Origin of the sequence: Streptomyces sp. NBC_00659 (assembly GCF_036226925.1) — a bacterium.
Taxonomy (GTDB): domain Bacteria; phylum Actinomycetota; class Actinomycetes; order Streptomycetales; family Streptomycetaceae; genus Streptomyces.
Window position 1 is genome coordinate 9,237,723 of the sequence record NZ_CP109031.1, and the last position, 55,467, is coordinate 9,293,189.

Here is a 55,467-nt window from a genome sequence, read left to right on the forward strand (position 1 = left end):
ATCATTCCGGGGCTCGGCGTCAACACGGTCAGTATCGGTGACCGGCGTTCGCAGGTCGAAGAGCGCCTCGGGCCGCCGTATCACGGCCCCGGCGGACAGCGGGCCGTCTACACCACCACTCCTATGCTGGTGATCACCTACGCCGCTGACGAGACGGTCGAACTCGTAGAGATCCACTACAGCGGTGAAGGCGGCCCTGCCGAAGTGCACTACGACGGGGTTCAATTGACCCATCGTTTTCTCGATGACGTCGTCGCGGACCTCCACGCCCTGGGGTACACGAGTACGCCTTCAGACATCGGCCACGACTTCCATGCCGGATTCTCCGTGTGGTCCATGCACTCACTGTGGGCCCGTGACCTCGATCCCGAAGCCGACGAGGACGACGAACGCGCCGTCTCGGAGGCAGTCTCGGTGGCGCCGTACGCCTACTTCGTCGAGGGGTGAGAAGACCGGAGACCTACGCCGGGTCGATCGCGTACCTTGGCCGTCATCGAGGAAGGAGACTGACCTCATGGAGTTTGTCTTCTCCGGTCGAGTGACCGAATGGCGCGGACCGTCGCCGTACTACTTCGTGCGTGTGCCGGACGAGGAGTCCGCCGACATCCGCGAGGTGGCCGCACTGGCCACCTACGGCTGGGGTGTGATCCCGGTCGAGGCTCGGATCGGCGAGGTCGCCTTCCAGACGTCGCTCTTCCCCAAGGACAGCAGCTACCTCCTGCCGCTCAAGATCGCTGTGCGTAAGCCGAGCGGCCTTTCGGCAGGAGACGACGTGACGGTGAGGATGACCATCCGTCTCCACGAACCCCAACCCCGCTAAGGTCCACGGTCACGACGCCAGCGGCCGGTGGGGTCTGTGAACGCGGCTTGGTGATCCATGTCAAGCCGTGCTCACAGACCTTTCGTGAGTCGGCACCACGCATCCCTGGCCGCGCACGAAGCCCGATGCCAGATCTTGAGCGTCCGTCGTAGCCTTTGCCTCGTGACCAGCGAGAATCAGCAGACTGACAATCTGACGCCCGATGAACTGCCTGATCATCAGTCGTTGTTGGACGGCACGGCTTGGGCCTCACTCGGCACCGCGAGAGGGAACGGCGGATTTTTGTCGGCCACGCTGCCTCGCCTCCTCGACGCCGACCCGACGATTCAGATCAGGGCCATCAGCGAACTGGAGCCGGTATGCCATCAGAACAGCTTCTACGAAGCCACGCTCCCCGTAGCGCTGTATGTGGCCGCGATCCTCGCCCACCCCGCAACGGCGACCGTCGGGCCTGGCCGTCGGGCTGACTCGGAAAGAGACTGTCCGGTGAGGGCGGCTCTGCTGGACTGGCTTGGATCACTCGCCTACGACGCCGACGACGAGCGCCTTGCCGTCGTCGAGCGTCACTTCAACAGTGACGACCTCGACGATTATCCAGAAATGCGCGTCTTCCTGGACCACCGCCCCACGTTCTACCGTGCCGTTTCAGCTTTCCTGGGCCACGAAAACACTGCTGTTCGTGAGGCCGCGGTCGTTGCCGCCATCCCCTTGATCGAGCATCCCGCCCTCATTTGTCACAGAGACGAACTCGGACGCCGCGTCCATCGCCTCCTCGCCACCAGTACCAATCGCTACAACCGCAACCGCTGTCTGGACGCACTCAAGAACTGGGGCTACGACATCGCTGCCCTGGAGAGCCCAGCCGACGTTGCAGCACGCGCTCGATATATCCGTGATGTCCGGACCGGCGGCTGCACGGAGGAACCTCCGTCCTGACTCCGGACGCTACTTGGCCCGCACGGGCGACTGCCTGCCGCCCGCGGCCGGCGTGCTCCGTCGCGTTGCGCAACGGTCGAAAATCGGTGGTCAACAGAGTCGGCCGAGCCCACGCTGTACGCCATGGAAGAACCGCACCGCAGGATCCGCGCGCTCCACACGGCGTCCACGATCACCGTCTACCAGGCGTACCGCCCGGAGATCGGCGGACCCGCCGCCCGCAAGGGTCGTTTCCCCGCCGCGTGGAAGCCTGGCCGCATGACGTGGATCAAACCCAGTTTCATGTGGATGATGTACCGCTCCGGCTGGGGCACGAAGGAGGGTCAGGAGACCGTCCTTGCCGTCGAGATCACTCGCGACGGCTTCGACTGGGCGCTGCGCCATGCCTGCCTGTCGAGTTACGTTCGCGGACTGCATCCCGATCGCGGCACCTGGCAGCGTGTCCTCAAGCGCGCACCGGCCCGTGTCCAGTGGGATCCCGAACGCGACCTGAACCTGCGTCCCTTGCCGTACCGCTCGCTGCAACTGGGGCTCTCGGGTGAGGCATCGTCGCGTTACGCGGACGAGTGGATAGTGTCCATCAGCGACGTGACCCCGCTCGCCAACGAGATCCACGCACTCGTCAGGGACGGCGAACTGGACTCAGCCACCCGACTGCTCCCCCAGGAACAGGAGTACCCCGCCAGTGCAGAACTCCTGGCACACCTACATCCCTGACCGGTGATCAGGGCACAACCGGGGGCATCGCTCACGGGTCCCATGGCGGCAAAGGTCTGTGAACGCTGCTTGATGATCCTGTCAAGGCTCGTTCACAGACCTTTGCGTCGACGCCGATACTCGCCGATCCGAAGGCTCTGCCGCTGTCAGTACAAGTACTCGTTCCGCGTTGTGCGGTACGACCACGGCTCGCGGGGGAGAGCCTCCAGGGCCGTGCGCCGACCCTGGTCTCTCGATCACAACTGGGGCGCCGGTGGCAGCGGTTGCCATGGTGCCTCTTCGCTGCCGCCGACCGTGGGAGAGCAGACCGTACGGGATGCAGATCCACGGCGTTGGCCATGCGGGCCATCATGCCGCGTCGGCGCGACGCTCAGGTCGTGTCGCGCTTCGCGGCCGACGGCGAGGGTGGTTGCTCGTCGCGGCTCTCCGAGGTGAAGGCGTCGCGGCGAGCGAGGGTCACCGCCAGAGGCAGACCCAGCCGCTCGGCCGCGCGTCGCCGGACGCTCACCTGCGCTCGGGTCCGGGGCCGGAAGGAGGGGAGCCGCGAGCAGCCGCAGCCAGGGCGGTGATCGTAGGTCAGCCCCTCCGCGAGAACGGTCGCAACGACGGACCATGCCTTCGTGTCGCGTCGCCGGGGCGCGGCGAAGTCGTAGCCGGCGAAGACGAGCTGTCCACGACAGCCAGGACAGATGTGCTTCCGGATCGGCCACGCGCTGCCCTGGAAGGCGAGCCGGCACGCGACGCACACGTAGTGCCGGAAGGCGCCGTTGAACGCGTGGTAGCACATGGTTCGACAGGGTACGCATCGTCCGCGGGTGGGCCCAAGCGAATTCCTGGTGCCCGATCTGGCCAGTCGGCCGCCGGTCAGTCGCTGTAGCGGGCGAGGGGTGTGGACGAGCGAACAGCGGGACAGCCCTTGGTTGCCGCGTCGTGGCCGGTGGCCTCCTGGGCGAAGCAGCCGCAGGACTTCGGAGAGGTCCCAGCGCTGGGCGTAGTCCACGGCCGGGCTTGTCCACCCGTGACTCGCCCCAAGCCAAACAGAGCGGCGAATCTGTATGATGGGCACTACAAGCAGAGCAGCGATTCCTTTTGCTGGAGGGTGCAGTGCCGCGGCTTACCGACGCACGCAAGGAACTTCGACGCACCCAGATCACCGAGGCCGCCGTACGCTGCTTCAGCCGCAACGGCCTGGAGCGGACCTCGATCGCCGACATCACGGCCGAGTCCGGCCTCTCGAACGGCTCGATCTACGCCCACTACCGCAGCAAGGCCGACCTGGTCCAGGCCTCCGCCCACGCGGTGCTCACCAAGCGCGCCGAAGCCCTCGGCGACTACGCCGCGAGCGACACCCCGCCCGGCCCCGACGAACTGCTCGCCCGCCTGATCGCCGCGATCGACCCCGCCGAAGCCCGCGTCGGCGTGCAGACCTGGGCCGAGGCGACCACCAACCCGGCCATCCGCGGCATCGTCGTCGACACGATCGACCGGATGCGCGCCATGGTGCACGACTGCGTCATGGCCCACCTGGTCAAGGTCGAGCACCTCGACCCGGCCGAGGCCCAGGAGCAGGTCATCCCGATCACCGACCGGGTGATGGCGCTCTACCTGGCCGAACTGCTGCACACCGCCTTGCAGTCACCGGCCGAGGAGACAGCGTCATGACCACCTCGACCGCTTCGTTAGCAGCCCGCACCGTTTTCCGGATCGGTCACGGCGCCTTGCAGCTCGAGCGCCTGCACGACCGCCGCAGCGACGCCGTCGCGCTGCTGCGCCGCGCCCCGAACGTGCTGCTCATCCCCGGTACCGCCAACGCCGCCCACCTGGAGGCCAACATCGCGGCCGACGAGATCGCCCTCGACGCCGCGACCCTCGCCACCCTCGACGTCATCGAGTCCCGCTCCAACGAAGTCCCCATCGGCTGACGGGAACCAACCGGGCCCGGCTCGCGATCACAGCCCGGGCACCCGACCACGGCGCACAGCCCATGTCCGCCAAGGATCTAAGGACAGATCATGAAAGCCATCATCTACCGCGACAACGGCGGCCCCGAGGTTCTCCAGTTAGTCGACCGGGACCTGCCCGTACCCGGCCCCGGCGAGGTCCGTGTCCGGGTCGCCGTGTCCGGAGTCAACCCGACCGACTGGCAAGCCCGCTCAGGCGTCGCCCATGCCAAGCTGTTCGCCGAGGTCACCCCGCACCTGGACGGTGCCGGTGTGATCGAGGCCGTGGGCGAGGGGGTCGAGCAGAGCCGGACCGGCCAGCGGGTCTGGCTGTACATGGCCGCCGCCGGGCGGCCCACCGGCACCGCCGCCGAGTACACCGTCGTACCCGCCGAGCGGGCCGTGCCGCTGCCCGACGATGCCGGCTTCGGCCTCGGTGCCTCACTCGGCGTCCCCGCGCTGACCGCTCATCGCGCGCTCACCGTCACCGAGGACGGACCCGGCCGTCTCCGTCCCGGGGCGCTCGACGACCAGGTCGTGCTCGCCGCGGGCGGGGCCGGGGCGGTCGGGCACGCCGTGATCCAGCTCGCCCGCTGGGCCGGCGCCACCGTGATCAGCACGGTCAGCGGCCCGGAGAAGGCCCGGCTGGCCACCGCCGCCGGCGCTCACCACGTGATCAACTATCGCGAAGGCGACCCGGCCACCGAGATCCGCAAGATCGCCCCGGACGGCGTCGACATCATCGCCGAGGTGGCGCTCGGCGCGAACCTCGCACTGGACCTGGCCGTGCTACGGACGCGCGGCACGATCGCGACCTACGCCAACGACGGCGGCAAGCCGGTCGAACTGAACGTGCTGCAGAACATGGTGCTCAACACACGCCTTCAGTTCCTGGTGCTCTACACGGCAGGCCCGGAGGCACGCGCTGCGGCCGTCGAGGACGTCGCCGCCGCGGTCCGCGACGGCGCCCTGCCGGTCGGCGAAGAACACGGCCTGCCACTGCTCCGTCTCCCGCTCCACCGCACTGCCGACGCACACCGGGCAGTGGAAAGCGGCGCGGTCGGCAAAGTCCTGGTGGACATCACGTCCTGACCCATGGTCAGCCGCCGTGCCGACATCTGCGCGTAGCCGCAATCGGCACGCCGCAGCTCCTCCGACCGCGGTCGACGAACTGGTCCGCTGCGGCAGCGAGTTCGACGGCATGGACCATCATGGCGCGGATGCGGGACGCCCCGGCGGGGCCGACCTCCGGGGCGTGGAAGGCCAGTTCTGGCTCCTGGAGAACCGCCTGTTGAGGTCTGTGAACGCGGCTTGACGATCCACGTCATACGATGCCGCAGCCACGCGGAAGGAAAGCGGCCGTCGCGGACGGCGGGCAGTCCGATTTCAGGGGAGTAAGCCTGGTAGACGGTGATCGTGGACGCCGTGTGGAGCGCGCGGATCCTGCGGTGCGGTTCTTCCATGGCGTACAGCGTGGGCTCGGCCGGCACCGGTGGCCACCGATTTTCGACCGTTGCTCGCCGCGACGGAGCACGCAGGCCGCGGGCGGCAGGCATTCGCCCGAGCGGGCCAAGTAGCGTCTGTCTCGGAAGCCGTTGCCATACCGATCATGGAGTCTGCCGATCGAACGGGAGTTCGGTCGGGTGATCGCGTGCCCCGCCCGGCATGAGAGCGGGGCCTGGCGGTGTACGGGGAAAATTCAGGGGAGCGGACGGCCGCGCGCTGCTACGGTCGGGCGCCATGAGCTGGCTTCCCGATCACTTCGTCCACCCCGTCCTGGTACCGCTGCCGGGCGGTGGTCATCACCTGCGGCCGATCCGGGAGGCGGACACCCCGCTCGACTATCCGGCTGTGATGGGTTCGCGCGAGCGGCTGTGGACCATCTTCGGCCCGGCCTGGGGCTGGCCCGCGGCCACCATGACCTACGAGGCCGACCAGGCCGACCTGTTGCGGCACGAGAAGGAGATCGCCGCACACCTGTCGTTCAACTACGCGCTGTTCGACGCGGCGGAGACAGCTCTGCTCGGCTGCGTCTACATCGACCCACCGGAGAGGGCCGGCGCGGACGGCGAGATCTCCTGGTGGGTGGTGGACGAGCTGGTGGGCAGCAAGGTCGAGCAGGCCCTCGACGCGCTGGTGCCGCAGTGGATCGCCGCCGACTGGCCGTTCGGGCAGCCGCGCTTCCTCGGCCGCGAGATCTCCTGGTCGGACTGGCTCGCCCTGCCGGAGCATCCCGACACGTAAGTGGTTGCTACCCGTACCCATCTTGAAGACTGTCGATCGAACCAGTCGGTCAAGGCGGACGCCGTCGTCGGATCCGACAGGCGCGGGTTCGACGGCGGCAAGCTGATCAATGACGGGCTGGGCCTGCTGCCCGGCTCGGTCTGCCCGCACTATGACAGTGAACCGGGCCGCCGCTTCTCCTGCCAAGCAGCCGTGGCCGCAGGCGCGCTCCCCGCCGGGTGGGCGCTGGAGGACGGTGTCGGCGCCCTCTTCACGGACGGCCTCCTGGCGGAGACGGTGATCCGCACGCCGCAGGCCCACCTGTTTCAGGTCGAGCCGGACGGGGAGAACGGAGTCACGGAGCGAGCCCTGCCGTGCCGCTTGCTCCCTGAAGCACGGTGATCCTCCTCGGCGCCTTCCAACAGGCGGGGGCGTTCCGGTTGCGGCCGTTCGCCGTGGGAGGGAAGGCGGGATGGGCGGCGCGGACGCCCCGGGGACCGGGGTGCGGTGTCCGCCGTGACAAGCTGTGCTTCCCACTGCCCGCTACCAGGAGGTCACCATGGCTGCAGAGTCTCCATTGCCCGAAGAGCCGGTAGACGGCGAGAGCCGTTCCCTCTCGCCCGACGATGATGCCCAGGACGACTTGAAGCGCAAGTTCCGGGAGGCTCTGGCGCGCAAGCGTGGTACGCAGGCGGACGCCGCCCTCACTGCGAGCACCAACACGTCGAAGGTCCACGGCACGCACGGCCCGGCCGCGAGTCAGCGGTCGTTCCGTCGAAAGAGCGGTGGCTGAGTCGTAACGGCCTCAAGACGGGACTCGGCAGCGTCAGGCGATTTCTGGCGCTGGCCGATTGAGCCGTGACCAACCACGGCATCGAGCGGTCCGCCCTGGGCAACGACGCTGAACCGGCCGACTCGGCCGAGACACCCGACTGAACGACGAGCCACGCGAGTCGGTCTGCGGCAACATTCGCGGCGTAGCGACACCATCCGCCCCCCGAAACGTACCTGCCGGGGGCGGACGGCAGTCCCTTTGGGGGCCTGCGGGCCTCCGGCGGTGGATGCGCCGCATGGCCGACGTCCGCGTCGTCCGCTTCGCTGTCACCGTTGCCCATCGGTCGGCGGCGAGCAGTTGTTGGAAGGCGGGCGATGTGTCGTCGGCGGCCGCGACGTCGACGACGACGACGACCAGGCTTGGCAGGCTTACGTGCGTCTCGTCGATCGGGTTCATGTACGGCATTACGCCCAGGCGTTCCGCGAGAGTCCGAGGAGAACGGCATCGAGCTCGCGGGACCTTGAAGCCGGCCCTTCGGCCTCGCATTCATCGGACTCCCCTGCCGCATCGGACCGAAGCATGCATGACACGAAGTGGCAGGGGAAGGCAGAACACCTCCCCGTAGGACTGCCCGGCATGCCTACGCCATGCCGGAGAAGGCGGCCTGCGATGCGGAATACGGGGCCCGGCCGCAGGCCTGCGCGGTAACCGACCCCGGGGCGCTCTGGCGGCACTCCGGGCGGCCGGTGAGGCGAATGACCTTGCGCCTGCGTGATCCAGGGCGAGCGCCAGGTCCCTCGGGCGACGGCGGATCGTGCGATGCAGCGGCGAAGAAGGCCGTCCAGCCGCGCGGAATGCGTTCCCGCTGTCGGTTGGCTTGCCGTCGAGGTCGAGCAGGGCGAGGGGCCGGTGGGCGGCCGACGAGCGGCCCGTGCAGGGCGTGCAGGGTGTGCAGGGTGTGCAGCACGAGTTCGACGCCGATGAAGCCGAGGATGATCGCCAGCCCGTACGTGAGGTGGGCGAGCCTCTTGAGCAGGCCGCCGATGAGGAAGTACAGCCGGCGCAGGCCCATCAGGGCGAACGCGTTGGCGGTGAGGACGATGTACGGCTCCTCGGTCAGTGCGTAGACGGCGGGGACGGAATCCAGTGTGAACCGCAGGTCCGTGGAGCCGATCGCCGGCAGGACCACCAGCATCGGGGTCATCACGCGTCTGCCGTTCTGCCGGACCCACAGCTTGGTGCCGTGGTCTGATCCTCGAAGTCGTTTGTCGGCCTGCCCTGTGGGGTCTGGTGCCGACCTTGTGGCGGGCGGGCCGGCTGAATGCCTCGCTGGTGGCCAGGGTTCTGCCCACGTCATGACGGGTGGTTCGGCGGCGGTTCTGCGAACCGGGCCGGCCTGGTCCGGGCCGGGACGGTTTCGGTGCACAGGCTGGTGACCCGGTCTTGGCGTGCACGACGGTCGGTGCGATGCCCGGCGCAGGCTGTGAGGGCTGGGCCGGGCATCGTAGATGTGGATGCTGGGGTCAGCTCGTGGCGGCGTCGAGGATGAGGTCGGTGACGGCGTGGGGGTGGCTGACCATGGCGGCGTGGGAGCTGTTGATCTCGGTGGTATGGGCGTTGGCACGGGTTGCCATGGCGCGCTCGGCGGCCGGGGGGATGGTGTGGTCGTTGCGGGCGATCAGGTACCAGGAAGGGATGGTCTTCCAGGCGGGTGTGCCCGCGGGCTGGGTGAGGGTGGCGAAGGCGGCGGGGCGTTGCGCGGCAGCCATCTGGGCGGCCTGGCCGGCCGGCAGGTCCTGGGCGAAGAGCTCCCGGAAGTGGGCGGTGTCGATGTAGGCGTCGGCGTCTGCGGTGGCGGCGCCGGGGAAGGGACGGGCGGTGATGTGCTGCAGCAGGTCGGTGGTCCCGCCGCCGAGGGTGGTGGCCTGGGCGACGGTTTCGCCCTGGTCGGGGGCGTAGGCGGCGATGTAGACCAGGGCCTTGACCGCGGGGTTGCCGGTGGCGGCGCCGGTGATGACGGCGCCGCCGTAGGAGTGGCCGACGAGGACGACGGGGCCCGGGATGGTGGCCAGAAACGACTTGAGGTATGCGGTGTCGCCGGTCAGGGAGCGCAGCGGGTTTGCCGGGGCGTAGACGGTGTAGCCGCGTTTTTGCAGGGTGTGGATGACGTCGTTCCAGCCGGAGGCGTCGGCGAACGCGCCATGCTCCAGCACGATGGTGGGCTTGGGTCCGGCGGTTTTGGAGTCGTTGGTGTTCGAGGCTGCGGCGGGGGTGAGGGTCAGGCCGAGGGCGAGCAGTGTGGTTAGTGCGGCGACGGGGCCGGCCTTGCGTGGGACGCGTCGGATGGCGGGGGACAGGTGCGGCATTGAGTTCTCCGGCTGAGGCGGGTTCTCGGGTGGGTTGGGGCTAGTTGGTGAAGCGCTGCACGAAGGCGAGGGCGGTCTCGGCGACGTCGCGCCAGCCGTGGTCGATGGTCAGCGAGTGCCCGCGGTCCGGGATTTCGGTGAACTCGGTGAGGCCGGGGTTGTGGAGCTGGCGCTTGTAGGCGGCGGCGGAGATGGCATGCGGGACGGTGTGGTCCTTCTCGCCGGAGACGACCAGCAGGGGGCCGCGGTCGGGGTTGTCGATGTCGACCTTGGCTTCGGTCCAGGGGTTGAAATTCGCGGTGGCGGCCTGGAAGAGCGGTGCTCCGGGCGCCGGGACCGCGTAGGTGTCGTGGAGCCGGCGGGCCTCCTCCTCGCTGACGGCGTTGGCGAAGGCGTAGCGGAACTGCTCGAAGGTGAGAGGCACGGCACGGTGCCGGTTGGCGGGGTTGCCGAGCACGGGCAGTGAGGAGCGCAGGGCGGAGACGGGCAGCGGCAGGACACCGCGGAAGGGCGCCGCGTCGATGGCGACGGTTGCCGCCGCCAGACCCCGGCCGGCGACGATCTGGGCGAGGAGGCCGCCGAAGGAGTGGCCGATGACGGCGGGCCTGCGGTCGAGGAGCCCGATCACGGCGCTGTAGTGGTCGGCGACCTGGCCGACCGACTTGTTGGCGAAGATCTCCGGGTGGGCGGCGGCCTCTTCGACGGTGTCCGGGTCGTCGGGCCATCCCGGGGAGAGCGGGGCGTATCCGGCGGCCTCGAACAGAGTCGCCCAGCGGTCCCAGCTGTTGGGCAGGAGCCAGAGGCCGTGGATGAAGACGACGGGTGTGCGGCCCGAGGCGTTGGCCTCGGCAACGCGCTCCAGGGTGGCGGCGGGGATCTGGGCGGGGTGATCGGACATGAGGGCTCCTCGAAGCAGGTGTTGAGCAGAAGACCGGGGCACCGGCATGCGGTGCTGCGGGACGCGCGGGCGCGTGCGGTGTCCCGGGCGCGGGCGGATGGAGGTGGTTCAGCTCGCGATGAAGGCGAGCAGGTCGGCGTTGAACGCCTTCTCGAAGTCGCCGACCAGGCCGTGCGGGGCGCCGGCGTAGACCTTGAGCTGTGCGTCCTTGACGAAGTCGACGGTCTGCAGGGCGGCGGCCTGGATGGGGACGATCTGGTCGTCGTCGCCGTGTGCGACCAGGACGGGAATGTCGATGCTCTTGAGGTCCTCGGTGAAGTCGGTCTCCGAGAACGCCTTGATGCAGTCGAGGGCGCCCTTGACGCCGACCTGCATGCTCATCAGCCAGAACGCGTCGCGCAGTCCCTGGGAGACGCTCGCGTCTGCGCGGTTGGCGCCGTAGAACGGGGCACTGAGGTCCTGGTAGAACTGCGAGCGGTCGGCGGCGACGCCGGCCCGGATGGCGTCGAAGTTCTCGATCGGGGAGCCTTCGGGGTTCGCCGCGGTCTTGAGCATCAGAGGGGGGACGGCACCGAGCAGGACGGCCTTGGACACCCGGGAGGTGCCGTGACGGCCGAGGTAGTGGGCGACCTCGCCGCCGCCGGTGGAGTGACCGACCAGGACTGCATCGGTCAGGTCGAGCTGCTCGATCAGTTCAGCGAGATCGTCGGCGTACTGATCCATGTGGTTGCCGTCCCAGGTCTGGGAGGAGCGGCCGTGCCCGCGCCGGTCGTGGGCGATGGCCCTGAAGCCGTGCGAGGCGACCAGGTTGGCCTGGTTGTCCCAGGCGTCGGCGTTCAGCGGCCAGCCGTGGCTGAAGACGACCGGGCGCCCGCCGCCCCAGTCCTTGAAGAAGATCTCGGCGCCGTCGCGGGTGGTGATGGTGGGCATGCGGGTCCTCCGGTGGGTGAACAGGTGTCGGTGGGCCGGGCTCGCACGGCGGTCCTGCCGGCGCTGTCACACCGGTGGTCCGTCGTGCTCGGTGTCCTCAATCTCCCGTGCCGGGCCCGGCACGGGATTGAGTCATCCGACTCCGCCTGCTGCTTGAGTCGCCGTCCCGGCCAGTACTGGGCGTTGCGTCGTACCGGAGCGGTACGACTGCGGCGGCCAGGTGGAGGCAACGTCCCTTCGTGCCTGGTCATTACGATGGGACCGGGGAGGAGCCGCTGCTGTGAAGCGGCCGGGGGAGAGGCGACATGGTGCTGGTTCTCGACACCGCGGACATACCGGAGCGCGATCGGGCCGAGGCCGTCCGCGCCGCGATGCTGACCGCCACCCCCGCCTGCCACCTCCAGCATCAGGACTCCGGCAGCAGTCCCCGTGCCCGGATCGACCTGTGGCACTTCGGTGACGCCTTCCTGTGGCGGCACGACGGCACGGGCATGCGGATGACCCGCACTCCCACGCACATCCGCCGCGACGCACCCGAGACCATTGCGCTGGCTCTTCAGGAGTACGGCAGGGCCCGCCGCTCCCAGGCCGAGCACACCCTCGACCTCGGCCGCGGCGACCTTCTCCTCTCCGACCTCACCGCCCCCTACGACTACGTCTGGTCCGGTCTCGGCTGCGCCAGCGCCCTGTCCGTCCCCTACGACCGGCTCGGGCTGCCGGTCGACCTGGTGCGCCGCGCCGCCCCCAGACTGGGGGCCAGCACACTGTTTCCGCTGGTCCGCCAGCACCTGGCCACGCTGACCAGGCAAGCCGACGCCGTCAGTTGCGATGGTCAGGCGCCGGCCGTCGGTGAGGCGAGCATCGCCCTGGTCCGCGCCCTGCTCGCATCCACCGACAGCGAGCACAGGGACGCGGCCGCAGCCCTGGACGACACACTCCCCGCCCGGATCAATGCCTACATCGAAGCTCATCTGCGTGACCCGGAGCTACGGCCCGCGGTGATCGCCGCCGCACACAATATTTCGCTGCGTCAGCTCTACCGACTGATCCAGCCGCCACACACGACTCTCGAACAATGGATCGTCACCCGACGTCTGGCCGGCGCCCGGGCCGACCTCGCCCGCTCGCAGGAGCGTCGTTCGATCACCGATATCGCCCGTTCCTGGGGCTTTCGCGATCCCTCTCACTTCACGCGCCGATTCCGCGGCGCCTACGGCCTCACCCCCCGCGAATGGCGCCGGCTCACCACCGAGGAACGCGCAGCCTCCTAGGACCTGTCCGGCACCGCACGCTTCCTCGGCCGCGAGTGGGCTCTGGTCCGAACATGCCTGCCTCTCCGACAAACGGCCTCACCATGACGGCTATCGCGGCAAATCCGGCACTCCGCACCGGAGCCGTCCGCCCCGCCGTACGGTCTCCCTGCTGGTGCCGCTCGAGGCGCCCGGCAACCGTCGTACCCACGTCCCACACCCCGGCGGAGCAGCCCGTGAACGGCCCCCTGTCCCAGTCCGCGCCGCTCGCCGGCAGCGAGAGCGACCTCGTCGGAAGGCAGAGCGAGCGCGCGCTGCTGGAGCAATTGCTCGACCAGACAGCAAGCGGACAGGGAAACGCGCTGGTCCTCAGCGGTGGAGCCGGCATCGGGAAATCCGCCCTGCTCGCCCAGGCCTGCGGCAGTGCCACCCGCCGGAACATGACCGTGCTCACCGCCCTGGGCGTCGAACCCGAGAGCCAGATGCCCTTCGCCGGACTCCACCAGCTCCTGCTCCCGCTCCGACGGCACGCGCACCGACTTGAGCCCGGCCAGCGACGGGCTCTGCGCACCGCCTTCGACGCGGAGGGCACCGTCCCCGACCTGTTCAGCGTCGCCCTGGCCACCCTCGAGCTCCTGACCGAGTGCGCCGCCCTCACCCCGGTCGTGGCAGTCCTCGACGACACCCAGTGGCTCGACCGGCCCAGCGCCGACGTGCTGGCCTTTGTGGCCCGCAGGGTGACCACCGACCCGGTCCTCATTCTCACCGCCTCACGCACCGGCCACCCGGACCCCCTCAGAGGCAGCGGCCTGCGCGAAATATCGCTGCACCCCCTGGAATCCACCGCCGCACACGCGCTCCTCGCAGCCGGCGCACCACAACTGACCGACGCCCAGCGCTCCCTGATCCTGAACCAGTCGGCCGGCAACCCGCTGGCCCTGGTCGAACTCCCCAAAACCCTGACCCGGTACAACGCGTCGGCCGGGCAACCCCACGACCTCCTCCCACTCAACGAGCGTCTCGAGCGGGCCTTCGGAATCCGCTACGCCGACCTGCCCGCGGACAGCAGGGCGCTCCTGCTCGCGGCGTCCGCCGACACCAGCTGCGACCTGCCCCAACTGCTGCGTGCCGCGGCGATCGCCGGCGGAGCACCTGTCGGTGTCCCGGCGCTCCAGCCCGCCGTCGACAAGTCCCTCATCGGTCCGGACACCCTGCGCGTCCAGTTCCGCCACCCGCTGATCCGATCCGCGGTCTACGCGCGGGCCACGGTCGCTGAGCGGCTGGCGATCCACGCGGCGCTGTCCGTCGTCCTTGAGACCGACCCGGACCGGCAGGTCTGGCACCGGGTCGCCGCCACCCTGGGCACCGACGAAGACGTCGTCTCCGAACTGGAAGCTCTTGCCGCAAGGGCCCGCCCACGTGGCGCCGTCACCATCGCCGTCACCGCCCTCGAACGCGGATCCGATCTGACCGCCGCTCCCGCACGACGCACCTCGCTCCTGCTGCGGGCCGCAGAGCTCGCCAGCGAACTCGGAGAACGTGCGGCCGCCGCCGAGCTCGTCCGGCGCTCCGACCCGGCGCTGATGGGCCCGGAGGACCGCGGTCGCCTGGCTCTCGTCCAAGAGATCGTCGCACCGGGCGAGATGCTCGACGAGGCCCGCATCCGCACGCTCCTGGAAGCCGCGGACGCCGCCCGGACCAGCGGCCACCCCGACCTGGCCGCCGACCTGCTGTGGCGGGCGGCATCACGGTGCTGGTGGGGAAACCTGCCCCCCGATCTGCGAGCCGCCGTCGCCCAGGCGGCCGACCACCTCAGCCTGCCCTCTGCCGCCCCCCGCACCCTGGCGATCCTGGCCTACGCCCTTCCGCAGACACACGGAGACGCGGTCCTCACCCGCATGGCCGCCCTGACCCCTGACCGGTCCGACCCCGACATCATGCGCTTCCTCGGCGGCGCCGCCCTCATCCTCGGAGACTTCCACACCGCCGCCTCCTACATGAGCGTTGCCGCCGACACCTGCCGGTCCCAGGGCCGGCTCGCCCTCCTGGCCCGCACCCTCGGTGCCGGAAGCTGGGGCAGGATCTGGACCGGCGAATGGGACCGTGCCCGCTCCGAGAGCGAAGAAGCCGCAGCGCTCGCGAAGGAGACCGGCGAGACCTTCTGGGCCACCTCCGCCACCACCAACCTGGCCATGCTCGCGGCCCTGCGCGGCGAGCACGACCTGGCCCTGGCTCTCGCGCAGAACGCCCAGGACAGCCTCGACGTCACGGGCGTGCGCTTCCTCCTCAACAGCATCCAGCAAGTTCGCGCCGTCGCGGCGATCGGCACCGGCCGCTACGAGGAGGCATTCGACATCCTGCGACGCCTCTTCGACCCGGCCGAAGCGACCTTCCACGAGATGCGCTGGTGGGTCGCCCCCGACCTCGCCGACGCAGCCGCACACACAGGGCGCCAGGAGGAAGCCCGCACCATCCTGGCCGGCCTGGAGCCCCATGCCGGCCGGCTCTCCTCGCCCATGATCCGGATGTGCCTGCAGTACACCCGGGCTGTCCTCGCCGACGACGACAGCGCTGAACTCCATCTCGGACAAGCGCTGGCAGGCGACCCGAGCCGATGGCCGCCCTACCGCGCACGGCTCCTTCTCGCCCACAGCCGCTGGCTTCGCCGACAGCGCCGCACCGTCGAATCCAGAGCACCCCTGCGCGAAGCAAGAGACATCTTCGACACCCTCGGCGCACCACACTGGAGCGACCACACACGTCAGCTACTGCGGTCCGCCGGTGAAAGCAGCACCCAACGGCCACCAGCCGCCCGCGACCGCCTCAGCCCGCAGGAACTCCAGATCGCCACACTTGCTGCCACCGGCCTCACGAACCGCCAGATCAGCCAGCGCCTCTATCTCTCCCACCGCACCATCGGCTCCCACCTCTACCGGATCTTCCCCAAACTCGGCATCACCACCCGAACCCAACTCGCCGACGCCCTCAGCTCCTTGGAGCCCACTCTCTGACGGCCGGCGCCGCGCCATTGGCCCGGCGTTCCCGTGGGGAACCACCGGACGGCTGGGTCGAAGAGCAGCGCGGGCGCCTGGAGCGCGTCCTTCGGCTGACGTCGAAGTCCTGACTGCCTCCACGCCGAGTTCGACATCCGTGAGCACTGGTGCTCAGGACCGGTTTGCCGGCCTCAGTCCACCGTGAGCAGATCCGCGGCTCGTTCCCCGATCACGATGGACGGGGCGTTGGTGTGACCCCGGATGATCGTCGGCATGATCGAGGCATCCGCCACCCGCAGGCCCCGCACTCCCCGAACCCGCAGACGCGGGTCCACGACGGAGGCGTCGTCGCGGCCCATCCGGGCCGTTCCGACGGGGTGGTAGAGCGTGTGGGAGTGGTCGGCCAGGGCGAGCGCGTCGCGCCGGTCCCGTGGCATGTCCTCGGCCCCGGGCGGCATGAGGAAGCGGCCCGTGGACAGCCCGCGGTCGGCGAGCCGGCCGATGATCTCCTCGCAGACGTCGAGTCCGGCCAACAGGGCCGCGCGGTCGGCGCCGTCCGGGTCCGTCAGATAGCGCGGGTCGATGACCGGCTTGGCGAAGGGGTCCGCCGAGGCCAGGGTGACCGAACCGGTGCTCTCGGGGCGCAGCAGGATCGCCCCCACGGTCAGCCCGTGCTCCGGCGCCTTGACGAGACCCTCGCCGAGGAAGGGCACCGGAGCGAAGATGATCTCGATGTCGGGCAGCTCGAGGTCGGGCCGGCTGCGGACGAATCCGTACGCCTCACCGATGTTCGACGTGAGCATCCCCCGGCGGCGGGTGAGGTACTTCAGCAGCTCGGAAGGCCGCTCGGCGGCGAACAGGGTGCGGTCGGCGGCGTCGACGGCGAGGCCGCTGATGAGATGGTCGGTGAGGTTGGCGCCGACCTGCGGGGCGTCCACCAGCACCTCGATGCCCCGCTCGCGCAGGTGTCCGGCGTCGCCGATGCCGGACAGCATGAGCAGCTGGGGCGTGTTGACCGCGCCCGCGCTCAGGACCACCTCGCGGCGGGCCAGCACCGTCCGCGTGACGCCCCCGGTGACGTACTCGACGCCGATCGCGCGGCGGTCCTCGAAGAGCACACGGGTGGCCTGCGCGTCCGTGACGACCCGCAGGTTCGGGCGGCGGCGGGCCGGCTTGAGATAGCCGTCCGCGGTGCTGCACCGCGCGCCGCGCCGCTGGCTCACCATGGTCTGCGAGAACCCGTCCGGCGTCGCGGTGTTGGCGGGTTCGACGGTGTGGCCGAGTGCCCGGACGGCGTCGAGGAAGGCCGCCGTGTGCGGGCTCGGGTCGCGCTGCGGCTCGACACTCATGGGGCCGGTACGGCCGTGGTCGGGGTCGGTGGCGCCGAGGACCCGTTCCGTGCGGCGGAAGTACGGCAGCAGGCCCTTCCACGACCAGTCGGCGCCGCAGCGATCGCCCCACTCGTCGTAGTCGGCGGCGAATCCGCGTACCCACATCATGGCGTTCATCGAGGAGGAGCCGCCGAGCATCCGGCCCCTGGGCCAGTAGACGGGGCGCCCGGAGAGCTCGGGCTGCGGGGCGGTCGAGTAGTCCCAGTCGAGCTCGGTCCTGAACAGCTGGGAGAAGGCGGCGGGTATGTGCACGGCCGCCTTCCGGTCCCGGCCGCCGGCTTCGAGGAGGACGACCGAGACCGGGCCGCTCCCGGTCAGCCGGCCGGCGAGGGCAGCCCCGGCCGATCCGGCTCCGACGACGACGTAGTCGGCGCTTTCCGGGGCGCTCACCGGGTCACCCCGGTCGTGCTCCGGTCCGTGCGGCCGGGCGGCGTGCTGTTCCGGTCCGTACGGTCGAGCGTTCCCGCCGTCGGCCGGGCGGCGGGGCCGGGGGAGGCGACGCCGGGAGAGGCGACCCACCTCGCCCTCCTGCGGGGCCCGAACGGTGGCGCGGAGCGTGGTGCGGTGTACGTCATGACGTCCTCCTCGTCGAGGTTCGCTCCAGAGCTTCCGGCCGGGCCGGTGCCACGGGGTAGCCCCTGGAGGTGATGAGTTCACGGAATCGGCCGGCGATCGGGCCCCGACGGCCGCCGCGCGGGAAACCGGGGCCGGCCGCCGCGCGGCTGGGCGCCGCTGTCAGGGAAGCGAGGTGTCGCGGGCCCCTCAGGGGGCCGTGGGCGTGTCCCGCAGTTCGCGCTTGAGGATCTTGCCCGTGGCGTTGGTGGGCAGCCCCTTGCGGAACTCGACCAGGCGCGGGTACTTGTAGCCGGCCATCCTCTCCCTGCACCACGCGATCAGCTCCTCCCCGGTGAGTTCGGCGCCCGGGGCGAGGACCACGCAGGCCTTGACCTCCTCGCCATGCGTGGCGTGCGGCACGCCGACGACGGCCACGGTGCTCACGGCGGGGTGGGTGAGCAGGACCTCCTCGATCTCCCGCGGGTAGACGTTGAAGCCCCCGCGGATGATCAGGTCCTTGGTGCGGTCGACGACGTAGAGCCATCCGTCGGCGTCCCGGCGGGCCAGGTCCCCGGTGCGGAACCAGCCGTCGCGCAGCACCTCGGAGGTCGCCTCGGGCCGGTTGTAGTAGCCCTTCATGACGTTGTGCCCGCGCACGACGATCTCGCCGATGGCGTCCGGACCCTTCACCGGTGTGCCGTCCTCGGCGATCAGGTCCACTTCCACGCCCCAGACCGGACGGCCGACGGAGCCCGGACGCGCCGGCTCGCCGCGCGGCGTGAACGTCACCGCGGGGCTGGTCTCCGACAGGCCGTAGCCCTCCAGGACGGTGACCCCGAAGCGCTCCTCGAACCGGCGGTGCGTCTCGACCGGCAGCGCCGAACCCCCGGAGCCGGCGATCCGCAGATTGCCGGCGATCTCCGCCCGTTCCGCCTCGGGCACGTCCTCGGCGAGCAGAGCCCCGTACATCGTGGGGACGCCGGCGAAGAACGTGACGGCGTGATGCCGCATCAGGGCGAGGGCCGAGCCGGCGTGGAAGCGCGGCAGCAGGACCAGCGTCGCGCGGGCGGCGAGGCCGGCGTTCATCTGCACGACCTGGCCGAAGGAGTGGAACAGCGGCAGGGCGATCAGATGGACGTCGTGCCCGACCTCGCCGAACATCTTGTGGCAGGTCAGCGCGTTCAGCACCAGGTTGGCGTGGGTGAGTTCGGCGCCCTTGGGCCGACCGGTGGTGCCGGAGGTGTAGAGGATGACCGCCGTGTCGTCCGCCTCGGTGGCGACCGTCTTGAACTCGGTGCTCCGGCCGGCCAGCGCCGACGTCAGGGTCCGCGTGCCCGGGATCGGGGAGGTCTCGGCCGGGGCCGCGGTGAGCAGGAAGAAGTGGTCGCAGCTCTCGGTCTCGTTGAACCCGTCCCATCCCTCCTGGCCCGTCCGGAGTTCGGAGGTGCCCTCGAAGCAGAAGTACGCCTTGGCGTCGGAGTCGGCCAGGTGATAGGCGATCTCACGGCCTTTCAGGAGCACGTTGAGCGGTACGACCACCGCGCCGGCCTTCAGGATGCCGTAGTAGACCACCGGGAACCACGGGAGATTCGGACAGGACAGCGCCACCTTGTCGCCGGGCTCGATGCCGCGCGAGCGCAGCAGGCCGGCCACCTGGCGGGCGGCGGTGTCCAGCTCCGCGTAGGTCATCCGCCGGTCGCCCAGGACGACCGCCGTACGGTCGGGCACGGCGTGGGCGCTGTTCTCCAACATGACGGCGAGGTTGAGCATGGGCTGTTCTCCGTAGGGGTGTCGGCGAGGGTCGGTGCGGGCTGTCGGGCTCAGCCGCGCAGCGCGGAGGCGAAGAGGGCGGGCAGCCGCAGCGGGCTGGGCGCTGTGGTGAAGCGGGTGAGGCGCTCCACGGTGGTCAGCGCGGTGCGGTTGGTGACGAAGTACGGCGGGCGAGGGGACAGCGAAGGGTCGCCCGTGACGAGCCCGCGGGGTGCGGGCGTGAACGGGGAACGCAGCACGGTCTTCTCGATGTCCTCGCCCCGGAGCATGAACGTGTTGTGCACGAAGCCGACGCCGCTGCCGATGTCCTGGCGGGTGTGGCCGGGGAAGGCGCCCCAGGGGGTGAAGCCGAGCAGGAAGCCCACCGCGGACCAGCAGTTGACGCCCAGGGTGCCGTAGCGCAGGTCGGCGACGGAGGCGTCCACCGCCGCGCGGTCCTGTCGCGCGGTCCTCGGGTGCACGATGAGGGTCGCCCCGAGGGTGCCGGGGAGACGGTCGTTGGCGAAGTCGACGGCGTTGCGGAGAAACGTCGCCGTGGTCGCGCCCGGCAGCCGTACGACGCCCAGCGCGCTGGCGAAGACCTCGTCGGTGACCAGGACGTCGTCGGAGTCGGCGACGTCGGGGACGAGGAAGCGGCACCCGTCGCCGTACCGCTCCGCCCGCGGGTGTGCGGCGAGTACGGCGTCGAGGCGCTCGCGGGCCCCGGGGTAGTAGTCGGCGCGGGACGGCAGCGCGCGCAGCACCCGGCGGATCTCGTTCAGCAGCTTCTCGGTGCCGTCCCAGTCGCGCGGTACGACGAGGATCTGCCCCGCGATGCAGTTGTGGCCGGAGTTGTTCATCTTGCTGGTGACGATGTGTTCGGCCTGGAAGCGGAAGTCGGCGTCGCTCCACGGGCCGGGAGCGACGATGCACGGACTGATCCCGCCGAGTTCGCTGCTGAAGGGCTTGCCGATCAGTGGCCGGTCCTCGCGTCGGCGCCGCCCGGCGTCCTCGTCCGTCCCCCAGACGATCGCGTCGTGCGTACGGTCGCTGCCGGTGACGTGGATCGTGTCGACGCCCTCGTGGTGGGCGAGGTATCCGCCCTCGGCCGCGCCGCCGTCGACGAAGCGGACCCAGCCGCGGGTGACGAACTCCGCGAAGACATGCTCGAAGTGGGGGCGCAGATAGGCGTTGACGGGGTTCATCTTGGCGACGACGACCTGGCCCTCGGCGTAGAGCTTGTGCAGGATGTCGAGCGCGGTGATGGAGGCGACGTTCCCGGCGCCGAGCACCAGGGCCACGGCCGAGGGCTCCGGCCGGCCCCGGTACGGGCCTGCCGCGCGGTCGCGCGTCTCGTCGGCGGTGACGCCCGGCCGCATCCACACCTGGGCGCTGAAGCCGTTGAGCAGCAGCCGGTCCCAGCCGGTCGCGGGGAACACGTCGACGCGGGTGCGGCCGGCCGTCTCCCGCACGGCCTTCGCCTCGAGCGGCTCGCGGCCCGCGACGACGCGCCGCAGCACGTGCAGATACGCCGCGGCGTTCTGCGCGAGCGCCCACGGACCGCCGATCCAGTCCTCGGCGGCCCACGGGGAGTCAGGAGCGTAGCCCTTGGCGCGGGCGCCGGCCGCGGCCAGTTCGGCCGCGCCGGAGTCCACCCGGCGCAGCAGCCGTTCGAGGAGCGCGATGCGTTCGGTGAGCGGGACGGCGGACCAGGACGCGGCACTGCCGCGCAACTCGGCGACGGCCCGGTCCAGGCAGGAGGTGTCGAGGGCGCTGGGGTTCACGTCATTCCTCGCGGTAGGGAAGGAGCGGGGGAGGCGGGGGAGCAGGAAGCAGGGCGAAGCGGTGGCGGAGGTGCCGCGTCGCCGGCCGGGAGGTCGGCTCACGGGGAGACGGGGAGACGGGGAGACGGGGAGACGGGGAGACGGGGAGACAGGGGACGGGGAGAGGCCTGCGCCGCTGGGAGACAGGGAATCCGGGATGGGGATTCGGCTCGCGGCGCGGAGCCCCCTCCCGTGTGCTCCCCCGGGCCCGTGCAGGCACGCGGGAGTGGTTGTCAGGCGAGCTGCCGCGGGGCGTCGTGGTCCGGGGCGAGAGGGCCGGCGCGGCGTGGCGACAGCAGCCGGGCGTCGCGGGCCGGGTCGATCAGCGTGAGGGCGGCGATTCCGCCCAGCACGAGCAGTACCCCGGTGATCAGGAGCGCTTGCCGGTAGCCCGCGGTCCCGTGGGTGTCCACGAGATGCCCGACCAGGGTCGGGGCGATCAGACCCGCGGTGGTCACCACGGCGTTCATGATGCCCAGCGCCCCGCCGCGGCGGTCGGCCGGCGCCAGTTCGGCGACGGTGGTGGCGGCGACGCTGCCCATCGCCCCGGCGCAGCCGAATCCGGCGACCAGGAACACGACGGTCGCGGCACCGGCCGGTGCCGCCGGCAGGGCGAGGCACGCCCCCGCGCCGACGAGCAGCAGGACGCCGCCGACCCCGCCGCGCGCCCGTCGGCTCGAAAACCCGCGACGCAGCAGCCATCCGGTCAGGCCGGCCTGGCAGAGCACCACGACACCGCTCAGCCCCCAGACCAGCATGAGGATCCGGGCGGAGGCGACCGAGGAGTACCCGAGGCCGTCATGGAGATAGGAGGGGAGCCAGACCAGGCAGAAGGCGATCACCCAGTAGGTGCCGAAGTAGGCGGCCGTGGCCCCGATCCAGGTACGGGTCGCCAGGATCCGGCGGTACGGCGTCCCGCGCGCGGCGCCGCCCGCCCCGGCCACGTCCTCCGCCGCCGCGGCCACGCGGTCCGCTTCGCGGCTGTCGGCCGCCGGGTCGGTATCGGAGCCATGGGCCGCCCGATCGGCACCGGCACCAGGGCCGTCGGCCGGGACCGGCTCCGGGGTCCCGCTGCCCCGTGTCCCCGCGTAGGGCCCCTCTCCGCCGAAGGGGATCCACAGCAGCGCCCACACCGCGCCGGCGACCGCGACCACCGCCACCGCGGTGCGCCAGCCGTGTTCGTGGATGACCCAGGTCAGCACCGGGGCGGCGACCAGGACTCCGAGGGTGATCCCCAGCACGATCAGCGCGCCGGGCAGGTTGCGACGGTGGTTGGGGAACCAGGACAGCGTGGTCTGCTGGGCCACCGGGAACGCCGGCCCCTCGGCGGCGCCCAGGAGAACGCGCGAGGCGATGAGCACGGCGAGCCCTCCGCCCAGGACCAGCGGTGCCTGGGAGAGGGACCACAGGACGGCCATCGTGAGCAGCAGCCACTTGGGCCGTACGCGGTCCGCGAGCAGTCCCACCGCGGCGCCGCAGATCGAGAACAGCAGGAAGAACGCGCTGTTGGCGAGCCCGAAGGCGGACGCGGACAGGCCGAGGTCCTCGCGGACGGGGTCGGCCGCCAGGCCCAGCACGGACTTGTCGGCGAAATTGACCATCATGAAGACGACCAGGAGCGCGGTGACGGTCCACGCGCGGCGGCGCTGGTCGGGTGGTGCCTTCACAGAGGCGGCGGGCACAGCGGGTACGACGTCGGTGTCGGTCACAGGGGCTCCGCGGGGGACGGGTCGGGATGGGGAGACGGAGGGAGCGGCAAGGGAAGGAGTCGGGGGGCACCCCTGGGACGCCGGCCGGGGAATCCGGGCCGGAAGCCGACCGGAGGACAGCCCGGACGCGGTCGGCGACGGGACGCCATGCCCGGCCGCGGCGGACGTCCGTCCGCCGCGCGTGTGCCCGCCCGGCCGACGAGGTGTGGGCCGGACTGCCGGAAGCCTGCCGAGGCGGGCGGGTGCCCGTCCCGGCAGCGGGGCGTCCGGGCAGGAGCCCCGGGCGATGGGTCTCAGGACAGGGGCCGGCCGGCGATCGCGATGCGCTCCATGACGCGGCGCTGCGGGTAGTAGTCGTTGATCGCGTAGTGCTGCGTGGCGATGTTGTCCCAGATCGCGACGGAGCCGGGCTGCCAGCGGAAGCGGACCTGGTACTCGGGGATACGGGCCTGCAGGACCAGCTCGCCGAGCAGCTCATGGCTCTCGGACTCCGGCAGACCGGTGATCCGGGTGGTGAAGGGCTCGTTGACGTAGAGCAGCTTGCGACCGGTGCGCGGGTGCCGCACGACCACGGGGTGCTCGACGGGCGGCAGGGCCTCCCGGTGCGCCGCGATCTGGCTCTCCGTCATCGTGAGGCCCCAGCTGGGCACCCAGTCGTGCACCGCGGTGAGCCCCTCGATCCGGGCCTTCGTCCGTTCGGAGAGGTTGTCGTACGCGGCGCCCATGTCCGCCCAGAGGGTGTCGCCTCCCGCGGCGGGGACCTCGACGGCCCGCAGGACCGAGCCGAGGGCCGGTGCGGCCATGAAGGAGTGGTCACTGTGCCAGATGTTCTCCGTGCCCACGGCCATGGCGTCCTTGGCCAGGCGCGAGACACCGGCGGTGTCGCCGACGGGGAAGAACGGGTTGGGCTCCGGCGCGCCCCACAGGGCGGAGAGCGTGAGCTGGGAGCTCGGGTCGAAGGCGTGCTGGTCGCGGAAGAAGATCACCTTCCACTCCAGCAGGGCCTGCTTCAGTTCCGCGGCGAGGTCCTCGCCGATCGGGAGCGAGAGGTCGACGCCGGCGATCTCCGCACCGATGTGCGGGGTGAGCGGGCGGATGTCCATCAGCCGGTACTCGGTCGGGGCGGCACCGGGCGCGGTGCGCTCCAGCACCCGCTTTCCGTAGTGCATCAGGGGCTTGTCGAGGGTGGGCGCGGGAGGGGTGACGACGCTGTCCATGGGCTCTCCAGAACGACAACCGGGATTTCGTTACCTGGAGTATCGTTATTGAGGTGCGAGGTGGCAAGAGTCTGGAGCGATCGTTGTGAATGCGCCTTTCGCGCGGGGGTGGGGTCGCCGGTCGGGCCGGCTGTCGACCGACTGTCAGAGCGATGCGGGTGCGAGCCGTCCGCGAGGCCCGGTCGGCGGGTTCACGGTGATCTCCACCGGTCGGCCGTCGTCGTAGAGGTCGACATCGGCCGTCCCGGGACTGTCGTTCGGTAGGGGCGGTGTAGTCCGCCAGGCCATTTGGTGCATCGTTCTAAAATGGAACAGCGCTCCAAAGTGGTTCACTGGTCCAATTTGGTGCGGCGCTCCAAGTGTGTCATATTTGGGACATGCCAACACGAGCACGCCACACTCGGCGGCGTAACCAGGTGCTCTCTCGGGAGCAGATCATCGACACCGCGATCGGCCTGCTCGACGCAGGCGGTGAGGGCGCACTGACCGTCCGGGCGATGACCGAACGCCTGGCCACCGGGTCGGGAGCGATCTACTACCACGTCGGCAACCGGGACGAACTGCTGGACACGGCGACGGAAACCATCATCACCGCCGCTCTGGCCACCAAGCCCGCCCGGGCCGCGGCCTCGCCCGAGGACGAGATCCGCGCCGTCGCACTGGCCTTGTTCGACGCCATCGCCGAACACCAGTGGCTCGCCACGCGGCTGACCCTCCAGATCATCCGCAACCCCGCCGGCCCGGTGACTGTGGGGATCTTCGAAAGGCTCGGTCAGCAGGTGGGCGCCCTGGGCGTACCGCAAGCCCGCTGGTTCGACGCGGCCTCGACGCTCGTGCACTACATCCTCGGAGCGGTCAGCCAGAACGCCCGCATCGAGGGAGACACCTCAGGGATCGACCCTGAGGCGGACCGCGAGGAGTTCTTCGACGCCACGTCACAGGCGTGGCAGGAACTCGACCCCGAGTCCCACCCGTTCATGCACGCCATCGCCGGCCAGATGGGAGAGCACGACGACCGCGAGCAGTTCCTCACCGGCATCGCCGTCGTCCTCGACGGCCTGACCAACCTGCGCTGACCCACCCGGAATCCGGCCGGGCAGCCCCCTGTTTCGTTGCAGATGGGAAACTCTCATGCATGACGTGGTAATCGCGGGCGGCGGCCCGGTCGGCCTGTTCCTGGCCGGTGAACTGGCCCTGTCCGGCTGCTCCGTCCTGGTCCTTGAACGCGACCAGGAACCGTCCTCGCCTCTGAAGGCACTCCCGCTCGGCATGCGCGGTCTGAACGCCGGCTCTGCCGAAACGTTCTACCGCCGCGGCCTGCTCGAAGCGATGATGGACGCCTCGGGAGCCGACGAGAAGGAGGTCGGCGCCGACCCCCACGCGAGCGAGACACCCGCTCCCCGTGACGTGTCTCATTTCGCGGGCATGGGCCTGGACGCGGCCGGCATCGACGCGTCCGCACTTCCGTTCCGGCTGCCCAGCCCGGCGATGGAAGGCTTCATGACGAGCCTGGAAGCGGTCGCGACAGTGGTGGCCGGGCGGGCTGCTGCCCTCGGCGTGGAGATCATCCGCGGCGTTCCCGTCACCGCTGTGACACAGGACGACGAAGGCGTCGTCGCCACCGCCGGCGGCCAGGAATACCGGGGCCGCTGGCTGGTGGGATGCGACGGCGGGCGCAGTGCCGTGCGCGAGCTCGTGGGCTTCGACTTCGTCGGCACCGAGCCGCTGTTCACCGGGTACGTCGCCGAGGTCACCTTCGCCGATGCCCGGCAGTTGCCGCTCGGCTTCAACCTGACACCGGACGGCATGTATCTGCGCACGCCCTTCGAAGGCCACCTGGGCATGAATGACTTCGACGGCGGCACCTTCGACCGCTCGCAGCCGCTGACGCGCGAGCACCTCCAGGCGGTCCTGCGCCGCATCTCCGGCACCGACGTGACGCTCACCGACGTGCAGCTCGCCTCCAGCTTCACCGACCGGGCGATGCAGGCGACCAGCTACCGCAAGGGCCGCGTGCTGCTCGCCGGGGACGCCGCGCACATCCACTCCCCCCTCGGGGGCCAGGGCCTCAACCTCGGTATCGGCGACGCCGTCAACCTCGGCTGGAAGCTCGCAGCGACCGTGCACGGCACCGCGCCCGACGGACTGCTCGACACCTACACCGACGAGCGCCATCCCGTCGGCGCCGCGATCCTGGACTGGTCGCGAGCCCAGGTGGCGACCATGAAACCTGGTCCCAACGCCCCCGCGCTGCGCAAGCTTGTGTTCGACCTGATGAGCACCCGCGACGGGGTGACCCACGTCCACCGGCAGACGTCGGGACTGTTCCACCGTTACGACCTGGGCAGCGAGCAGCCGCTGGTCGGCCGCACCGCCCCCGACTTCCGCTTCACGGACGGCACCCGCCTCGGTGAACTGCTGGGCAAGGGGGAGGGCGTGGTCCTCGACTTCACCGCCGACCGCGCGCTGCAGAGCGTGGCCAAGGGCTGGGACGGGCGGATCCGGTACGCGGCCGGACCGGTGCGCAACGACCTCGGATTCACCGCCCTGTTCATCCGGCCGGACGGCATCGTGGCGTGGGCAGATACCGACGCCGACCCTGAGGCGTTCCAGCAGGCCGCGACCCGCTGGCTCGGCCATCCCCAGCACTGGTAGGGCCTGGGACTGCTGCTCGACGGCCTGCTGATGCGCATGGCCCCGCACGCCACGCTGTTCATGCTCGCGACCTCCGCATCAGGTGCCGTCCCCCGCGACCTTCTCCCCGAGCTCGCCGAGGAGCTGGCCGCGGTCAACGTCTGGGAAGTCCCGAGGGGGGTGGCCGGGGCCGGGCATCAGAAGGCGTTGTCGCAGCGCGCGCCCCGCGCCGCCAGCCGGTCGAGGTGCGGGGTGACGGCGTACTCCGCGCCCGGCCGGAGGCCGTTGTGGCAACCGAGATGCGGGGTGATGCCGTGCGTTGTGATCCACGGGATGTTGGGGCGAGTCGACACGGTGCCTTCCTTTTCCGACCGGTCCCGGACGGTCTACTTCTGTGCGGATCCGAGGAGCCGGTTGAGCCACCTCTTGCGGGCCGCGACCGCGGTGGCCGCGAGGGTGGAGGCCGGTGCCATCTGCTCGAAGCCGTGGTAGCCGCCGGGCCATACGTGCAGTTCGGCGTCTCCGCCGCACGCCCAGATCGTGGAGGCGAAGGCGATGTCCTCGTCGCGGAAGAGGTCGGCGCTGCCGACGTCGATGAACGTGGGCGGAAGGCCCGTCAGGTCGTCGGCCCTGCCCGGCGCCTCGTAGACCGAGACGTTGTCGGTGCCGGCCCGGTCGCCGAGCAGGCAGCAGATCCATGACACCCTCGCCGTTCCGCACCAGCGCGACGGCCAGTACACGGCCATCGCCACCGACCCCTACCTGCGCCGCGACGACCATCCCGCACTCCTGTGCGCGCTCGGCGTCCTGCCTGACACACCTGTCATCGACCCAGCGGTGATGGCTGCCACCCTGCAGGACGTCCAGGCCAACTGGGACTGGAACAGTGTCTGGGGCTGGGACTTTCCCGTTATGGCGATGACCGCCACCCGGCTGGGCCGCCCCGACCTCGCCGTGGACGCCCTGCTGATGGAGACCGGCAAGAACCACTACCAGCCCACAGGACACTGCCCTCAGATCGGCAGCCTGCTCCCGCTCTACCTCCCGGCCAACGGCGCCCTGCTGACCGCGGTCTCCCTCATGGCCGCCGGCTGGGACGGACACGGCGTCAGCACCCCGGGCTTCCCCGACGACGGCACCTGGAACGTCCGCCACGAAGGCTTCCTGCCCTGGCCCGGCACCCCCCATCCGCACCGACCCACCCCCCGCACCGCACCGAAGGCAACATCGTGAGCGCAGACAACCTCCCTCCGGTCGCCGTAGGCGTCGACTTCGGCACCCTGTCCGGGCGCGCCGTCGTCGTCTCGGTCGACGACGGCACCGAACTCGGCTCGGCCGTCCACGACTACCAGCACGCCGTCATCGACCACAGCCTGCCGCTCACCGGCGAACTGCTGCCGCCCGACTGGGCGCTCCAGCATCCCCAGGACTGGCGACAGGTCCTCCAGACGGCCGTGCCCGCAGCCCTCAGCGCCGCCGGGGTACGCCCCGAGCAGGTCATCGGTATCGCCACCGACTTCACCGCCTGCACGGTGCTGCCCGTCGAGGCCGACGGCACCCCCCTGGCCATGACATCCCGCTGGAGCGGCAGCCCTCACGCCTGGCCCAAACTGTGGAAGCACCACGCCGCCCAGGGACAGGCCGACCGCATCAACGACCTCGCCCACGCCCGGGAAGAGAAGTGGATCAGCCGCTACGGCGGAAAGATCTCCAGCGAATGGCAGTACGCCAAAGCGCTCCAGGTCCTTGAAGAAGCACCCGAGGTCTACGCCGCCACCGACCGCTGGATCGAGGCCGCCGACTGGATCGTGTGGCAGCTGTGCGGATCGGAGACCCGCAACGCCTGCACGGCCGGATACAAGGGCATCTACCAGGACGGCGCCTACCCCAGCCAGGACTTCCTCGCCGCGCTGCACCCCGGCTTCGCCGACTTCGCCGCAACCCGCCTCGAACACCCCCTGATCCCGCTCGGGGCCCGGGCCGGCTCCCTGACCGAGCAGGCCGCGGCCTGGACCGGCCTGCCCGCCGGCATCGCCGTCGCCGCCGGAAACGTCGACGCCCACGTGACAGCACCCGCCGCCCAGGCCCTGGACCAAGGGCAGATGCTCGCCATCATGGGCACCTCCACCTGCCACGTCCTCAACGCCGACACCCTCGCCCCGGACCTGCCCGGCATCTGCGGCGTCGTCGACGGAGGCATCGTGTCCGGCTCCTACGGATACGAGGCCGGCCAGAGCGCCGTGGGAGACATCTTCGCCTGGTGCACCCGCCTGGGCGTCCCGCCCGAGTACGAGGCCGAAGCCGCCGAGCACGGCGAGGACCTCCACCAGCTCCTGACCCGCAAAGCCGCCGCCCAGCCGGTCGGCGCCCACGGACTTGTGGCACTCGACTGGATGAACGGCAACCGCTCCGTTCTCGTCGACCACCACCTCACCGGCGTCATCGCCGGACTCACCCTGGCCACGCGCCCCGAGGACATCTACCGCTGCCTGCTGGAAGCCACCGCCTTCGGCACCCGCGTCATCGCCGAGACCTTCGAAGCGGGCGGCGTACCGGTCACCGAGTTCATCGTCAGCGGAGGCCTGAAGAAGAACAGCCTGCTGATGCAGATCTACGCGGACGTCCTCGCACGCCCGGTCTCCGTCGCCCTGTCCGACCAGGCCCCCGCGCTGGGAGCGGCGATCCACGCCGCCGTCGCGGCCGGCGCCTACCCCGATGTCCGGACAGCCGCGGCCGCCATGGGCGGCAAACAGACCGCGGCCTATCTGCCCGACCCAGACCGCGCGGCGATCTACGACGCCCTCTACGCCGAATACCGCCGCCTCCACGACACCTTCGGCACCGGCGACGACAAGCTGCTCCACCGCCTGCACTCCATCCGCAACAACGCCCGCACCTCGCCGACGACATGAGAGTGCCGTCTGCCATGACCCGTGTCCGTGCCGGGCGGCACCACGCCCGGATCGCTGTGGGCCGCCGTCTTCCACCAGGCAAGCAACAGGTCTCGTTCAAGGCCTTCACCGACGTCGGCGGCGGCGCAGGGCGGGTCTCCGACCGCCAGGAACTCTCCCTCGGGGCGGAAAGGCACGCCCGTGCTCAGACCGCCTGACGGAGACGCCCATCCGGCGGCGGTGGCGGCCCGGCGGCCGCCTACTGCTGCGGGGCAGTCAGCAGCGCTTCGGGCAGATAGGCGGACCGGATGCCCAATTGCCATCCGTGCGCAAGACAGGCGAGGGCGGCCAGCGTGACGGCCCCCACCGGAAGCAGGCTCCGGGCAGCCGGGTCGGTGCCGACGCTCTCGCGGTGCGCCACGAGTCGTTCCTCGAAAGCCCGCTCGAACGCGGCCTGATCGTCGTCGAGCAGGACACGCAACAGCCGCTGGTCCCCAGTCAGTGTCCCGGCCGCATCGAGCTGTTCGGCCGCGCGCGCCCGCTCGGCAGCATCCGGCTTGCCCAGCGGTACCGGCCCCGGAAGTGCGCCTGGACAGCGTCCCTGGACGACATTCAGGTAGCCGCACAGGGCGTCCATCTCGGCGAGATCGGCCGGGTCCGACACCGACTCCCGCTTCGAGTACGGAACGCCGTCACGGATGGCGGGCGCATAGTCCTCGCGCAGCAGGGGGCCGATCACCCGGTCCCGGTCCCATATCAGGCCGCTGATCACGGCCCACACGAACGCATCGGTCCACGTCCATGCCGTGGTCACCGGGTGGGCCGGCTCCCACTCCTCCTCGTAGTGAAGCTCCTCGCTGCTGAGGGTCTCCGTCACGAGCGGGAGGGGAACCGAGAAGTCGCCGTCGGGGAAGCACGCGAGGCTCAGCACGCCCAAGGCGCACTCCGCAGCTGTGATCAGCGCGGTGCGCGAGTCGGGCGTACTCAGGGCGGGGTCGGGCACGGTGCGCGCGGCGACGTGGTCGGCCAGCTCCTCGCCGAGTTCCCTGAGCCCTCGCCGCAGCGGCATGTCGCCGTAGCGCATCTCGTGCCACCGGCCGAAGGCCCGACCCCGCATCTCCTCGAGGGCCCGCTCGATCCGCTCTTCCGCGACGGTGTGACGCGCTACTTCTTTGATCGTCATGCAGCCATCCTGGCAGTGCCCACCGACAACGCAGTCCCCTCAAGGCGTCGGATCCTCCACCTCGCCCGGACCGTCCCGCCCGTCGACGCCGGCGGCCGGGCCGTCCCGGGTCCGATCGAAGACAGCGAAGCCCGCCTCGCCTACGTGGCAGTCACCCGCACTCGTCAGCGGCTGGACATGGGAACAAGCGCGCATGCAGCGGGCACTCAAGGGCGTACCCGTGGCAGCCTTCACCCTCGACTGCACCCTGCCCTGGCCGCTCCAGGAAAGGCGAGGGGCGGGAGGGGGACATGGGCCGAGCCCGCAGGGAGGTCGGCACCGTCCTGGCCGGCTCCAGCGTCACCCCCGCGTGCGCCCTGTCCCCCTGACGGCCGGTTCGACCGCGTCCGCCGCCACCGTCAGGATCGCCCGCACCTGATCGATGATGTCGAGACGGTTGCGCACGAACTCGGGGTCCGTCACCGTCCCGGTCGCGGGGTCCGTGTTGCCCGTGCCGAACTGCAGGACAGGCGTGTGGACATGACCGCCGAGCAGACTCGCACCGAGGCCGAGACGGTCGCGCAGCAGCGTCGCCCGGTAGGCGATCTCGTTCGACAGATAGTCCCCGCCGCTGCCCGCACGCGCCCGCGAACCCGGAGTCGGTCCGTCGGGGCGCACGACGGGCTCGGTCCCTCCCGCCGGGATCTCGGTCACCGAGGTGTGGTCGTAGACCGGGAAGCGGCCCGTGTGCGCGGCGACGATCTGCGGGTACGGGAGCGTCGTCGACGTCCACTCGGGCTGCGAGGCCGGATCGGCGACCGGGACGGTCCCCGTTCGGGAGACGTTCTCGTTGTCCGGAAAACCGCCCCGCCAGGCCCCGTTGGTCCGCTCCACGTCGAACCGGCCGACGCGGCCCTGGCTGACCGTCGCGAACAGGTCCACGTGCGGGAGGTACGGCCGCAGAGTCCGCTCCACCGTCCCCTCCCCGAAACCGTCGGCCCGGGAGGTGTCCCCGGCGAAGTCCCGCCAGCGGACCGGGAACACGACGGTCTCCACGCGCGCCGGGCCGTCCGCCGTCCGGATCGTCGTGCCGTCGAGCGCGAGCGCGGTCGCCCCCGACGGGTTGGAGATCCGGATGTCGCGGTCGAGCGTGAACGGGTCGAACCCGGTGACCAGAATGCGCTTCACCCCCGTGCGCGACGGGTAGCGCACGGCGTCCTGGCCGCGCGAGCTCCGCTCCAGGTCGTCCAGCAGACGGGCGCGGCGGGCGTCGGTCAGAGCGAACCCGGGCTCCCAGCCCCGCACTTCACGGGCCATGCCAAGCCGTGCCCAGTACAGCGGCCGGTCGTCGTCCCGGCTCAGGTCCCCGCCCGCCGGACCCCGGCCCTGTGTCCGGTCAACCGCCCGCCGCCACAGCCGCGCACCCTCCCGCCGCACGATCCGCTCGGCCTGGGCATACGACGCGGCCCGGTCGAGGGTCCGGACGAACTCCGGTGCCACCGTGTCGAATCCGGAACGCCGCAGGATCTCCTGGGGTGCCGCCCCGTCGAGCCGCCGCTCCTCGGCCGTGGGGATCTCGGCGGCCGTCGCCGACGGGGCGGGCGTCGCGGCGAGTCCCGCCAGCAGGGCCAGCCCGAGTATGCCGATTCGAACGCGTAACCGAGTCAAGGGAGTTCGAGCCCTCCATCGCGTGGGGTGCTGCCGGACTCCGGCAGTATCCCGTGACGGGCGGGGCGTTCACCACGGTGCGAGGCGGAAGTGGCCGAAGGGCGTGGGCCGTTGCACGGGACGGAACGGCGATGTCCCGGCCCGGGCCGACGGCTCCGTCCGGCGGCTTTCGTCCCCTGGCCGGACGGGTATCCTCGCCGCCGACTCCCGCAGCGCGGCCAGGAACGCCACCGCCACGGGCGTCAGGGACCGCCCGCGCACGGTCGCCGCGTACACGCCCGGGCCGGAGCCTCCTCGTCGAGCACCGGCAGCAGCGCGATGTCCGGGCGTACGGACTCGGCGGCGAGCGCGGGGATCAGGGCCACTCCGAGCCCGGCGGCCACGTACTCCTGTTTCGCGGTCCACTCGGCGACGACGTGCGCTACCCGTGGCCGGAACCCGTGCCGCAGGGCCGCGTCGAGCAGGGTGCCCTCGGGCCGGGGACTGCCGGATATCCGGTCGGCTTCGGCGAGTTGGGGCAGGCGCACGGAGGGCTCGGCCGCGAGGGGGAGGGCGGAGGGGACGGCGACGTAGAGGGACTCGTTGAGCAGGTGGTGCAGGGTGTAGGCGTCCGAACGGGGCACGGCCCGTCGCGCTCGGCCCGCCAGGCGGTCAGGGCGGGCTCCGTCAACTCCCAGCGGGCATGGGAGAGATCACTGGGATACGGGCGCTGTCGCGTCAAGTTTCGGTACTACCGTCGAGACCCTCGCATCGGCAGGGTGCAAAAGGGCTTCAGCAGCGGCGCCTCGGGTTCAGACAGGAGCGAACGGTCCGAAAAGGGCCTGTGCATGTCGTCACCAGCACCACCTGACACGCAGGATGCCCCTGGCCCCGCCACTCTTGAATCGACCTGACACCCAGAGAGCCACCAAACGCTATCATCAGGACAAAACGCTCTGTAGGCTCGTCGTTTAACTTCAGGCGCTCGGTGGGGTCGTGGCAACGGTGATCTGAGCTGTCCAGGACCCGGGTTCCCGGGGCGGATCCCAGGTCACATCGACGTCAGCTTCGTGGAAGTCGTGTGCGAGTCCCGCCACCATGGCAGCCACGGCGGCCTGTGCCTCGGCTGGGTCGGTGTTGGCCGCCACGTCGGCAAGGCGTCCGCAGAGCATCCCGCCTTCCTCGGTGAGAACACTGTGGCGCCAGCCTTCCGGCGTCGCCAGCAGCACGATGCTTCTCGGCATGCCGAAGGGAGGCCGTCTCTTCGTCACGCGCTCTCGTCGCACCATGGAGCTATCCAACCTCGTGGGCTTCCCGGAGGTTCGCGCGGGCGGAAGTTCAGGCGCCGCGGCGGGGTTTGGTGCACCAGCCGGGGAGCCGGTCTTTGTGCGCAGGTTTCTGGACCCCGGGCGGCCACCGGAGCGGTGTTCATCGTTTTCGGTCTGGAGCCGGCACTGTCCGAACGAGCAGGGATCGAGACCGGAGGAGCATCAACCTCATCGTGGCGATACCCCAGGTGTGGTTATCCCCACCGCCAAGGGGTGGCTCACCGGATGGGCAATGGCATCGGTGCGGGGCGATCGTGTCTCCCAGAAGACGACTTGAGTCAAAGGGGGTAGCAGTGGATCGTCCCGTAGAGCACGCTCTCGCGCGCCGCACGTTATTGGCCGGCACAGCGGCAGCCAGTGCGGGAATGGTGTGGGGAGGCATGGGGAAGGCCGTCGCGGGTGAGTGGAGAGGACCGGTGAAGCAGGCGGCGGTGGCCGCCGAGGTGGCGCGTCTGGACCGCGTACTGATTAAGCTGCGGCGGGACTTCCATCGGCACCCTGAGGCCCCGGGACAGGAACAGCGCACGGCCGCTGTGGTGGCCCGGGAGTTGCGGGCGGCGGGGCTGGACGTCACCACCGGAGTGGGCGGCCACGGAGTCGTCGGGGTCCTGCGGGGCTCGCGTCCAGGCCGGACTGTTGCCTACCGGGCGGACATGGACGCGGTTCCGCCCAAAGACATCGTCGGAGGAGGTCCCGCACCAGCCCATCTCTGCGGACACGACGTCCACACCACGGTGAGTATCGGCGTCGCGCGGGTCCTGGCGCGGCTGCGGCAGCAATTGAGCGGAACGGTGGTTCTCCTTTTCCAGCCTGCCGAGGAGACGCTGTCCGGAGCCCGCGCACTGATCGACTCAGGTGTGCTGGAGCGCGAGTACGTCGAGGAAATCCATGCGCTGCACTGCGGGCCGTTCCCGGTCGGCCGGTTCGCCGTGACTCCGGGCTATGGGATGCCGGGCCAGGACAAGGCGGAAGTGACCCTCTCCGGGCCGGACGCACTCGATGCCGCGCGGCGCCTGGCTGTCGATATCGGCGCGCTCGCAACCGTGGCTCTGCCACGGACCCCAGCGGACCTGGAGCGGATCATCGCTGCCGTCCAGATGCCCGACGGTCCGCTGGCCCGGTTCGTAGCCGTCCAGGCCTCAGCGCAGGAGGCCAAGGTGAGTGTGTCCTATCGCTGCTGGCCGCAAGAGCGATATGCGGAGGTGCGCGAAAGCATTCGTCGAGTGGCCATGTCATATGCGGGGGCCGGGGTGCGCTTCCCCGCTGAGCCGTTCCCGGCCATGGTCTGCCCAGAACGCGACGCCCGCCTGCTCGCCCGCCACCTGCGCCGCACCGTCGGCCAGGACAAGGTCACCGAGCTCTGTGCCGCCTTCCCGCCCTTCAGCGGCGAGGACTTCGCCCTCTTTCTGGACCGTATCCCCGGTACGTACACCTTCCTCGGTGTCCAAACCCCTGATACACCCATTACAACGAGCTATCCGCACTACCCCGACTTCTCCCCGGATGAGCGCGCCATCGGCGTCGGTGTGCGGGCGATGGCGGGCTGGATCGCGGAGCGCACCCACAGAGCGCAGGGCCTGCCAGGCGGACCCAGCTAGGTAGACGACTTCCACACTGGTCTCTGCCGTTACACCTTCATCGCAGCCGACTCCAGGCTTGTCATGTCCTGACCGCCTCGACCGCCTCGACCGTCACTTGCGGTACAAGTCCTCAGCTCCTCGGCACAAATGGGGGCTCCGGTTCAGAAGCCGTGTCTCAACCGGCGTACGGCTCCAGGCTCTCCGGCTGCAGCGCCGGCCGCTGACACGGCAACCCCGACCGGATCCGGCTCGCGCTCGCCTCGAAGACCTCGGTTCGCGACCTCAAGCCATTCTTGAACGCCTGGCCGTACGGTACGCAGACGCCGGCCATGCCGGGACCCAAGGACTGGAAGGTGCCGCGGAGCCTCGGAGCGCCGCGCCTTCTGGTGTTCAGGACGGTACGGCCGCGGGCCAGGGTGTGCCCGTCTCCGCGTCCCAGCGGCGGACGGTGGCGCCGTCCGCCGAGTACAGCACCGCACGGCTGTCCACCCGTGCAGACGCGACATCGCGCACGATGCGGCGGTGACCGAAGAGCGGGGGACCGACCGGTTCGCCGGTCTCCGTGTCGAGGCGGTGCACCTGGCGGTAGCCGGCGACCGCCAGGCAGGGCCGGCCGCCCAGATCGTAGACGCAGAAGCCGTTCAGGTCGCCGATTCTGATCGGGGAGCCGATCTCCACGCCTGTCTCGGCGTCGAACCGATACAGCGTCCCGTTCGCGAAACCGTCGACGAAGGCCAACCGCGGACGGCCCTCGGTCACGTAGCGGACCGGAGGCATCCGGGTCGGCCTGAAGAGCGGGTCCACGGGCCGACCTGTGGCGAGCGCGATGCGGATCAGGTTTCGCTCGCCCTCGGGCGTCCGGCGCGCCACCATCAGGTGGTCGTCGTCGACGCCCAGCACTGCCGAGTTGTCGGTCAGCCTTATCGGTTGCCCGGACAGTACGCCGGTCCCAGCGTCGTACCTCAGGACCACGCCGTCGGCGTATCCGACGAAGCATTCGCCGCCGTGCGCGGCCACCGTCAACGCCCGCCATGCCGACGGCCGCAGGCGCAGACCGGGCCGGACCAGCCGGATCGCACGCCAGTCGCCGCCGGCCGGACGCCACAGCCGAGGGTGACGGCCGCCGGCATCCACGGTGAGCACGCCGGGGCCATCGCGATCCACGAAGGGACGCGCCCACATCTCGTTCTTCGGGAACGGGATGCTTGAGTCCGAGGTGGAGCCGGCAAACGGCCAGGCATCTTCCGGCCCTGGACAGCCGAATGTGTGGATCGGCTCGCCATCGTGCGGTGAACGGAAGACCAGGCCCGATTTCTCTCGACGTGATCAGCATGCCGCCGGCCACGGTGAGCCGGCCGGTCGGGCTGTGCAGCAAGGGCCGGGCCACGCCGCGCCACCGTGGCTCGTAGGCGCCGCCGAGCAGCACCCCCGCATCCACACCGGCCAGCAGGTTTCGCCCGTGGTCACCGCCCGCGCGGCCCAGTCGGCTCGCCTCGGCCAGCGCGGGCCGCGCCGCGTCCAGTTCCGCACGCAGTGCGTCGACCATCGCGTCCAGCTCGTCACCGGTCATGGTCGGCCGGTCCAGCGCCGCGTCTGTGATGGTCTCGATCAGGTCCAGTGCCTCCTGGCTCCCGTAGCCGGACGGCTGTGCCGCGATCCGGGCCAGGAAGCGCAGCGTGGGCGCTGCGGCCGGGCGGAATCCTTCAGGTTTGGCACTTACGGTCGCGTACCAGTAGTCGTAGTCGTTGTCCTCCAGGACGCCATAGATCCGGTCTCCGCTCCCGTCCTCCGCGGCCAGCGACCGTAGCGCCGAGACCAGCTCCGCCGCGTCGTTCGGGTCCAGCAGCTCGTCCCACGGGACTTCGTCGAGACCGTCGAGCGGGCGATCCCAGCGCGGCTCCATGTGCGATGACCGAGCCTTCCAGCGGACGAGAGGAAGGTGGCGGGGCCGCGGCCCCGCCACCGGTTGTTACTCAGCAGCGATTATCAGAACAGATCGGCGATGAAGCCACCGGGTTTTGGGGCCGCCCAGTTGCCGACCGCCCCAAGAACTACCGTGCCGACCAAACCGCCGACCGCGGCACCGACCGCGCCGAGCGCGGCACCGCCGACCAGGCCGCCGACTGCCTCCGCCGCCACGCGCACACGTTGCGCCGGTGGTGCGGTGACGACGTCGTACACGTCGAAACCGATCGCGGCCACGGTGCCGATCGGACGGGTGAGTGAGCGGGAGGGCCGTGAGGCGGAGCCGACGGCCGGGATCATCGATGCGCAGTCGGTGAAGGCCGCGACCTCACCCTCGTCTGGGCCGACGGCGGTTACACCGGCGGCCTCGTCGACTGGTGCCGCCAGACACTCGCTCTCACCCTTCAGGTCGTCAAGCGCACCGACGACATGAAGGGGTTCGTGGTGCTGCCCAGGCGCCGGGTGGCGGAGCGCTCGTTCGCATGGCTGATGCATTCGCGTCGTCTGGCCCGGGACCACGAGACGTTGCCGGCCAGCAGTGAGGCCATGATCCGGTGGTCGATGGTCACGCGGACGAGTCGGCGCCTGGCACGGCCACGGGCCGACGGCCGGCGCTGAACATCCCCGACGTCTCCTGCACGAGCCCCCCGGGCTCCGCCAGCCGCCTGGCTTTCGAGCGCACCCCTCGACCATCGCCGACGTCGTCTGAAGGCCCAGCTCCACCGTGATCTCCCTGGCCTTCAGCGGTCCCTGGTCCGCCGGCTGCCGCTCGTCGAGCACGCCCAGGTTCCGCTGGCAGTCCGGTGCCGGCACCGTCACCAGCAATCCTTCGTGCCACGTCGGCACGATCGAACCCGGCATCGGCACCGGCACCGGAACGGTTTCTGCTCTGTCTCGGTCCCGCTCACAGCGGTGGTCTCGGCAGCCGAGGCTGCCAGGGCCTCGACCAGCTCTTCCCGTGCGATCGCCCGCTGGTCCAGCTCGATCTCGGCGGCCTCCAACACCCGAGCCAACCGGGCGACTTCCTCCCGCAGCCCCTCCACCCGCACACGGGCCGCTGTGTTCCGGGGCAGCCTGAGGCACGGTGCGTGAGGGCGATCCCGTGGGCCGCTGCGGTGGCCGGCTGCAGTGGCCCACGTTCCGGGCTCGGCCGTCAGTGGCCTGTCAGGTCGTTCACCGTCTTTCCTGCGGCCTGCGCGGCATGGTCGATGACGTTTCCGTTCGAGCAGTTGTTGGTGTGGTCGGCGATGTAGTCGCCCAGTACGGGTACGACCGCGACTTCCTGCAGGCACACCGCAGCTGCGGTGAAGTTCCAGTTGTTGGCAGCGTTCACACCGCCGCCGAAGTTGCTGTCGTTGTCGGCGAAGGTGGGGGAGGCTCCCGCCGCAGCGGTGGCGGCCACAGCCGCGGCTACCAAGACCCCGCGCGTGATCATCTTTCTCATGTCCGGGCCAACGACTGTCTGCCGGACAAGGCACGCCCCGTACTCCGCTCGGCGCAGCTCCGACCGTCCCGACGGCGCGATCATCGCGACCACCGCCCCGCACCGATGGTCCAGTAGTGAACCAGTTCGCTTACTGGACCCCAGCCTCTGACACAAGCCGGGCTTCGATGAGGTCATCGGACGACCTTGTTGACCGCGCCTGCATACCCGCCATGTCGGATGAGTCTGGCCCCGTACCATCGAAATGGTGATGTGGGCTCACACGCATACGTGCCGCTCGGTGCCGTACTCCGCGCGGCGCTTCGTGCCCATGGCGTAGTTCCGCCTGCCGTTCCGCCTGCCGTGCGGTGCGACGCCGCGGGTCCCGGGGCTGGACACGCTTGAGGGGCCAGCACATCGTGCCGGCCCCTCAAGCATCAGTAGCGGGGACAGGATTTGAACCTGCGACCTCTGGGTTATGAGCCCAGCGAGCTACCGAGCTGCTCCACCCCGCGTCGTTAGCTCCACTCTACGTCAACTCTGCCGATACCAAGACCATGATCGACAGCCTGCCCCGAGGGCGCCGGCGAACACGGCTGTGGCCGCATCGGATGACGGGTTCCGCTGCGGAGGCGAACCGCTTCGGCCGCGAGACGGCATCGTGTACGGCCCGGCCCGGCCCGGCCCGAACCCCGAACCCCGGACGATGGCCGCGGGCCGCGAGGGATGGTGCGGGGGTGACGGTGACGGGCTGGTCGGGGCAGCTGTTGAGGGCCTCGGCGAGTGCGGCATATTCGGTGGGGTCGATGGCCAGGCCCACCTGATCTGTCGGCGACCCCGTCGGCTGCGTACTGGCAGCGGTAGCACTGGGCGGGCGGCTGCCAGGTGCTGGGGTCCTGGTCGGCCTTGCTGGAGTTGCCGGTTGCGGAGACCGTAATGAGGGCGCGGTCGTCGCCCAGGTCGTTGGCGTAGGCCTCGCGTTCTTTGGCGGTCCAGGCGGAGGCGCCGCTGTCCCAGGCTTCGGCGAGGTGGTCGATGTCGAGGGTGCGCGCGTCGGTGAAGTACTTGTCGTCGTAGGGGCTGTACCACTCTCCGCCGGTGAGCGCACAGCCCGGGCCCTGCTGCAGGTCACCGACCGGTTCCATCTGTGGCAGGGCTTCCGCCGAGCCGTGGAGACCTGCGTCGCGGCCCATCGCGACTGCCTGCGCAACCCTTCGCCAACGGCGTGTTGCTGGCCCCCCAGAGGGGCTTCGGGTCGATCGCAGGAGGACTCGAAGCCCGTAGGTCGGCGGGCCGAGCGCAAGAAGGCAGCACATGCTCTGGTCCACGAGCTGCTTGCCCAGGGCCACTCGCGCCGGGCGATCGCCCAGCACCTGGGCTGGGGTCTCAACACCGTGCTCCGGTACGCGAACGCCGCACGCTGGCAGGACACTATCCGCGGAAACCGGCCCCGTCCCAGAAGGCTGGACCCCTACAAGTCCTAATTCCTTCGGCGCCGTCACGGTAGCCTCCACCGGACTCAGCCTTGGCATCGCCGACGACTACACGGGCCGCCTGACGGCCGTCCGCACCGGCATCACACGTTGTCCGGCCGCAACCGAGCGATACGGGATCACCGGAGCCCCGTCCTGCGTCTTGCTGAAGGAGGGAGAGGCGGTGGCGCACGACACGGGGCCTATGACCATCGCCGAGGTACGGAAGTTCCTGGATGTCACCTCTGAGCGGCCGCTGCGGCACGTGGCCGCGACGCCCGTCACGTCTCGTCTATGGGAGCTGCGCCGCCTGAGACAAGCTCCGTCAAAGATGACCGGCGGCAGGTCCCGGGCCGCAGCAGCGATCTCCGGAAAGCCGGTATTCAGGAGCGTGCCTTGCCGGGACCGGATCTCCACGGCGCCCGACGGATTCCGGCTGACGATTGCCCGGAACCCGTCCCATTTCGCCTCGTATGCATATGCGCCGGTGGGGAGGTCTTCAACGGCCTTGGCCAGCCCTGTTTCAGGCAGTCGCCATTCCGTGGGCTCAGCGCTACTACGGCGGCCCTGCCATTCAACCGTCCCAGAGCGGGACTGGACCTGTTCGGCATGCGAGCGAGCGCGCCCCGACAGAGTCATCGCCCCAGAGGACGGTTCCAGGGATCAGGGCAGGGAGGGCCCTGATTGGTGATGGCGGGGGGTCAGACCGTGATGGCGAAGACCCACAAGTGCGGGTCGGGGCCGGGGATGATCACGTAGTGGACGATGGCGGTGCGGGTCGTGATGACGCGTACCGCCTCATCCATGTCGTCGTACTTGTCGGCCTGAGGCCACGACCACGGGTCTGCGCACGCGCGGAGCACCGCGTCATGGAGTTCTTCCTTGGCCGGGACGGGCAGGTTCTTGATGGTCTCGCCGACGTGTCCGGCGAACCGGGCGGGGACGGCCGTCACGCGCCGAAGATCTCATCCATGCTCACGGAGCCGTCTTCGGACTTTCCGCTGGCCTTCCACTTCCGGTATGCGACCGCGGCGTGCATGCGGGCGCGGGCGTCCCGCAGATCTTCGGGTCCATCTGCAGCAGCCTGGTCGGCTTCGAGGACGTCAGCGACGTAGTCCTGGACGGACATGCCGCGGCGCTGCGCGGACGCGCGTACCTTGTCGGCCAGCTCCTGTTCGATGCGGGTGTTGAGCTGCGTGAGTGCCATACCAGCAATGTTAGCGACTTGCTAGCAGCTGGTGAAGAGGGCCGGTAGGTGACGCGCGGCTGTGACCGGGGAACCGCGCCACGTCCCCTTCTTGAGGCGAATCATCCGGACCCGAGACGCCTCCCGCGTTATGCGGCCGCGAGGTGGAGGAGTTCCGGGACGCCCGGCACGCTGGGGTAGAGGCGGAAGCGGGGGAGGAGCGCTTCGACGAGGCTGGTGCAGCGGGGCGCGCCGATGCGGCGGGCCAGGAGCAGGGACTGGGTGGCGGCGGCCGCGGCGGGCTCGGGTTCCTTCTGGTCGAGGTGGCTGGCGGCTTGGTAGGCAAGATCACTCAGAAGGCCGGCCCCCATGTCGTGGTCGCCTGCGGCGTGAGCGTTGTGAAGCCCGGCGACTCAGTACTGGCTGGCGGGTGTGTGCTGGCCCAGGTCGAAGCGGTGCCAGGCCACGGTCTGGGACAGCGAAGCGGCCAACGTGTGCAGACGCCTGCCGGTGGCGGGGGAGTAGCGGCCGTGCTCGATCAGTTCGGTCACGGTCGCCAGGTAGGCGTCGAGGAGCAGAACGGTGTGCCGGCGCTGCTCGGTGGCGAGGCCGGCGAGGGGCTGGGTGGTGTTCTCCAGCAAGGTCAGGAAGTCGTCGTCGACGGGCTTGCCGTCACGGGCCTGGGCGAGCGCGCCGGTGGGGCCAAGTGCCGAGTCCGCAGCCAGTGCTGACACGCCGCCCTCACTGCGAGCACCAACACGTCGAAGGTCCACGGCACGCACGGCCCGGCCGCGAGTCAGCGGTCGTTCCGTCGAAAGAGCGGTGGCTGAGTCGTAACGGCCTCAAGACGGGACTCGGCAGCGTCAGGCGATTTCTGGCGCTGGCCGATTGAGCCGTGACCAACGACGACATCGAGCGGTCCGCCCTGGGCAACGACGTTGAACCGGCCGACTCGGCCGAGACACCCGACTGAACGACGAGCCAGACGAGTCGGTCTGCGGCAACATCCGCGGCGTAGCGGCACCATCCGCCACCCGAAACGTACCTGCCGGGGATCGACGGCAGTCCCTCTGACAGCCTGCGGGCCTCCGGCGGCGAGCAGCTGCTGGGAAGGCGGGCGCTGTGTCGTCGGCGGCCGCGACGTCGGCGACGCCCAGGCCCGGCCAGCCTACGTGCGTCTCGTTGACCGGGTCCATGTACGGCATTACGCCCGGGCGTCCCGGGAGGGTCCGAGGAGAACGGCATCGAGCTCGCGGGACGTCGAAGCCGGACCTTCGGCCTCGCACTCATCGGCCGCCCATGCTGCATCGGACCGAAGCAGCGCATGACACGAAACCGGCAGGGGAAGGCAGAACACCTCCCTGCGGAATGCGTTTCCGCTGTCGGCCGGGGGTGCCGTCGAGGTCGAGCAGGGCGAGGGGCCGGTGGGCGGCCGACGCCCGGCCGGTACAGGGCGCGGGCCCATCAGGGCCTGCCGTCGGCTCGATCCTCCTTCTTCGAGGCCCGCAGGCTGGTGAAGGTCGTCACCGCGAGCACCAGGAAGATGAAGGCGAGCGAGAAGGGGATGCCGATCACGGGGACCGGTACCCCGGACTCGTGCAGAGCGTGCAGCACCAGTTTGACGCCGATGAAGCCGAGGATGATCGCCAGCCCGTACGTGAGGTGGACGAGCCTCTTGAGCAGGCCGCCGATGAGGAAGTACAGCTGGCGCAGGCCCATCAGGGCGAACGCGTTGGCTGTGAAGACGATGTACGGCTCCTCGGTCAGTCCGTAGATGGCCGGGATGGAGTCCAGCGCGAACAGCAGGTCCGTGGAGCCGATCGCCAGCATGACCACCAGCATCGGGGTCATCACGCGTCTGCCGTTCTGCCGGACCCACAGCTTGGTGCCGTGGTAGCGGTCGGCCACCCCGAAGTGCCGTTCGACGGCCTTGAGCAGCTTGCTCTCCTCGTACTCCTCGACGTCGTGGCCCGTACGGGCGTCCTGGAGCAGCTTCCACGCGGTCCAGATCAGGAACGCCCCGAAGACGTAGAAGACCCAGGAGAACGTCGAGATCATCGCGGCGCCGAGCGCGATGAAGATCGCGCGCAGGACCAGTGCCACGAGCACACCGACCATCAGGACGCGCTGCTGGTACTGGGAGGGCACGGCGAATTTCGCCATGATCAGGACGAACACGAAGAGGTTGTCGACGCTGAGGGACTTCTCCGTGATGTATCCGGCGAAGAATTCCCCCGCAGGACCGGTCCCCGAGAAGACCAGCAGCCCGAGGCCGAACACCGTGGCCAGGGTGACCCAGACCAGGCTCCAGATGCCGGCTTCCTTGAAGGAGACGTCGTGGGGTTTGCGTCCGATGAAGAAGTCCGCGCCGATGAGAAGGCACAGGGCCGCGATGGTCAGCGCCCACACGTCAAAGGAGACGTCCATGGTTCCTCCGGGCCCGGTCACAGGAGTCAGGGGCCCCGGAGAACGGGACCACTGTGCGCAACCTAGACCGAGGACCGGGAGCGACACGCGCACCGCACCGAGTGGGCCGGTCCGGACCTCGGCCGGACGGGAATCCTGAGGCGCTCCACGCGCGGCACGGGCCTTCCACAACAGGGCCTTCCACAACAGGGACGGGCACCTCGACGTTCCTCAACGGCACATCGAGGAGATCGCCGGCGAACACGTGCGCTTGGGCCAGTCGCTCAGCAACCCGCGCCGACGCCGGGCGCGCCCGGGCCAGGAGAGGCCAGCTTTTCAGAGGATGCCACGCAGGTCGACGACTGGCTGGTCCGCCAGCAGGTAGGTGCGGTAGCGGCCCTCAGCGAACATCTCCCGCAGATACATGCCGGGAAAGTCCAGGACATCGCGCCGGTCGGCCAGTGCTATCCGGACTTGATAGCGGCTGTCGCCGTCGAGGACGAGCACGTCGCAGCCGTGCGGCTCCGGTGCCTCGATGCCGATCAGGGTAATGCGGTCTTCGGCCATCTGATCGACCCATGCGGCCAGGTCGTCGAGCAGCCACGCCATGTTCATCCAGGCCGGCGCGTTGGCTCCGGGCTGCCAGTCGTACGTGCGGCGTGCCTCGCGTCCGGTTCCGGGCGGCTCGCCTTCGAAGTAGACAGGCGGCTCTGATGGGCCGCTGACTTCGGTGAATTCGATGGCGCGGGACCGGAGCGTGAGCTTGGTGACGCGAAATCGGTCAAGGCCGAGGTCAAAGGCGACCTCTGCTGCATGGGTGAGGAATTCGCTGTCCTGATCGGCCACGAACGTGTCTTCCTGGGCGTCGGAGAGCCGCCCCCGACCGGCGGGGGCGGCAGTGCAGATCGAAGTCCTACCGGAGTCGGTTGCAGGACCCGACGTAGCGGTACCGGTCTTCAGTGGCGGAGACGGGGATGGTCCAGGCGAGGGGACTGTAGGAGGCGGCCAGTCTTTCACTGCCGGAGGCGGTCAGTGCGGCTGCCGGCGCTGTGGCGGACACGGAGTTCGCCAGCGGCTGGTAGGAGCTCAGGTACGTCTCGGTGCCGTCGACAGTGTCGCCCTCGTCTGCCGGAGCACTGCCGTCCACGGGCGTGTTCTCGTCCTCGAGGTCAGCCTCGTCCACGATCTCGTCCGATGGAGCCTGAGAATTGTCGGGAGCGTCCTCCTCCGGGACGGTCTCCTCCTCGGAAGTGGCAAGGGAGTGGTTCTCCCTGGCCGGCGTCGTACTGACCCAGTTCGGCCCGGGTCGGCACAGTGGAGACGGGCGTGCCACGAACCGCCGGAATCGGAGAGCTCGTCCTGGCTACCCGTCCTTCACGCTCGCTGTTGTTCGGGCACGTCAGGTGGGCCGAGCACGATCGTCCACCGGTGGGCGAGCACCGCGTTCTCCTCGGGTGTGAGCAGCTCGGGGGCTCCGAGTGCCAGCGCGGCTGCGTACGCCGCATCGAAGGCCCGCAGCCAGGCCGGATCGCTGAGGACCTCAACCCCATCTCCCTCATCCCGACCGAACAACTGCGGGCCCACGCGGTGAGCGGCCTCCGCGATTACCTCGTTGAGCGTCGTCAGAGCGCATCCGACCGGTGAACCAGTGTGATGGTCCCGCGGCCAACGAGCCCACAGCGTTCATGTCAGAGGCCCGTCGCCTTCGACTGACAGCGCGGCAAGAGCATCGACCTGAGCGCCGGTCAGCGTTCACGTCTGGGTGATCACCCATTCCACGACGTCCCCGTGAGGTCCGGCGACCAGCCATGCGGGCACCTGCTCTGTGACTGTGAAGCCCCGGCAGCGCACCCATCTGTGGACCGGCAGCGGCCGCATCGGCTCGAGATCGGCGACGCGCCACAGGCTGGACGGCCACAGCAGGACATCGGTGGCGATCTGGTTCACCAACAGCCCCTGGTCGCCGACCGACTGCCGGTTCGTCCGTCGCCCGGTACGGCGCTCACGAGCAGCGAGCACCTTGTCGGGAGCGAAGGACACGCGCCCCCAGGCACAGGCTCCGGCTCGCCGTAAAAGTCTTCGGCGTCGTACAAGGCGAAGAAGGACACGCGGTCACAGTACGCACTCCAACGCAGCGGCCGCCGGGACGGTGCGGGGGTGAGTGGGAATGCGGTTCGTTCGGTGTAGTCGAGCAGGTTGTAGGTCTCTGCGGGGGTGTCGTTTCCGTACGAGTCGATTCGTCGTCGCGCTTCCCGTGTCTCCGCACTGTGGTCGACTTCCCGGGTCTGGCGGTGCGACCGCGCTGCGCTCCTGATTGGCAGCCGGCCAGTGGACCGCGGAGACCGCAGGTTGCGCCGCTAAGCTGCTTCGGTGCGCACGGTTGAGGTCTTGTTGGATGAGGCGGCAGATCTCGCGGTCCGGGCGGCTTGGCGGCGGCTCGCGGATGCGGGTCTGCCCAGTCAGGCGCGCCATCGCTCACCGACCAACAGCCCGCACGTCACGCTGGCTTCCTGTCCCGAGCTGACCGCTCCGATCCGCTGGGAGCTCGGCGAGGTGGCCGCCGCGCTGCCCCTGCACGTGCGGGTTTCCGGTGTGGTCCGTTTCGAGCGGCCCACCTCGGTGCTGGCCTGGGCCCTTGATCTCGATTCCGCCTTGGCCGGCTTGCACGGCCGGGTGTGGGACGCGGTGACCTCGGACAGCCCACCCGAGACCCTCAACCCCCTCCACGACCCCACGCGCTGGAGCCCGCACATCACCCTCGGCCGTTCCCCGCGGGCGGGCGTGTTCGCCGACCGGCGGATCCCCGCTCTGCTGCCGGCGCCGCCGTTGTCGGTCCGGCTCACCACTCTGCGCAGTTACGACACCGAGACGGGTGCTGTGGAGGTGTTGGAGTCCCGTTCCTGAGGCGGCTGTGCCCCTCGATGATCGGTGTGCGCCGATGGGGTGGCCCGAGCCGACGTTGCCGGTGGATGACCGGGCGGGAGGCGTCTGTTCGCGCGGACAGGGCGGCGTGACCATTGAGCAGGACGATCTACGGGCCGGGAACGTTGTGTTCGGATTTCGGGGGTACGCATCGCCATGCGAGGCCGGCGGCGGTCAGGTAGGCGAGTGCGCCGATGGCCATGCTGACGCGGATTCCCTGGCCGTAGGTGGTGGCGGTGGCGAGGAGGGTGCCGCCGAGGGCGAGGCCTGTGGCGCTGCCCACCTGGCGGGCGGTGTTGAAGAGGGCGGAAGCCGTCCCTGAGTAGGCCGGTGGTGCGGCGCCCATGACGGTGGAGGTTGTGCCGGTGAGTGCGAAGGAGGTGCCGAATCCCGCTGCCATCATGGGGAGGATGAGCAGGGGGTAGGCGGGTTCGGCTCCTGCTGCGGTCCAGCTCGCCAGGCCCGCGGAGGCCAGGAGCATCCCGGTGATCACCAGGGGCCGGTCTCCGGTGCGGCGAGCGAGGCGGGCCGACACGACGGAGGCGAACATAGTCATGGCAACCGCGGGGAGCAGCGCCACCCCGGTTTCGAGCGCGCTGAAGCCGCGCTGGTGCTGGAAGTACAGGCTGGCGGTGAACACCATGGCGTAGAAGCCGAAGTTGAACAGCAGGCCGATGGCGGTGCCGCCGCCCAGTGCGCGGGAACACAGCAGGTCCAGCGGGACGGCGGGAGATCGCGCGAGCCGTTCGCGAACGACGAAGGCGGCGGCTGCCAGGACGGACAGGCTTGCCGCGGCGAGGACGGCCGGTGCGGTCCAGCCGCGTCGTCCGGCCTCGTTGAGTGCGGTCGTCAGGAAGGCCACGGCGGTCACCACCGCACACTGCGCGGGCCAGTCGATGGCGCGGGAGAGCAGTCGGGGGGAATTCTCCACGTGGCGCAGCGTCAGCACCAGGCAGACGATGCCGACCGGCAGATTGATCAGGAACACCCATCGCCAGCCCACTGTGGAGACGAGTAGTCCGCCCAGCAGCGGACCGGCCGAGGCCGCGATGCCGGCCATGGATCCCCACAGGCCGAAGGCTCTCGAACGAGCCGCCGGAGCGTGATACGCCTGCCGGAGCAGCGCCAGCGACCCGGGCACGATCAACGCCGCGCCCAGTCCCTCCACCAGACGGGCCGTGGTAAGGAATGGAGCATTGGGAGCGAGAGCGCAGGCGGCGGAGGACAGCGTGAACACGGCCACGCCCGTGCAGAAGATCCGGCGGTTTCCCCATCGGTCACCCATTGCGCCGCCCAGCAGCAGAAAGCCGGCGAACACCAGGGTGTATCCGTCGGTGATCCACTGGATGCCCGTCACGGAAGCCGACATCTCCCGGCCGATCACCGGCGCCGCGACGCTGACGACGGTGACGTCGAGGATCACCATGAAGTACCCGGCGCATACAGCGAGCAGCGGGGCCAAGGACTGCTCCTTGTTGTGCCTGCCGGGTCGGCCGGGGGAGACGGAGGCTCCATCATCGACCGGTTCTGCGAACGCCATACGCTCGGCCCCATCCTGTACAGAATTGGATGAAGGCCACAATAATTTGGAGACCATGACATATCCCGTTCCATGCGTGTGGCGCACGGTGTTGATGGGGCGTAGGGAAGCGACGCGGCCCAGGGGCCAGGGCAGTGAATTGATCTTTAATGGCGTGTCCTTGGCATCCCCGGATCGAGGCGCCAGGCATTGGGGTCCCTGGGGAGGGAGCAGCGCCCCCGCTACCCCCCGACTCCCGTGCCGGCGCCACGCGCCCTTGATCGAAGCGTTTGTGCAGGTCAGCCCCGGCACCCGGAATTCCGGGTGCCGGGGCCGACAGAGGCCAGGGATCACGCCGGTTCATGGTCTTTCGGCTGAGGGAAGGCCGGTTGTACCCGTCGTCGGCCCGCGGGGCTGACCGGCCCGCTCACCGTGAGCCGGATCTGTCCCGCCCTGCAGAACGGCACCCCAACTCCCGCCCCGCTTCTGGGGTTTCCCGGACGGCCCTGCTGAGATCGCCCCTGTCCGAGTGGCCCTTCGCCTCGTCGAGGAGCCTTCGATGTCCCAGCGCCCGTCCGTGATCCGCGCCTCCGCCCGCCCCGGCAGCTCCACCCGTCCCGGCGAGGACCTCGCCGCGCGCCCGTAACGGCGCCGAATGCCGGCACGACATACACCGCCTGGACTCCGGGCGGGTGTCGCCATCTCCGGGCCACAACAGCACCGCCCCGTTGCGTCGTTCGCCCCCCGGGTGCAGGGCATCACACTCCGCGCCGCGGCCTACGGGACGGGCCGCCGCTTGCGCTCGGGGGACCGCCCGGCGGTGCGTCGACGACACCGTGGCGCTTATGTGACTATTTACGCTCAATGAGAAATTAATTTGCATTCCTTAAGAGTCCGGTGTTCTGTGCCGATTTGGCCCAGCCCGAGAGTGAGGATCAGTGCGTGCCCGGCCGAACGGTCCGGGCGGTGCCGGGGCGTCAACTCCGATACGTACGGAAAGGTCTGAACATGATCAACGGGTTGAAGAGGGCCGCGGCCCTGGGAGCGGTGACAGTGGCCCTGGCCGCGGGCGCGGTCGTCGGAACGGTCGGAACCGCGTCGGCCGCCCCGCGGGACCACCACCGGCCGTCGGCGGCGCCGCACCACTGCGTGAAGGTGGCGGGCCACTGGGCACGGCAGTGGCACCCGGCCTACCGGGACCGGCACCACCACTGGCACCCCGGCCACTGGACCCGCGTCTGGGTCCCCGCCCACAAGGAGTGCCGCCGCTGACCCCGTAGCCGACACCGGCATCCGCCCCTGGAAGCGGATGCGATCCAAACCGGAACCGGCCCCGACGCGTCCTTCGAAGGCACGCCGGGGCCGGTTCCGTCAGGTCGCAGCCGCACTTCGGGCGGGCCACGCATGTGTTGTGTTCCTCTGTCCCTCACGGGCTCGGCTCGCCCGCTACTCCTTGTCCTCGTCCGTGGCCGCGTCCCAGGACGGCAGGGTCGTTCCGGTCACCGTCGTTATCCGAAGCACCTCACATCCCATGAGCCGGACAGCGGCGACGAGACGCCGGCGAACCTGTTTGCTGTCCTCGGGTGGGAAGTCGATTCGGATCTGGTGAGGCCGGGACGCGTCGTAGGTCAGCAGCCAGTCGGCATCGACCATCGCGAAGTGGTCTTGTCTCGCCTCGTCGTGCTCGGAGTGCCACGAGCCCCGGTCCGTGGTGGGAGCCAGCGTCTCGCGCAGGATCCGTAGCCGATCGGGGTGGGACAAGGGGCCTTCGGACAGCCGCAGGCACCGGTGGGTCCGGGTACGGAAGGCGTTGAACCACGGCGCCAGGTTCGGCTCCATGCTTCCGGGCAAGCCGGAGCTCACGCGCCCGCCGACCCAGCTCTCGAGAAACTCGGCCGCGCCCATCCGATGGGTCTCGTACCAGCCCTCGCTGCTCCACACCACCACAGGCCACTGCTCCGGAACCCCGTCGGTGAGCCAGCACAGTCGGTCGGCGTCCATGGTGGTGCCCCAGATCAGCAGCCCACCCGGAGCGGGGTGCAGTGGATATGGGTAGCGCTCAGGGTCCCCTTCCGGAGATCCCGTGGGGTGGGGAATCTGCCACTGGATGCCGTTGTGCTTGTTGGTTCCGAACGGAGTCCGGAGGTAGAGGAAATCGCAGAACTCGCCCCAGCCGTAGGCTTCGACAAGTCGCTTGTAGTCTTCCGGCAGCCGGGTCCCGATCACGGTCTCGGCGGTGATCCAGTCCCCGTGGGCGTCCACGGGCGCGGCCGGCGGCGGCACGAGCCGGACCAACCGGTCGCAGTTCGCCGCGTTGGGCTTCGCATCGGCCATGGCGGGAGCATAGGCATCCCCCGGCGATGAGATCGAAGAGATTCCAGGCCGGCGGTGGAGCGTTCGCCCGGATCTGTTCGCGGCAGTCCGTCCGGAGTGGTGAGGGAGAGCGAACGGGCGTGTTCTGACCCTTGCGGCTCATCGGCTGCGCCGCTGCACATCGAACTCTGCCGACGCCTGGTCAGCGCTCCATTGCGCCGACCTCGCGGTCCTTGCGCAATGAAAGGTTGCGCATCCCTAGTGCGAGGGCTAGGGTGATACGCAACCGATGGTTGCTTATTGGAGGTACGTGGTGGAGTTCGGAAAGTTGGAACGCGAGATCCGGATCGATGCCGCACCGGAGATCGTGTTCGATGTCGTGAGTCGTCCCGAGCACATCAAGATGTGGTGGTCCGACGACGCGTCGTTCGATCCCGCGCCGGGCGCGGTCGGCGAACTGGTCTGGGGCGACCGCGCCGCGGTGGAGCGGATCGTCGTCGTCGACGTGGATCCGCCGCGCAAGTTCGCCTTCCGCTGGGTCGCCGAAGATGGGCAACTGCCCGCTGCCGACAACTCCCTCCTGGTCACCATCGAGCTCGAGCCCTCCGGTGACGGCACGATTCTGCGCCTCACCGAGAGCGGCTGGCGAGAGAAGGGGTGGGAAGCCGCCGTGCTCGAGGAAGCCTTCCACGACCACGAGCGCGGTTGGGACATGTTCCTGCCCAAGCTGCAGGGCTACGCCCCTTCCGTGGTGGCGCAATGACCGCCGCCGTCGACGACGAACTCTGGTCGGCGATAGGCGACCCGATCAGGCGCCGCCTGCTCGACCTGTTGCTCGCGGAAGGAGTCGGTACGCCGACCAGCCTGAGCGATCGTCTCCCGATCACGCGCCAAGCGGTCACCAAGCACCTGGGCGTCCTCGATCGCGCCGGCCTCGTACACGCGACACCGATGGGCCGCGAGCGGCGCTACGAAGTCGACGAGGCGCAGCTCGCCCGTGCGGTCCGCCAACTGAATGAGGTCGGCAGGGCGTGGGATGCGCGATTGAACCGCATCAAGCGCATCGCGGAACAGATCCAGCGACAGAAGCACGACCGAGACTGACCGTCCGGCCCCGGAAGAGAGCTCTGGCCCACCCCTTTGATCAAGGTCGGCGCCCCTGGCTGCGTCGCGCGCAATGAACCCATCATCTGTGAATGAACCCATCACCTTTGGAGGACACAATGAGTGGATTGCTGCTTGCTGACAAGAACGCTGTGATCTACGGAGGCGGGGGCGCGATCGGCGGCGCAATCGCACGGGTATTCGCCCGGGAAGGTGCAAGGGTCTTCATCGCCGGGCGGACACAGGAGAAGCTCGACGCCGTGGCGCGCGACATCGCCGCCACCGGCGGGAAGGTCGAGACCGCGCAAGTCGACGTCTTCGACCAACAGGCCGTCGAAAAGCACGCCGAAGACGTCGCGGCGACGGCCGGCAGCATCGACGTCGCACTCAGCGCCGTGAGTGTCATGCACGACCAGGGGACTTCGCTGGCGGATCTCTCGCTCGAGGAGTTCATGCGGCCCATCGACGGCTTCCTGCAGACGCTGTTCATCACAAGCAAGGCTGTGGCGCGCCACATGGGCCGCGAGCGTCCTGGCGTCATCCTGACGTTGTCCGAGCCGGGTTCCAAACTGGCTGTGGGCGGCATCCTGGGACACAGCGTGAGCGCGGCCGGCAAGGAGGCCTTCTCGCGGGTTCTGGCCGCGGAGCTGGCACCCGACAACATCCGGGTGGTCTGCATCCGTCCACACGCTGTCGTCGATGCACCGGCAGCGGGTTCGTACACCAAGGACCTCTTCCAGCAGATGGCGGCAGCGGGCGGGCAGTCGGTCCAGGAGATGCTCGAAGGCGGGGGGATGGTGCAAGGGACGCTTCTGAAGAGGCTTCCTACGCTGTCGGAAATCGCAGAGACAGCCGCGTTCCTGGCGTCGGATCGAGCGGGAGCCATGACCGGCACCGTCGCCAATCTCTCCGCCGGCGCGCTGGTCGACTGAGCCCGTCATGTCCGATCAAGCCGACAAGGCCAGGCTGCTCAGGTCCCTGCACATCCCGGGCGCTCCGCTGGTGCTGCCGAACGCCTGGGACGTGGGCAGCGCCCGCGCCGTCGTCAAGGCGGGGTTCCCGGTGGTCGCGACCGCCAGCAACGCGATCGCCGCCGCTCTGGGCTACGACGACGGTGAGGGTGCTCCGAGGGAGGAGATGATGTTCGTCGCCCGACGCATCGCAGCCTCCGTCGACGTGCCGGTCACCGTCGACGCCGAGGCCGGCTACGGGATGGCGCCGGAGGAACTGGTCGAGCTGCTGCAGGGGATCGGAGTCGCCGGCTGCAACATCGAGGACAGTGATCATGCCGACGGAGGCCTGATCGACGTCGATGTCCGTGCCGCCTACATCGCCCGGATGCGCGCGGCCGCCGACCGTATCGGAGTGCCGCTCGTCATCAACGCCCGGATCGACTCCTTCTTCCCCACCTCACCTCTGGCCGAGAACCGAAAGCGTGCCGATGCGATCAGCAGGGCCGAGGCGTACTGGTCGGCCGGCGCTGATTGTGTGTTCCCTCCCGGAGCCGGTCCGGACGACCTCCGGGCCATCGTCGCGGAGGTCGGCGCACCGGTGAACGCCGGCTTTCCGCTCGAGCGCGGGTCGCTGGAGGAACTCAGTGCCATCGGCGTGGCCCGGGTCTCCGTCGGGCCCCAGCTGTACCGCAGCGCACTCGATCACCTGCACACCGATCTCCAGCCCCTCCTCGAGACACGAAAGTAGGACCACTCGACCGTCGCAGGCCGGTGCAGGTCACCACCCCTGCGGATGCCGTCGTACCGCGCCACGGTCGCCCGCTCATGGGCCAACTCGTGGTCGCCGTCCACCAGTTCCAGCCTGGCATCCAGTGCGCGGATGCGATCAGGCTTGGCCGCAGTCGCAAAGTGGGATGCGACGACGGCGACGTCGAGCCCCCGGCCTGACCGGACCAGGCCAGGGCTTGGCCAAGGTTGCCCGCGCTGGCGCACACCACGGCTCGCGAGCTCTTCTCGGCGAGTCGGCTCGCGACGACCTCGGTTCCACGGGCCTTGAAGCTGCGGACCGGGTTCGCCGCCGCGTGAAGCTCCGGGTGCTCGACGAGGTGCTCGACGCCCTTCTCAGACATGCAGGACGGGTCGATAGATGAGCTCTTGGATGTGGCCGTCGAGCGTCCGGTGCTCGATCAGCTCGAGGTCGAAGTCGGCCGCACCCTGGAAGATGGGGTCCAGCCCTGTCTGACCGGTGATCACCGGGAAGAGCGTCACCTGGACGCGGTCCACCAGACCGGCGGCCATCAGCGCCCTGTTCATCGACAGGCTGCCGTGCGAGCGCAGGGGAACGTCGGAGTCCTTCTTGAGACGGGCGACGACGTCGACGGCGTCGCCGCTCACGACGTTCGCATCCGGCCAGTCGAGAGGTCCTTCCAGGGTGGACGACACCACCGTGGCCGGCAGGCTCCTCATCCGCGTGACCCACGGGTCGCGCACTTCGGACTCGTCGGTGCTCGCCGCGATCATCTGGGCGAACGCCCTGTACGTGTTGGCTCCGAAGACCATCCGCTGCTCCTCGTCGTACAGGGCGAGGCGGCGGTCGAGGAGCTCGGGGCCCTGCTTGCCCCAGTAGCCGGTCCAGTTGCCGCCGGCGGCGCCGAAGCCGTCGAGGCTGGAAAAGACGTCGAAGGTGTAGGTCGTGGTCATGACGTGATCCTCGAGTTCGTTCGTCCGGGTGTGTCGATAGAGACTGGAAGCCACGGCAGAACTCATCGCCGACGGACTCCTGGAGTCCGGCGCGGCCCCGGATGCGGTCCCAGGCGACGGTGCTCCTCAGGGATGGCCGCACAGGAGAAGCGGGACATCCCCGGTAAGCATTTCCCAGGCGGTCCGCCTCCGCATCGTGGAGGCTGCACGGCGCCGTGCCCGCCCGAAGCGGGCCGATGAACGGGTTTCGACGGCGGCCCTACTTGCGTGGCTCTTTGTACGAGGGTCAAGCTCCGTGAGCCGCCGTGGCACCGTGACAGGAGGCAGGGCCTGTGTGTGTGGGGGGCAGTCATGGCGCAACGGATGAATCTGCTCGGAGAACCAGGGGTGGGGCTGCCCGGGGGACCGGGCACACCTGTTCCGAGCCGTGCGGACATACAGATGGCCCGTGGCCGGGTGTGGGGTGTGCTGATCGCGCTGGTCCTCCTCATGATCAGTGTGCTGGTGAACAGGAATCCGTCACGCGACGTGTTCACCGGAGCTCTTGGACCCTTTCCGGCCGCGTTCGCCCCGGGTGCCCCGGTCGCGCCTGACCACGTCGTACGCCGGACCACGGATGAGTGGGCCTTGGCGCACGGGCTGTCCCTGCGGTGGACGGGTTTCGGCATGACAGCGGTGAACCTGCGGACCGGCAAGGAGTACTGGCGCTATGAGCGCCGGGAGCCGAAGGACGCCGTGATGGAGTTCAAGGTGTCGGAACGCACCGCGGTGGTCGGCCACCATGACGGGAGGCTCGTCGGCATCGATCTGCGTACGGGCAAGCTGTTGTGACGTGCGGAGATCCGGGAGGACGGCTACCGGGCCGTGGACCTCGTCGGCGGCCAGGTCGTCACCGGGGCGCCGGGCGCCGTGCGTGCCTTCGACGAGCGTGACGGCCGGAGCCTGTGGACGGTGAAGATGCCCGAGTCG

General features: G+C 69.9%; 56 protein-coding genes, 1 tRNA gene and 8 pseudogenes (2 of these 65 running past the window's edge). 27 read left to right on the forward strand and 38 right to left on the reverse strand.

Translation table 11 applies throughout. The features are described from left to right. Window positions 1-99 carry the 5' portion of a DUF4291 domain-containing protein gene (locus OG410_RS42760; RefSeq protein WP_443063940.1) on the reverse strand. The gene continues 564 nt to the left of window position 1, outside the view, so the window shows 99 of its 663 coding nt (coding positions 1-99); the start codon lies at window positions 97-99; the stop codon falls past the left edge of the window. Between OG410_RS42760 and OG410_RS40580 the strand changes: the two genes are divergently transcribed. The 4 genes from OG410_RS40580 to OG410_RS40595 form a co-directional block, all read left to right on the forward strand. Next, a protein-coding gene (locus OG410_RS40580; protein ID WP_329303753.1) for a hypothetical protein crosses the window boundary here: on the forward strand, window positions 1-447 show its 3' portion. It extends 6 nt beyond the left edge of the window; only the last 447 of its 453 coding nucleotides appear in the window; the start codon falls outside the window, past its left edge; its stop codon occupies window positions 445-447. The genes OG410_RS42760 and OG410_RS40580 overlap by 105 nt on opposite strands. Before the next feature lie 67 nt (window positions 448-514). After that, window positions 515-820, forward strand: coding sequence for a DUF1905 domain-containing protein (locus OG410_RS40585; RefSeq protein ID WP_329303754.1), 306 nt, complete (start codon window positions 515-517; stop codon window positions 818-820). Window positions 821-982: 162 nt separating this feature from the next. After that, entirely contained in the window at window positions 983-1,756 is a 774-nt protein-coding gene (locus tag OG410_RS40590) for a hypothetical protein (RefSeq protein ID WP_329303755.1), read from the forward strand. A 123-nt stretch (window positions 1,757-1,879) separates the two neighbouring features. Continuing rightward, the gene (locus OG410_RS40595; protein WP_329303756.1) at window positions 1,880-2,473 is read left to right on the forward strand and encodes a DUF4291 domain-containing protein; all 594 of its coding nucleotides are present in this window, start codon (window positions 1,880-1,882) and stop codon (window positions 2,471-2,473) included. Between the two features lie 370 nt (window positions 2,474-2,843). On the opposite strand, the gene OG410_RS40600 is transcribed toward OG410_RS40595, so the two are convergent. Next, window positions 2,844-3,260: a hypothetical protein gene (locus OG410_RS40600; protein ID WP_329303757.1), complete on the reverse strand. Its 417-nt coding sequence runs from the start codon at window positions 3,258-3,260 to the stop codon at window positions 2,844-2,846. Window positions 3,261-3,577: 317 nt separating this feature from the next. Here OG410_RS40600 and OG410_RS40605 point away from each other — a divergent pair, with 317 nt between their 5' ends. From OG410_RS40605 to OG410_RS40615, 3 genes are all read left to right on the forward strand, one after another. Further along, entirely contained in the window at window positions 3,578-4,135 is a 558-nt protein-coding gene (locus OG410_RS40605) for a TetR/AcrR family transcriptional regulator (protein WP_329303758.1), read from the forward strand. Then, a complete protein-coding gene (locus OG410_RS40610) occupies window positions 4,132-4,395 on the forward strand; it encodes a hypothetical protein (RefSeq protein WP_329303759.1) in 264 nt (87 codons plus the stop codon). Before OG410_RS40605 ends, OG410_RS40610 begins: the two co-directional genes overlap by 4 nt. Before the next feature lie 90 nt (window positions 4,396-4,485). Then, on the forward strand, window positions 4,486-5,505 hold the full coding sequence (locus tag OG410_RS40615) for an NADPH:quinone reductase (protein ID WP_329303760.1): 1,020 nt from the start codon (window positions 4,486-4,488) through the stop codon (window positions 5,503-5,505). A gap of 224 nt (window positions 5,506-5,729) precedes the next feature. Here OG410_RS40615 and OG410_RS40620 read toward each other — a convergent pair. Then, a pseudogene (locus tag OG410_RS40620) lies at window positions 5,730-5,876 on the reverse strand (DUF4291 family protein); the annotation flags it as partial. A 277-nt stretch (window positions 5,877-6,153) separates the two neighbouring features. Between OG410_RS40620 and OG410_RS40625 the strand changes: the two are divergent. The 3 genes and pseudogenes from OG410_RS40625 to OG410_RS40635 all read left to right on the forward strand — a co-directional run bounded on the left by OG410_RS40625 (window position 6,154) and on the right by OG410_RS40635 (window position 7,429). Then, window positions 6,154-6,657 carry an N-acetyltransferase gene (locus OG410_RS40625; protein WP_329303761.1) on the forward strand — a complete coding sequence of 168 codons (504 nt, stop codon included), beginning with the start codon at window positions 6,154-6,156 and terminating at the stop codon, window positions 6,655-6,657. Window positions 6,658-6,762: 105 nt separating this feature from the next. Beyond that, a pseudogene (locus tag OG410_RS40630) lies at window positions 6,763-7,038 on the forward strand (peptidase E); the annotation flags it as partial. Between the two features lie 157 nt (window positions 7,039-7,195). Next, window positions 7,196-7,429: a DUF5302 domain-containing protein gene (locus OG410_RS40635; protein WP_329303762.1), complete on the forward strand. Its 234-nt coding sequence runs from the start codon at window positions 7,196-7,198 to the stop codon at window positions 7,427-7,429. A 33-nt stretch (window positions 7,430-7,462) separates the two neighbouring features. On the opposite strand, the gene OG410_RS40640 is transcribed toward OG410_RS40635, so the two are convergent. The 5 genes and pseudogenes from OG410_RS40640 to OG410_RS40660 all read right to left on the reverse strand — a co-directional run bounded on the left by OG410_RS40640 (window position 7,463) and on the right by OG410_RS40660 (window position 11,605). After that, on the reverse strand, window positions 7,463-7,957 hold the full coding sequence (locus OG410_RS40640; protein WP_329303763.1) for a DUF6207 family protein: 495 nt from the start codon (window positions 7,955-7,957) through the stop codon (window positions 7,463-7,465). A gap of 364 nt (window positions 7,958-8,321) precedes the next feature. Continuing rightward, a pseudogene (locus OG410_RS40645) lies at window positions 8,322-8,660 on the reverse strand (TerC family protein); the annotation flags it as partial. A gap of 274 nt (window positions 8,661-8,934) precedes the next feature. Beyond that, window positions 8,935-9,777 (reverse strand): alpha/beta fold hydrolase, encoded by an 843-nt coding sequence (locus tag OG410_RS40650; protein ID WP_329303764.1) that lies wholly within the window; start codon window positions 9,775-9,777, stop codon window positions 8,935-8,937. A gap of 40 nt (window positions 9,778-9,817) precedes the next feature. Beyond that, complete coding sequence (locus OG410_RS40655) at window positions 9,818-10,675, reverse strand: alpha/beta hydrolase (RefSeq protein WP_329303765.1); 858 nt, start codon at window positions 10,673-10,675, stop codon at window positions 9,818-9,820. 108 nt (window positions 10,676-10,783) lie between these two features. Then, a complete protein-coding gene (locus tag OG410_RS40660) occupies window positions 10,784-11,605 on the reverse strand; it encodes an alpha/beta fold hydrolase (RefSeq protein ID WP_329303766.1) in 822 nt (273 codons plus the stop codon). Between the two features lie 305 nt (window positions 11,606-11,910). Between OG410_RS40660 and OG410_RS40665 the strand changes: the two genes are divergently transcribed. After that, entirely contained in the window at window positions 11,911-12,876 is a 966-nt protein-coding gene (locus tag OG410_RS40665; protein WP_329303767.1) for a helix-turn-helix domain-containing protein, read from the forward strand. 215 nt (window positions 12,877-13,091) lie between these two features. Further along, a complete protein-coding gene (locus OG410_RS40670) occupies window positions 13,092-15,866 on the forward strand; it encodes an ATP-binding protein (protein ID WP_329303768.1) in 2,775 nt (924 codons plus the stop codon). Window positions 15,867-16,039: 173 nt separating this feature from the next. Here the strand turns inward: OG410_RS40670 and OG410_RS40675 are convergent, their stop codons facing one another. The 5 genes from OG410_RS40675 to OG410_RS40695 form a co-directional block, all read right to left on the reverse strand. Beyond that, complete coding sequence (locus OG410_RS40675) at window positions 16,040-17,629, reverse strand: GMC family oxidoreductase (RefSeq protein ID WP_329303769.1); 1,590 nt, start codon at window positions 17,627-17,629, stop codon at window positions 16,040-16,042. A gap of 372 nt (window positions 17,630-18,001) precedes the next feature. Next, complete coding sequence (locus OG410_RS40680) at window positions 18,002-19,564, reverse strand: long-chain-fatty-acid--CoA ligase (RefSeq protein WP_329303770.1); 1,563 nt, start codon at window positions 19,562-19,564, stop codon at window positions 18,002-18,004. A 50-nt stretch (window positions 19,565-19,614) separates the two neighbouring features. After that, window positions 19,615-21,327, reverse strand: a complete 1,713-nt coding sequence (locus OG410_RS40685; protein WP_329303771.1) for an aldehyde dehydrogenase family protein — start codon at window positions 21,325-21,327, stop codon at window positions 19,615-19,617. Window positions 21,328-21,599: 272 nt separating this feature from the next. Continuing rightward, entirely contained in the window at window positions 21,600-23,075 is a 1,476-nt protein-coding gene (locus tag OG410_RS40690) for an MFS transporter (RefSeq protein WP_329303772.1), read from the reverse strand. Window positions 23,076-23,368: 293 nt separating this feature from the next. Beyond that, window positions 23,369-24,292 carry a TauD/TfdA dioxygenase family protein gene (locus OG410_RS40695; RefSeq protein ID WP_329303773.1) on the reverse strand — a complete coding sequence of 308 codons (924 nt, stop codon included), beginning with the start codon at window positions 24,290-24,292 and terminating at the stop codon, window positions 23,369-23,371. 377 nt (window positions 24,293-24,669) lie between these two features. On the opposite strand from OG410_RS40695, the gene OG410_RS40700 reads away from it, so the two are divergent. Further along, window positions 24,670-25,368, forward strand: a complete 699-nt coding sequence (locus OG410_RS40700; RefSeq protein ID WP_329303774.1) for a TetR/AcrR family transcriptional regulator — start codon at window positions 24,670-24,672, stop codon at window positions 25,366-25,368. A 55-nt stretch (window positions 25,369-25,423) separates the two neighbouring features. Beyond that, entirely contained in the window at window positions 25,424-26,947 is a 1,524-nt protein-coding gene (locus OG410_RS40705; protein ID WP_329303775.1) for an FAD-dependent monooxygenase, read from the forward strand. 176 nt (window positions 26,948-27,123) lie between these two features. Here OG410_RS40705 and OG410_RS40710 read toward each other — a convergent pair whose 3' ends face one another. Continuing rightward, complete coding sequence (locus tag OG410_RS40710; protein ID WP_329303776.1) at window positions 27,124-27,279, reverse strand: hypothetical protein; 156 nt, start codon at window positions 27,277-27,279, stop codon at window positions 27,124-27,126. Between the two features lie 33 nt (window positions 27,280-27,312). Then, window positions 27,313-27,630, reverse strand: coding sequence for an alpha/beta hydrolase (locus OG410_RS40715; RefSeq protein WP_443063862.1), 318 nt, complete (start codon window positions 27,628-27,630; stop codon window positions 27,313-27,315). Between OG410_RS40715 and OG410_RS40720 the strand changes: the two genes are divergently transcribed. Next, window positions 27,590-28,159 carry a hypothetical protein gene (locus tag OG410_RS40720; RefSeq protein WP_329303778.1) on the forward strand — a complete coding sequence of 190 codons (570 nt, stop codon included), beginning with the start codon at window positions 27,590-27,592 and terminating at the stop codon, window positions 28,157-28,159. The two genes, OG410_RS40715 and OG410_RS40720, sit on opposite strands and share 41 nt — an antisense overlap. Further along, window positions 28,156-29,838: a ribulokinase gene (locus tag OG410_RS40725; protein WP_329303779.1), complete on the forward strand. Its 1,683-nt coding sequence runs from the start codon at window positions 28,156-28,158 to the stop codon at window positions 29,836-29,838. Before OG410_RS40720 ends, OG410_RS40725 begins: the two co-directional genes overlap by 4 nt. A 238-nt stretch (window positions 29,839-30,076) precedes the next feature. Here the strand turns inward: OG410_RS40725 and OG410_RS40730 are convergent, their stop codons facing one another. The 5 genes and pseudogenes from OG410_RS40730 to OG410_RS40750 form a co-directional block, all read right to left on the reverse strand. Further along, window positions 30,077-31,000, reverse strand: coding sequence for an immunity 49 family protein (locus OG410_RS40730; RefSeq protein WP_329303780.1), 924 nt, complete (start codon window positions 30,998-31,000; stop codon window positions 30,077-30,079). A 339-nt stretch (window positions 31,001-31,339) separates the two neighbouring features. Next, complete coding sequence (locus OG410_RS40735; protein ID WP_329303781.1) at window positions 31,340-32,647, reverse strand: pyroglutamyl peptidase; 1,308 nt, start codon at window positions 32,645-32,647, stop codon at window positions 31,340-31,342. 242 nt (window positions 32,648-32,889) lie between these two features. Next, window positions 32,890-33,270, reverse strand: a complete 381-nt coding sequence (locus tag OG410_RS40740) for a LysR substrate-binding domain-containing protein (protein ID WP_329303782.1) — start codon at window positions 33,268-33,270, stop codon at window positions 32,890-32,892. Between the two features lie 2 nt (window positions 33,271-33,272). Beyond that, window positions 33,273-33,368, reverse strand: a pseudogene (locus tag OG410_RS40745) (IS5 family transposase); the annotation flags it as partial. A 235-nt stretch (window positions 33,369-33,603) separates the two neighbouring features. Further along, window positions 33,604-33,897, reverse strand: a complete 294-nt coding sequence (locus tag OG410_RS40750; protein WP_329303783.1) for a hypothetical protein — start codon at window positions 33,895-33,897, stop codon at window positions 33,604-33,606. Between the two features lie 473 nt (window positions 33,898-34,370). On the opposite strand from OG410_RS40750, the gene OG410_RS40755 reads away from it, so the two are divergent. Then, the gene (locus OG410_RS40755) at window positions 34,371-35,552 is read left to right on the forward strand and encodes a M20 metallopeptidase family protein (protein WP_443063863.1); all 1,182 of its coding nucleotides are present in this window, start codon (window positions 34,371-34,373) and stop codon (window positions 35,550-35,552) included. 372 nt (window positions 35,553-35,924) lie between these two features. Here OG410_RS40755 and OG410_RS40760 read toward each other — a convergent pair whose 3' ends face one another. Together OG410_RS40760 and OG410_RS40765 are read right to left on the reverse strand one after the other, a co-directional pair. Beyond that, window positions 35,925-36,677: a hypothetical protein gene (locus OG410_RS40760; RefSeq protein WP_329303784.1), complete on the reverse strand. Its 753-nt coding sequence runs from the start codon at window positions 36,675-36,677 to the stop codon at window positions 35,925-35,927. Window positions 36,678-37,520: 843 nt separating this feature from the next. Continuing rightward, window positions 37,521-37,736, reverse strand: coding sequence for a hypothetical protein (locus OG410_RS40765; protein ID WP_329303785.1), 216 nt, complete (start codon window positions 37,734-37,736; stop codon window positions 37,521-37,523). A gap of 147 nt (window positions 37,737-37,883) precedes the next feature. Between OG410_RS40765 and OG410_RS40770 the strand changes: the two are divergent. Further along, a pseudogene (locus OG410_RS40770) lies at window positions 37,884-38,117 on the forward strand (IS5 family transposase); the annotation flags it as partial. Between the two features lie 535 nt (window positions 38,118-38,652). Here the strand turns inward: OG410_RS40770 and OG410_RS40775 are convergent. Together OG410_RS40775 and OG410_RS40780 are read right to left on the reverse strand one after the other, a co-directional pair. Continuing rightward, entirely contained in the window at window positions 38,653-38,943 is a 291-nt protein-coding gene (locus OG410_RS40775; protein WP_329303786.1) for a hypothetical protein, read from the reverse strand. A gap of 420 nt (window positions 38,944-39,363) precedes the next feature. Then, window positions 39,364-39,437 (reverse strand) — tRNA-Met (locus OG410_RS40780). 1,012 nt (window positions 39,438-40,449) lie between these two features. Between OG410_RS40780 and OG410_RS40790 the strand changes: the two are divergent. Continuing rightward, window positions 40,450-40,632: pseudogene (locus tag OG410_RS40790) on the forward strand (thioredoxin family protein); the annotation flags it as partial. A 463-nt stretch (window positions 40,633-41,095) separates the two neighbouring features. Here the strand turns inward: OG410_RS40790 and OG410_RS40795 are convergent. From OG410_RS40795 to OG410_RS40810, 4 genes are all read right to left on the reverse strand, one after another. Beyond that, window positions 41,096-41,347 (reverse strand): hypothetical protein, encoded by a 252-nt coding sequence (locus OG410_RS40795; protein WP_329303787.1) that lies wholly within the window; start codon window positions 41,345-41,347, stop codon window positions 41,096-41,098. Continuing rightward, window positions 41,344-41,601 carry a hypothetical protein gene (locus OG410_RS40800; protein WP_329303788.1) on the reverse strand — a complete coding sequence of 86 codons (258 nt, stop codon included), beginning with the start codon at window positions 41,599-41,601 and terminating at the stop codon, window positions 41,344-41,346. Before OG410_RS40800 ends, OG410_RS40795 begins: the two co-directional genes overlap by 4 nt. A gap of 128 nt (window positions 41,602-41,729) precedes the next feature. Then, window positions 41,730-41,951, reverse strand: coding sequence for a hypothetical protein (locus tag OG410_RS40805; protein WP_329303789.1), 222 nt, complete (start codon window positions 41,949-41,951; stop codon window positions 41,730-41,732). A 42-nt stretch (window positions 41,952-41,993) separates the two neighbouring features. After that, window positions 41,994-42,314, reverse strand: coding sequence for a hypothetical protein (locus OG410_RS40810; protein ID WP_329303790.1), 321 nt, complete (start codon window positions 42,312-42,314; stop codon window positions 41,994-41,996). Window positions 42,315-42,335: 21 nt separating this feature from the next. Between OG410_RS40810 and OG410_RS40815 the strand changes: the two are divergent. Next, window positions 42,336-42,410 (forward strand): annotated as a pseudogene (locus OG410_RS40815) (DUF5302 domain-containing protein); the annotation flags it as partial. A gap of 33 nt (window positions 42,411-42,443) precedes the next feature. On the opposite strand, the gene OG410_RS40820 reads toward OG410_RS40815, so the two are convergent. The 6 genes from OG410_RS40820 to OG410_RS40845 all read right to left on the reverse strand — a co-directional run bounded on the left by OG410_RS40820 (window position 42,444) and on the right by OG410_RS40845 (window position 46,026). Further along, window positions 42,444-42,785 carry a DUF6207 family protein gene (locus tag OG410_RS40820; RefSeq protein WP_329303791.1) on the reverse strand — a complete coding sequence of 114 codons (342 nt, stop codon included), beginning with the start codon at window positions 42,783-42,785 and terminating at the stop codon, window positions 42,444-42,446. A 259-nt stretch (window positions 42,786-43,044) separates the two neighbouring features. After that, entirely contained in the window at window positions 43,045-44,007 is a 963-nt protein-coding gene (locus OG410_RS40825; RefSeq protein WP_329303792.1) for a TerC family protein, read from the reverse strand. A gap of 315 nt (window positions 44,008-44,322) precedes the next feature. Beyond that, the gene (locus OG410_RS40830; protein WP_329303793.1) at window positions 44,323-44,832 is read right to left on the reverse strand and encodes a hypothetical protein; all 510 of its coding nucleotides are present in this window, start codon (window positions 44,830-44,832) and stop codon (window positions 44,323-44,325) included. Between the two features lie 67 nt (window positions 44,833-44,899). Beyond that, the gene (locus OG410_RS40835) at window positions 44,900-45,169 is read right to left on the reverse strand and encodes a hypothetical protein (RefSeq protein WP_329303794.1); all 270 of its coding nucleotides are present in this window, start codon (window positions 45,167-45,169) and stop codon (window positions 44,900-44,902) included. A 191-nt stretch (window positions 45,170-45,360) separates the two neighbouring features. Next, complete coding sequence (locus OG410_RS40840; RefSeq protein ID WP_329303795.1) at window positions 45,361-45,570, reverse strand: hypothetical protein; 210 nt, start codon at window positions 45,568-45,570, stop codon at window positions 45,361-45,363. 168 nt (window positions 45,571-45,738) lie between these two features. Then, complete coding sequence (locus OG410_RS40845) at window positions 45,739-46,026, reverse strand: hypothetical protein (protein ID WP_329303796.1); 288 nt, start codon at window positions 46,024-46,026, stop codon at window positions 45,739-45,741. 330 nt (window positions 46,027-46,356) lie between these two features. Between OG410_RS40845 and OG410_RS40850 the strand changes: the two genes are divergently transcribed. Further along, window positions 46,357-46,890: a 2'-5' RNA ligase family protein gene (locus OG410_RS40850; protein WP_329303797.1), complete on the forward strand. Its 534-nt coding sequence runs from the start codon at window positions 46,357-46,359 to the stop codon at window positions 46,888-46,890. A 127-nt stretch (window positions 46,891-47,017) separates the two neighbouring features. On the opposite strand, the gene OG410_RS40855 is transcribed toward OG410_RS40850, so the two are convergent. Further along, window positions 47,018-48,370, reverse strand: coding sequence for an MFS transporter (locus OG410_RS40855; RefSeq protein WP_329303798.1), 1,353 nt, complete (start codon window positions 48,368-48,370; stop codon window positions 47,018-47,020). 1,065 nt (window positions 48,371-49,435) lie between these two features. On the opposite strand from OG410_RS40855, the gene OG410_RS40860 reads away from it, so the two are divergent. Next, on the forward strand, window positions 49,436-49,699 hold the full coding sequence (locus OG410_RS40860; protein WP_329303799.1) for a hypothetical protein: 264 nt from the start codon (window positions 49,436-49,438) through the stop codon (window positions 49,697-49,699). Window positions 49,700-49,873: 174 nt separating this feature from the next. Here the strand turns inward: OG410_RS40860 and OG410_RS40865 are convergent, their stop codons facing one another. Next, complete coding sequence (locus OG410_RS40865; protein ID WP_329303800.1) at window positions 49,874-50,761, reverse strand: SMI1/KNR4 family protein; 888 nt, start codon at window positions 50,759-50,761, stop codon at window positions 49,874-49,876. Window positions 50,762-51,053: 292 nt separating this feature from the next. On the opposite strand from OG410_RS40865, the gene OG410_RS40870 reads away from it, so the two are divergent. The 4 genes from OG410_RS40870 to OG410_RS40885 all read left to right on the forward strand — a co-directional run bounded on the left by OG410_RS40870 (window position 51,054) and on the right by OG410_RS40885 (window position 53,545). After that, window positions 51,054-51,503, forward strand: coding sequence for an SRPBCC domain-containing protein (locus OG410_RS40870; protein ID WP_329303801.1), 450 nt, complete (start codon window positions 51,054-51,056; stop codon window positions 51,501-51,503). Then, window positions 51,500-51,844, forward strand: a complete 345-nt coding sequence (locus tag OG410_RS40875; RefSeq protein WP_329303802.1) for an ArsR/SmtB family transcription factor — start codon at window positions 51,500-51,502, stop codon at window positions 51,842-51,844. The genes OG410_RS40870 and OG410_RS40875 overlap by 4 nt, the downstream gene beginning before the upstream one ends. Before the next feature lie 119 nt (window positions 51,845-51,963). Continuing rightward, a complete protein-coding gene (locus OG410_RS40880) occupies window positions 51,964-52,776 on the forward strand; it encodes an SDR family NAD(P)-dependent oxidoreductase (protein ID WP_326790556.1) in 813 nt (270 codons plus the stop codon). Between the two features lie 7 nt (window positions 52,777-52,783). Then, on the forward strand, window positions 52,784-53,545 hold the full coding sequence (locus tag OG410_RS40885; protein ID WP_329303803.1) for an isocitrate lyase/PEP mutase family protein: 762 nt from the start codon (window positions 52,784-52,786) through the stop codon (window positions 53,543-53,545). A gap of 41 nt (window positions 53,546-53,586) precedes the next feature. On the opposite strand, the pseudogene OG410_RS40890 reads toward OG410_RS40885, so the two are convergent. Together OG410_RS40890 and OG410_RS40895 are read right to left on the reverse strand one after the other, a co-directional pair. Beyond that, window positions 53,587-53,873, reverse strand: a pseudogene (locus tag OG410_RS40890) (pyridoxal-phosphate dependent enzyme); the annotation flags it as partial. Window positions 53,874-53,919: 46 nt separating this feature from the next. Then, window positions 53,920-54,498, reverse strand: a complete 579-nt coding sequence (locus tag OG410_RS40895) for a dihydrofolate reductase family protein (RefSeq protein ID WP_329303804.1) — start codon at window positions 54,496-54,498, stop codon at window positions 53,920-53,922. 441 nt (window positions 54,499-54,939) lie between these two features. Here OG410_RS40895 and OG410_RS40900 point away from each other — a divergent pair, with 441 nt between their 5' ends. Beyond that, window positions 54,940-55,329, forward strand: coding sequence for a hypothetical protein (locus OG410_RS40900; RefSeq protein ID WP_329303805.1), 390 nt, complete (start codon window positions 54,940-54,942; stop codon window positions 55,327-55,329). The last annotated feature ends 138 nt before the right edge of the window (window positions 55,330-55,467 follow it).

Coding starts and splice junctions, on each gene's coding strand:
- OG410_RS40585 (WP_329303754.1), top strand. CDS start 515: ATGGAGTTTGTCTTCTCCGGTCGAGTGACCGAATGGCGCGGACCGTCG.
- OG410_RS40595 (WP_329303756.1), top strand. CDS start 1,880: ATGGAAGAACCGCACCGCAGGATCCGCGCGCTCCACACGGCGTCCACG.
- OG410_RS40600 (WP_329303757.1), bottom strand. CDS start 3,260: ATGTGCTACCACGCGTTCAACGGCGCCTTCCGGCACTACGTGTGCGTC.
- OG410_RS40610 (WP_329303759.1), top strand. CDS start 4,132: ATGACCACCTCGACCGCTTCGTTAGCAGCCCGCACCGTTTTCCGGATC.
- OG410_RS40615 (WP_329303760.1), top strand. CDS start 4,486: ATGAAAGCCATCATCTACCGCGACAACGGCGGCCCCGAGGTTCTCCAG.
- OG410_RS40625 (WP_329303761.1), top strand. CDS start 6,154: ATGAGCTGGCTTCCCGATCACTTCGTCCACCCCGTCCTGGTACCGCTG.
- OG410_RS40635 (WP_329303762.1), top strand. CDS start 7,196: ATGGCTGCAGAGTCTCCATTGCCCGAAGAGCCGGTAGACGGCGAGAGC.
- OG410_RS40640 (WP_329303763.1), bottom strand. CDS start 7,957: ATGCGAGGCCGAAGGGCCGGCTTCAAGGTCCCGCGAGCTCGATGCCGT.
- OG410_RS40650 (WP_329303764.1), bottom strand. CDS start 9,777: ATGCCGCACCTGTCCCCCGCCATCCGACGCGTCCCACGCAAGGCCGGC.
- OG410_RS40655 (WP_329303765.1), bottom strand. CDS start 10,675: ATGTCCGATCACCCCGCCCAGATCCCCGCCGCCACCCTGGAGCGCGTT.
- OG410_RS40660 (WP_329303766.1), bottom strand. CDS start 11,605: ATGCCCACCATCACCACCCGCGACGGCGCCGAGATCTTCTTCAAGGAC.
- OG410_RS40665 (WP_329303767.1), top strand. CDS start 11,911: ATGGTGCTGGTTCTCGACACCGCGGACATACCGGAGCGCGATCGGGCC.
- OG410_RS40680 (WP_329303770.1), bottom strand. CDS start 19,564: ATGCTCAACCTCGCCGTCATGTTGGAGAACAGCGCCCACGCCGTGCCC.
- OG410_RS40695 (WP_329303773.1), bottom strand. CDS start 24,292: ATGGACAGCGTCGTCACCCCTCCCGCGCCCACCCTCGACAAGCCCCTG.
- OG410_RS40700 (WP_329303774.1), top strand. CDS start 24,670: ATGCCAACACGAGCACGCCACACTCGGCGGCGTAACCAGGTGCTCTCT.
- OG410_RS40705 (WP_329303775.1), top strand. CDS start 25,424: ATGCATGACGTGGTAATCGCGGGCGGCGGCCCGGTCGGCCTGTTCCTG.
- OG410_RS40730 (WP_329303780.1), bottom strand. CDS start 31,000: ATGACGATCAAAGAAGTAGCGCGTCACACCGTCGCGGAAGAGCGGATC.
- OG410_RS40775 (WP_329303786.1), bottom strand. CDS start 38,943: ATGAGAAAGATGATCACGCGCGGGGTCTTGGTAGCCGCGGCTGTGGCC.
- OG410_RS40800 (WP_329303788.1), bottom strand. CDS start 41,601: ATGGCACTCACGCAGCTCAACACCCGCATCGAACAGGAGCTGGCCGAC.
- OG410_RS40805 (WP_329303789.1), bottom strand. CDS start 41,951: ATGGGGGCCGGCCTTCTGAGTGATCTTGCCTACCAAGCCGCCAGCCAC.
- OG410_RS40820 (WP_329303791.1), bottom strand. CDS start 42,785: ATGCCGTACATGGACCCGGTCAACGAGACGCACGTAGGCTGGCCGGGC.
- OG410_RS40825 (WP_329303792.1), bottom strand. CDS start 44,007: ATGGACGTCTCCTTTGACGTGTGGGCGCTGACCATCGCGGCCCTGTGC.
- OG410_RS40860 (WP_329303799.1), top strand. CDS start 49,436: ATGATCAACGGGTTGAAGAGGGCCGCGGCCCTGGGAGCGGTGACAGTG.
- OG410_RS40865 (WP_329303800.1), bottom strand. CDS start 50,761: ATGGCCGATGCGAAGCCCAACGCGGCGAACTGCGACCGGTTGGTCCGG.
- OG410_RS40875 (WP_329303802.1), top strand. CDS start 51,500: ATGACCGCCGCCGTCGACGACGAACTCTGGTCGGCGATAGGCGACCCG.
- OG410_RS40880 (WP_326790556.1), top strand. CDS start 51,964: ATGAGTGGATTGCTGCTTGCTGACAAGAACGCTGTGATCTACGGAGGC.
- OG410_RS40885 (WP_329303803.1), top strand. CDS start 52,784: ATGTCCGATCAAGCCGACAAGGCCAGGCTGCTCAGGTCCCTGCACATC.
- OG410_RS40895 (WP_329303804.1), bottom strand. CDS start 54,498: ATGACCACGACCTACACCTTCGACGTCTTTTCCAGCCTCGACGGCTTC.
- OG410_RS40900 (WP_329303805.1), top strand. CDS start 54,940: ATGGCCCGTGGCCGGGTGTGGGGTGTGCTGATCGCGCTGGTCCTCCTC.